We start from the raw sequence: 56792 nt of genomic DNA, 5'->3' as shown, positions 1-56792 counted from the left end.
ACATTCTCGAACTGACCGGTAACAAGGCTCGCGCGGTCAAGGCCGCGCGCGAGGCCGGCGTGCCCGTGCTGGGGTCGTCCGAGCCCTCCAGTGACATCGACGCGCTGGTCGCCGCGGCCGAAGACCTCGGCTTCCCGGTCTTCGTCAAGGCCGTCGCCGGGGGTGGCGGGCGCGGGATGCGCCGGGTCGAGGACCCCGCCCTACTGCGCGAGTCCATCGAGGCCGCCGCGCGCGAGGCCGAGTCCGCCTTCGGCGATCCCACCGTCTTCCTGGAGAAGGCCGTCGTCGAGCCGCGGCACATCGAGGTGCAGATCCTCGCCGACGGCGCCGGCAACGTCATCCACCTCTACGAGCGCGACTGCTCGGTGCAGCGGCGCCACCAGAAGGTCGTCGAGCTCGCTCCGGCGCCGAACCTCGACCCCGAGCTGCGCGACCGCATCTGCGCGGACGCCGTCAAGTTCGCCCGCCAGATCGGCTACCGCAACGCCGGCACCGTCGAGTTCCTGCTCGACAAGCAGGGCAAGCACGTCTTCATCGAGATGAACCCGCGCATCCAGGTCGAGCACACGGTCACCGAAGAGGTCACCGACGTCGACCTCGTGCAGTCGCAGCTGCGGATCGCCTCCGGCGAGACCCTCGACGACCTCGGCCTGAGCCAGGACAAGATCTACCTGCGCGGCGCCGCCCTGCAGTGCCGCATCACCACCGAGGACCCGGCCAACGGCTTCCGCCCGGACACCGGGATGATCTCCGCCTACCGCTCGCCGGGCGGCTCGGGCATCCGGCTCGACGGCGGCACCGCCTTCTCCGGCACCGAGATCAGCGCCCACTTCGACTCGCTGCTGGTCAAGCTCACCTGCCGCGGCCGCGACTTCAAGACCGCCGTCGGCCGCGCGCGCCGCGCCGTCGCCGAGTTCCGGATCCGCGGGGTCGCCACGAACATCCCGTTCCTGCAGGCCGTCCTCGACGACCCGGACTTCCGCGCCGGCCGCGTCACGACGTCGTTCATCGAAGAACGTCCGCACCTGCTCACCGCGCGCACCTCCGCCGACCGCGGCACGAAGCTGCTGACCTACCTCGCCGACCAGACGGTCAACAAGCCGCACGGCGAGCGCCCGAAGACGCCGGACGCCACGCTCAAGCTGCCGAAGCTCCCGAAGGACGCCCAGCCGGCGCCGGGCTCCAAGCAGAAGCTCGTCGAGCTGGGCCCGGCCGGGTTCGCGCGCTGGCTGCGGGAGTCGCCGCACATCGGCGTCACCGACACGACGTTCCGCGACGCCCACCAGTCGCTGCTCGCCACCCGCGTCCGGTCGAAGGACCTCCTCGCCGTGGCGCCGGTCGTCGCGAACACGCTGCCGGAGCTGCTGTCGCTGGAGTGCTGGGGCGGCGCCACCTACGACGTCGCGCTGCGGTTCCTCGCCGAGGACCCGTGGGAGCGGCTGGCCGCGCTGCGCGAGGCCGTGCCCAACATCTGCCTGCAGATGCTGCTGCGCGGGCGCAACACCGTCGGGTACACGCCGTACCCCACCGAGGTGACCACCGCCTTCGTCGAGGAGGCCACGAAGACCGGCATCGACATCTTCCGGATCTTCGACGCGCTCAACGACGTCGAGCAGATGCGCCCGGCCATCGAAGCCGTGCGCGAGACCGGGTCCGCCGTCGCCGAGGTGGCGCTCTGCTACACCTCGGACCTGTCCGACCCGGGCGAGAAGCTCTACACGCTCGACTACTACCTCAAGCTGGCCGAGCAGATCGTCGGCGCCGGGGCGCACGTCCTGGCGATCAAAGACATGGCCGGGCTGCTGCGCGCGCCCGCGGCGACCAAGCTGGTCACCGCGCTGCGCAAGGAGTTCGACCTGCCGGTGCACATCCACACCCACGACACCGCGGGCGGCCAGCTGGCCACCTACCTCGCGGCGATCAACGCGGGCGCGGACGCCGTCGACGGCGCGGTCTCGTCGATGGCGGGCACGACGTCGCAGCCGTCGCTGTCGTCGATCGTGGCGGCCACCGACCACTCCGCGCGCACCACGGGTCTGGACCTGCGGGCGATCGGTGACCTGGAGCCGTACTGGGAGAGCGTGCGCAAGATCTACGCGCCTTTCGAGGCCGGGCTCGCGTCGCCGACCGGGCGCGTCTACGACCACGAGATCCCCGGCGGGCAGCTGTCGAACCTGCGCACCCAGGCCATCGCGCTGGGACTGGGCGACCGGTTCGAGGACATCGAGGCGATGTACGCCGCCGCGGACAAGATCCTCGGCCACCTGGTGAAGGTGACGCCGTCGTCGAAGGTCGTCGGCGACCTCGCGCTGCACCTGGTCGGCGCGGGCGTCTCGCCGGCCGACTTCGAGGCCGAGCCGAACAAGTTCGACATCCCCGACTCGGTGATCGGCTTCCTGCGCGGCGAGCTGGGCGACCCGCCCGGTGGCTGGCCGGAGCCGTTCCGCACCAAGGCCCTGGAGGGCCGCGCGGCCGCGAAGCCCGTCGTCGAACTGTCCGAAGAGGATCGGGCCGCGCTGGCGGCGGAACCGCGCCGGACGCTGAACCGGCTGCTGTTCCCCGGGCCGACGAAGGAGTTCGAGGCGCACCGCGAGGCCTACGGCGACACCTCGGTGCTGGCCAGCAAGGACTTCTTCTACGGGCTGCGCCCGGGGGAGGAGTACCCGGTCGACCTCGAGCCGGGCGTGCGGCTGCTCATCGAGCTGGAGGCCATCGGCGAGGCCGACGAGCGCGGCGTCCGCACGGTGATGTCGACGCTGAACGGCCAGCTGCGCCCGATCCAGATCCGCGACCGCTCGATCGCCTCGGACGTCCCGGCGACGGAGAAGGCCGAGAAGGGCAACCCGAAGCAGATCGCGGCGCCGTTCGCGGGGGTGGTGACGTTGCAGGTCGCCGAGGGCGACACGGTCGAGGCCGGCGCGACGGTCGCGACGATCGAGGCGATGAAGATGGAGGCCTCGATCACCGCGTCCACCGGCGGCAAGGTGGCCAGGCGGGCGATCACTGCGGTGCAGCAGGTCGAAGGCGGCGACCTCCTGCTGGTCCTCGAGTGAGACGGCAGTGAATGACTCATTCCTGGCGCCGGACGCCAGGAATGAGTCATTCACCGCGTTGCGGTGAGCGGATACGCTCGGCGGATGCTGATCAACGCGGTACCGCAACGACAGGGCGCGGTGGGGCCGCGCGCGGCGGAGCTGCCGGACGGCTGCCTGGCGCTCGCGGAGCTGGCCGGGCACGTGCTCGGCCGGCCCGTCCACCACGTCCGGCAGACGCGCGCGGTGTCCGAAGTGGACCGTGGGATCGCCTCGCGCGCCGTCCTCACCGGCGAGAACCGGGCGGCCCAGCTGGCCGCCCTCGAGGCCCCGGGCGGCCCGGTCCTGACGGTCGGCGGCGACTGCGGTGTCGAGCTGATCCCGATCGGGGTCGCGCGGTTCCGGCGCGGGCCCGGCCTGGGCGTGGCGTGGTTCGACGCCCACCCGGACCTCAACACGGCGGAGTCGTCGCCGTCGGGGGCGTTCCACGGGATGGTGCTGCGCTCGCTGCTCGGCGACGGCGACCCGGAGTTCGCGGCTTCGCCGGCCTTGGAGCCCGGCCGGGTGCTCCTCGCCGGGACGCGCGTGTTCGACCCGGAGGAAGAGGCCGCGGTTTCGCGCGGCCTGGCGGTGACCTCCGCCGACGCTTGGGCGAGTGTGGAGAAGCTGTACGTGCACGTGGACCTCGACGTGCTGGACCCCGGCGAGTTCGCGGGGCTCAACTACCCGGAACCGGACGGCTGGACGATCGAGCGGCTGGTGTCCGAGCTGGACGCGCTGGCCCGGTTCGAGGTCGTCGGCGCGGGGATCACGGAGTGCGTGGGCACGCCTCGCGAAGTCGAGGTCCTGGAGCCCGTCCTGGCCGCGCTGGGCCGGCTGCTCGTGAGTGGCAAGTAGGGTTCCAACCGCTTCACCACTCACGAGCGGTAGGCCGCGCGGACGGCGTCCAGGGTGGTGGCCAGGTCGGCGCCGAGGTCGCGGGCCTGGGCCGTGAACTCCGCGGCCGCCGCGGCCAGCAGGGCCTCGCGGTCCGGGCGGTCCGACGGGACCGTCACCACCGTGCCGCGCGCCCGGGCCGTCGCCACCCAGCCCGCCGCCTCCAGCTCGCGGTACGCGCGGGCCACCGTGCCCGAGGCCAGGCCCAAGTCCCGTGCCAGCTGGCGGATCGGCGGCAGCCGGGTGCCCTCCGGCAGCGCTCCCGCCGTCACCGCCCGGATCACCTGGTCGTGCACCTGCCGCCACGGCGGCACCCCGTTCTCGGTGTCGACGACGATCTTCACGCCGCCGCCGGCAGCCGTTTCGCCGGGGCCGTCACCGCCAGGAACGCCGCCAGGCCGGCCACGACCGCCAGGAACGAGACGAAGTCGCCCGCCGGCCAGCCGACCGACGTGCACGCGCCGATGCCCAGGCCGACCGCCACCCGCGCACTGCGGCAGCGCAGCGCCAGGTCGGCGCGCGGGGCACCGACCGGCGGACGGCGCACCGCCAGCAGCGTGATCGCCGCGCTGACCAGAACCGTGCCCGCGGCCACCGCCAGCAGCTTCCACTGCGCCGTGAGGCCCAGGTGCAGCAGCGATCCCGCGGCCGCCAGCCCGCCCAGCACCAGGATCCACGCCGGGACGACGCCCAGCAGCGTCCGCGGCGCCAGCTCGGCCTCGCGGCGCGGGCCGCGGGACGGGCGCTGCGCCAGCAGCTCGGCGATCAGGGCGCCCAGCAGCAGCGTGGCGAGGATCGAGCCCATTCCGCCGTTGTCGAGCAGCGGCGGGATCGCGAGGAACAGCCACGGGTACCAGAGCCGGCGCCGCTTGAGGTAGCGGACGGCCAGCGCGACTTCCCCGGCGTCGGGGTCGGCGACGCCCCAGCGGGTGAGCAAGCGCTTTCCGTGCTTCTCGGCCGGCCAGAGCACGATCAGGATCGCCAGGCCGAACAGGCCCATGACGGCCGCGACCCAGAACAGGTTGTCGAGCTGCAGCATCGCCGCTCCTCTCGCTTGTATCAACCACACGATACAAGATCCGGGCGTAACCGCAGCGCGGGCCGGTCGTTGGAGGTTCGCCCGTTCGTACGCACGTGAAGGTGCAGTCGGCGGGACACTTGTCAGCTGATCGCAGCCTGACCTCGTGAAATTGTCACCGAGATGACAAGAAATCGGTTTTCCTTCACGGGGGTGACACGTTTGGCGTTAGTTTTTCGATGTGTCGGTTGTCACCCGGCAACAGGTTCGGGTGCCCGGCCGCGGGGTGCCCGCGGCCGGAGTCCCGGGGCGGAGCGAAGGAGCTGCGATGTCGGTGGAGCGCGGATTCGATCAGGCTGCGCCGCCGCCGACCGCCGCACTGCCGCGCAAGCTGGCCGACATCCTGCGGCCCGAGCTCGCCAGCCTCGCTGCTGAAATCGTCGAAGAAATCCGCGCGACCATCCCGGCGTACGCGCGTCCGCTCGACGGGCCCTACGGCAAGTCGATCCGGGCCGGCGTCGAATACGCGATCACGCTGTTCGTCGCGCAGATCGCCGACCCGACGGTGTCGAAGGAACAGTCCCACGAGGTGCACCACCGGCTGGGGCAGAACGAAATGCGCGAAGGCCGCAGCCTCGACACGCTGCAGTCGGCCTACCGCGTCGGCGCGCGCGTGTCGTGGCGTCGCATCATGCGCGTCGGGCGGCGCAGCGGCCTCTCGTCGGCGGTGATGTCCCAGCTGGCCGACGCCATGCTGGCGTTCATGGACGAGCTCGCCTCCGTCGCGCTCGACGGCTACCTGGAGGCGAAGGCGCGCACGGCGGGCGCGCTGGACACCTGGCGCCGCAAGCTGCTCCACCTGATCCTCGAGACGCCGCCGGCGTCCCCGAAGGCGATTGCCGAGCTGGCCCAGCTGATCGGCTGGCCGGTGCCGTCCGACGCGACCCCGGTGGCGATCTGCCCGGCCAGCGGCGTCGCCCCGGCCCGCCGGCACGCCGGGCTGGACGCGGACGTCCTCGCCGAGCTCGACACGCCGGACCCGAAGCTGGTCGTCCCGGGCGAGCTGAGCGGCCCCCGCCTGGCGGCGCTGCAGGTGGCGCTGCCGGACTGCCGCCTGGCGATCGGCCCGTGCGTCCCGCTCGCTTCGGTCGCGGATTCTCTGCGCTGGGCCCGGAATTCGCTGCAGCTGGCCGAGCGCGGCGTGCTGGCGGTGCGTCCGGTGCTGCGCGCGGAGGAGCACCTGGCGACGTTGCTGGTCAATTCCGACACGGGGCTGGTCGGCACGCTGCGGCACCGCCTGTTCGCGCCGCTTGCGGAGATGACGGGCAAGCAGCAGGAGCGGCTCCTGGAGACGCTGCGGGCGTGGCTGGACAGCCAGGGCAACGTGGTGGAGATCGCCGAGCGCCTGGGCGTCCACCCGCAGACGGTCCGCTACCGCATGCGCCAGCTCCAGGCGACGTTCGGCGAGAGCCTGAAGGACCCGGCGGCGCGGTTCGAGATGGAGCTGGCGCTGCGGGCCGGGGCGGCTCCGCTGCCGTTGCGGTACCCGGTGAGCGAGCTGCTTCCGTCGCCGCGGTCGGGCGGGTCGCGTCCACAGTGGACTTCGCAGCAGCCGTGACCCCCCGGGAGCGGCCGGTGACCCTGCCGCCGGAGCGGACTTCGCGAGAGCCCGTCAGGTCACCAAGATCGACGGGCTGAACGCCGGGTTCTGTGGCGGGTCGTCACCTTGATGGTGCAGGTCATCGTCCACGGGTTCCACACCCCGTCCGCCTTCCGGTGCACCTCGAAGGTGAAGGTGGCCGTGGTGGTGACCTTGACCGTGGCCGAGCCGGGTGCGCCCGCGGTCAGTGACGGCACCGCCGCACCCGGCCCCTGCTCGAACAGCACCTCGAAGGCGCCACCGGCGGGGAAGATCTGCTCGGGAACGGTCAGCCCGGTGACCGACGGCCCGGAAAGCGTCGCGCCGGTCGCCGCCAGGCCCAGGTCGACGTGGCCGCGGAAGCCGTCGTAGCCGTAGGCGGTCAAGATCGCGTGCGGACCCGCTTCGAACCGCACGCCGCCACGCACGCCGGCCGGTGTGATCGTGGTGCCCGAGGCGACGGAATCCGGGGCGTCGAACCGGGTGGTCATGGTCCCGGGTTGCGGGGTGACCCCCGGGAGCAGGGTGCAGGCGTTGAGCACGGGCCCGGTCTGGTACGTGACGGTCGCGGCGGAGGCCGGGGCGGCCACGGCGACCGCCATCGCGGCGGCGCACGAAACCGTGGTGAGGACGCGCAGGATCATCCGACTCCCCTTCGAATTGTCCACAATGGATGTTTCAGCTGATCACCATGTCGGGCTGGAACGCACGGTTCTGCGCCGGGCTGGTCACCTTCAGCGTGCAGCTCGTCGACCAGGTGACCCAGGTCCCAGTGGACGCCCGGTGGAACTCGAGCGGCTCGGAAAGGCCAGGGCCCATCGAGAAGCCGATCGTGCCCGCCGCGCCGGCGGTGAACGTCTGGACCGGCCCGGCCACCGTGATCGTGATCGGGCCCGTCGTGCCGATGGGCATGTCGAGGAAGCTGCCGCTGATCGTGCCGATGTCCGGAGTCGCGTTCGAGACGCCGAACGTCCCCGCCAGCGAGCCGCGGACCGCGTCGTAGCCGGCGCTTCGCAGAAATGCGCGCACGGTGCTCGGGATGACCTGGGTCGCGGAGGGAATCACCGTGAACGGCTGCCCGGGGTGAGGATCGGTGACGTCCAACTCGGCGGTCAGCGTCGTGGGTTGCGGTGGCATGCCGGGAAACGTGCAGGTGTAGGTCAGCGTGCCGGTCTGCGGTGTCACCGTCGCCGCGGCTGCCGTTTCCGTCGCCGTGCCCGCGACGAGCAACGCTGCCGCGAGCGCCGTTCCGATCCTCATGATTCCCCCTCTGTGCGGTTTACCTCGGTTTCGCGGCCGCCTTCTTCGCCGCAGCCGGTGAGGCCTGCGAGCCCTGTGAGGGCGGGAGGGTGTCGGGCGGACACTGGGTGTGGTCGGGCTCCATGCACCCGTTCAGGTTGTAGGTGTCGATGAAGGCCTGGTTGCCCGTGCCCGAGCTCATGCCGGAGAGCAGCGGGGTCAGGTCCTGGCCGCCGGAGCCGCAGTCGCGGAATTCGGGCAGTTCGAAGTCCTCGTCCTTGATGTGGCCGGTGGTGAAGGGGTCGTAGTGACCGCTGACCTCGAGCTTGATGAAATCCTTCGTCACGCAATCGGGGCCGACGTCGACCGGGACGCCGTTGATCTTGACGTTGCTCACCCGGCCCATCACGTTCAGCTTGGTGCTCAGCCAGATCTCGCCGTCGTCGCCGGTGTACAGCCCGCCGCCGATTTCGATCATCTTGCTGTTGAGGTAGTCCTCCGGCAGGAACTCGACGGTCGCGGACACCGGCACGAACCCGAAGGCGAGGAACGTCGTGGTCGTCGGCTTGAACACCGCCGACCCGGAAACCCGGGACCCGCCGGTGTCGAGGTCCACCGAGAAGAACCCGTTGATCAGGAGGGCGGGGTCGGACACGACGTTCGCGCCCAGCTTCTTGATGGTCGACTTCGTGAAGACGGTGATGAGGCCGAGCGGCACGGTGTATTCGTTCGCGGGCGGTGGGTCCTCCTCCAGCGCGGCCGCCGCACCGGGCGCGGCCTTCTGCTCGGGACCCGGCGTCGCCGTCGGCTGGACGAGGACCGTGCCCAGCGTCGCCTGCTGATCGGGGTCGAGGGTGCACGCGATCGGCGGCGCCGGCGGGGCGGCGGTGGGCGTGGCGGGCGCGTCGGGGGTGGCAGCCGGGTCGGGCGCCGGGACGGCGGTCAGCGCGAGCGTCGGCGCGGTGACGTCGAAGACGACGGCCCCGATGGTGTTGATCGCGATCTCCGGCACGTCGCCGGTGGCGGTGAGGGTGACGTCGCCGGTTTCCGGCAGGGGCGTCGGCGCCACGGTGAGGGGGACCGGGATCTTGTCCGAGCGGTCGCCTTGGTGCACCGTGAGGTCGAGCTGCACCGCACCCTGCACCGAGCCGGCGGTGGCGCCGGCGGGCAGGAGCGCCAGGGCGACGTCGCGGGGGAGGCTCAACTGCGCCGAGTACCGGCCGATCGTCGCCGAAGTGCCCGACTTCGCCTGGCTGGGCAGGGACGCCGACGTGGTGACGGTGAGCTTGCGCGAGCCGAGCGGATCGGCGAAGGGACAGGTCACCGAGACCGACGCCGTCGCCGTCTTCTCCGGCGGGGCCGCGGGAGCGGGGGCGGCCGAACCGACCCCGGTCAGTGCGCCGTTCGCCGCGGACAGCAGGCCGGCGGCCGCCAGCGCGGTCACCGTGACGGAGCGGGGCCGGACTCGACGGGGCATCGGTTTCCCTGGTGTGTTCGGAAGCGGAGACCGGAGATCCCGGTGCGGGCCCGGCGAGGGGCCCGCACCGGGAACCGGGTCAGGAGACGGTGATGCTCGGGCTGAACGCGGTGTTCTGCGCCGGGTTGGTGACCTTCAGGGTGCAGTTCATCGTCCACGGCGTCCAGGTGTTGTTCGACTTCTTGTGGAACTCGAGCGACGCCGTGACCGTGTTGCCCATCGACAGCGTGTCCGTGCCCGCCGTCGCCGGAGCGGTGTAGGTCGGGATGGTGGAGGTCGCGACCTGCGAGATGTTCACCGTGATCGGGCCGCCGGCCGGGTAGATGACCTCCGGGATCTCCAGCCCGGTGGCCGCCGGCTGCGACAGGGTGCCCGACGCCGCCGTCACCGGCACCGTGGCGGTCCCGCGGATGCCGTCGTAGCCGACCGCGGTGAGCAGCGCGTGGACACCGGCGCTGATCGTCGCGGAGCCGCCCACGTTGGCCGGGGTGAGGGTGCCGCCGGCCGCGACCGAGTCCTCGGCGTCCAGGTGCGACGTGACGAGGACCGGCTGCGGCGAGACGCCGGGGAAGGTGCAGGTGTAGGTCAGGGGCGTGGTGCCACCGGCGGTGTAGGTGACCGTGGCGGCGGCCGCGGTGCCGGCGGTCAGCACCGCGATGGCGCCGACGGCGGTAGCGGTGGTCGCGATTCCGGCGGACAGCCTGCTGAGTCGGGACATACCCATCTCCTTTGATTCAGTACAGTCTCGGCTTTGGCTGATCGATTGCTCGCCGTCGTGGCTCTGTCGATCACGTTCGCCCGCCCCCATTGCCCCGAGCGGCGGGACGTGAATTCACCGACGTGCGAGGTGGAGGTCCATCTGCCGGGAATGAGGCTACTCGCGGGTTCAGTACGGAACAAGACTTTGTGGCATCGTCAGCCCACTGCGCCGGAGTGGTTCGGTTTTCTTGTTCGCACCCGCGCAGGACCGGCGGTGGTTTCATCGGATCTTGACAAAGAACCACCGCGTGGCCGAACCGCGTTCAGAACGGTCTACCATTCACGATCTTGCCGAAGCAATCCGGGATAACGAAACGGGAGAAAGGAGACTACCGTGCCACTTGCTTCACGTTGTGAACGGGTATCGCTCAGGGGAGCCGCATTGACGGTCTCGGCGGCGCTGGCCCTGTCGCTCTGCGCGTCGCCGGCGTCCGCGGCCACCGTGGGCGGGGTGATCGGCTGGGGAAAGCCGGACTTCGGCGTCACCGTTCCCCCGGCGGAGGCGCTGACCGGCGTCACCGCCGTGTCCGCGGGCACCACGACCGTGCTCGCGTTGAAGGGCGGGACCGTCCTCGCGTGGGGCGCGAACAACTGGGGCGCCAACGAAGTGCCCGCGGCGGCGTTGTCCGGGGTCGGCCAGATCGCGTCGGGCTGGGGACACGAGCTCGCGCTCAAGAACGGCGCGGTACTGGCCTGGGGCAACGACTGGTACGGCCAGACCGACCTGCCCGCCTCGGTGACCAGCGGTGTCACGGCGATCGCGACGTCCTACATGCACAGCCTGGCCCTCAAGCAGAACGGTCAGGTGGTGAGCTGGGGCACCCGGACCGACGTGCCGGCGGCCGCGCAGTCCGGCGTGACCGCGATCGCCGCCGGCGGCGACCACAACCTGGCGATCAAGAACGGCGGCGTGCTGGCGTGGGGCAGCAACGTCTACGGGCAGGCGGCCGTGCCGTCGGCCCTGTCGTCGGGGGTCACCGCGGTGTCCGCCGGGTTCCAGCACAGCATCGCCCTGAAGGACGGCCGCGTCTACGCGTGGGGCCGCAACAACTACGGCCAGGCGACCGTCCCCGATGCGGCGTTGTCGGACGTCGTGGGCATCGATGCCGGGGCCAACCACAACCTGGCCTTCAAGGCCAACGGCGACATCATCGCGTGGGGTTCGAACGTCGTCGGCGAGACCTTCCCGGACCCGCTCCCGTGCGGGCCGGTCTTCGCGGTCTCGGCCGGGGACAGCGACAGCTTCGGGCTGAAGGAAGATCCCACCGCGCCGTGCTGAGCGGGCGGGTGGCGGGCGGTGCGCCCGCCACCCGGTGGGTCAGCTCGTGGCGTTGGGGGTCAGGGTGAGGTTGATCTTGTTGCCCGGCCCCGAAACCATCGCTCCGAGGGCGATGTCGGCGATCCAGCAGTTGGTGAACTCCGGGATCGTGTAGTCGGCCGAGACGTTGATCGGCGAGAAGATGTCGATGTCCTTGGCCACCAGGTTCAGCTCGATCGGGGTCTTCGTCTTGCAGGCGCTCGGCACCGTGGGCAGCGGGATGACCGGCGCGAGCAGACCGACCCAGATGTTGCTGATCTCCATGTTGGCCTTGGCGTGCGTGGTCAGCGTGGCGTCGGCCAGGGTGCCGGTGGCCGGGCCGAGCGGGACCACCTTCACCGTCGCCTTGATCCGGAACAGGCCGGAAACCAGCGAGATGTTCGCCTGGGACGGCGGGAGGCTCAGGTCCGCGCTCAGGCCGACCTCGCCGGTCTCGTCGTTGACGAGCAGGTTGCCGGCCAGGGTGCCGGGGCCGAGGTTCATGGTGCTGCCGGTCTTCTTCACCACCGTGTTGCCGGTCACCGCGAAGGAGACCGGGAACGGGATGACCTCGGCCGACGCCGGGGTCGCGGTGACCACGGTCATCGCCACGGTCGCCGCCGACGTGAGCACGGCCAGTCTCTTCAGCTTCGTTGCCACGGACATGGTTGTCCTCCTTGTGCGTTTTCCGGCCGTTTCCGGGTGCTCCCGGAAACGGTGACGTGCGGTACTGCGGCGGACCGGGTCAGCGGGGTTCGAGCTCGGTGATGACCCAGCCGCCCGTGGTGTGCTCCGCGGTCACGGAAAGCTGCGCCGCGGCCGTGTCGGTCGCATTGTTGTCGGCCCGGACGGCTGATTGATCGAGAAAGACGAGTAACCGCGCGTGACCATTCTTCAGTTCCTGGACGGCGATGGCGGAAACGCGCGAAGAGAGTACGAGTTTCTGCTCCGGCGCCTTGCGCCGGACTTCGGCGAAGAGCTTGTCGTAGGAATCCTTGGCCGGCCCGCGCAGCACGGCGGCCGCGGCCTTTTCGGTGACGTCGGTCCGGTCGTAGGAATAGGAGAAGATCCGGTTGACGGCGAGGGTGACGGCGGAGGTGACGTCGGCGGTGCCGGCGACATCGGTGAGCGCGAGGTTCGCGGCGGCGGGATCGGCCGCGGCGGAGCGGGCTTCGAGGGTGAACCAGACACCGGCCCCGGTGAGGACGAGGGTGGCGGCGAGGAGGAGGACGGGAAGGCGGCGCCAGACGGGCTGGGCCCTGGCGGGAGCGGCTTCGGGCTCGGCCGCTTCCTCCTCGGCGGCGGGCGCGGAGTCTGTGGTGGTGCTGCCGGTCTCGGCGGTGGAGGCGGCTTCGGTTGGCGGGGCTGCGCCGCTGCCTTGGGCCTTGGCCGGGTCGGTTTCGGCGGCTTCGGGCTCGGCCGCTTCCTCCTCGGCGGTGGGCGCGGAGTCGGTGGTCGGGTTCTCGGCGGGGGCGGCGGCTTCGGTCGGCGCGGCCCCGCCGCCTTCGGCGCTCGGCTGGGCCGCAGTGGCGTCGGCCTCGCCGGCGGGAGCGGCAGATTCGGTGGTGGTCTCGGCTTCGGGCGGCTCCACCGGCGTCACCGTCTTCGCGCGGCTCATCGGGCACCCACCGGCAGCTGGTCCAGCGCGCTCAGCTTCCACCCGTCCGGCGTCCGGCTCAGCGCCGCCGCGAAACGGTTGCGCTTGACCGCCGGGGCCGTTCCCTGCTTGGCCATCGTGATCTCCACCGAGGCCAGCATCTTCGCCGTGCCCGCGTGCTCGTCCAGCTCGCTCAGGGCCGCGTCCACCACGCGGCCCGTCGCCACCGTGGCGTTGGCTGCCAGGGTCTTCTTCGTGGTCTCGTCCGTGCGGGCCAGCTGGTCGTGCAGCGGGCCCGTCGAGGCCGCCAGCCACTTGCCCAGGCCGCCGTTCACGTCGTGGTAGTCCAGCGTGTTCAGCTCGGCCACCAGCGTGCGGCCGGTGGTCAGTGCCTCGTCGCGGGCCGCCCCGTACGTCACCGAAGTCGCGTGGGCCGCCGAGTACCACGAGTACCCCGACCAGCCGGCGAACACGGCCGCCGCCGCGGTCACGGCCACCGACGCGAGTTTCACCGCAGCCACAGCATCTCCTCGAGGCTCGTCGCCGTCGCCTGCGTGCCGAGCCCGAGCGGGCCGGTCAGCCCGCCCGGCGGCACCGGGGACGGCACCGGCGGGTGCGACCCGTTCTGCGAGCCGCGCACCGAGCTCGGGTTCCCGTACGGGAGCGTGCAGGCCGCGTCGGTGTTGAACGGCATCGGCGAGAGGTCGTTGCTCGGCCGGTCCGGCGTCTTCTCGTAGCCCTGGCGGCAGGGCGGTGGGTCGTTGAAGTTCAGCACCAGCCCCATCCGCAGCTGGTCGCCCCGGTCGTTCAACGCCGACCCGACCGTCGCGACCGCGCGCGGCACGTCCGCCAGCAGCTGCTCCTCCGCCGCGGTACGGGTGCCGAACACCCGGGCCGTCGTCAGCAGGTTGGCCAGCAGGATCGGCAGGCCGGGGTCGTTCTCCTTCAGCAGGCCACCGAGCTCCGACGCCGCCGGCGGGGCGGCCGCGATCAGCCGCCGCAGGTCGCCGTCCGAGGCGGCCAGCTGCTGGGCGAAGGTGCGGGCGTTGCTGCTGAACGAACGCCACTCCCCGGCGGAGTCGACCTGGGTCCGCAGCACCGTGGCGCCGTCGCCGATCAGCTTCGACGTCTGCGGCAGGTGGCTGCTCGCCTCCTGGGTGAACGTCGTCGCCGAGTCCATCAGTGTCTGCAGGTCCGGGCCCGCGCCGCGCAGGGCGTCGTCGAGCTCGTTCACCACCGTGCGCAGGTCCTGGGTCGGCACCGACGCGGTGAACGAGTCCAGGTCGGTCAGCAGGCTGTTGACCGGCAGCGGCAGCGTCGTCGACTCGCGCCGGATCACCGAGTTGCCGTCGAGGTAGGGCGCGTCGGCCGTACGTGGCTGCAGGTCGACGTACTGCTCGCCGACCGCCGAGCGGTTCGCCACCACGGCCCGCGAGTCGGCCGGGATGGGCGGGGCCGCGTCGTCGATCAGCAGGTCCGCCTCCATCCCGGTGACGGTGAGCCGCAGCTCGCCGACCCGGCCGACGGCGACGCCGCGGTAGGTGACCTCGCCGTTGGTGAACAGCCCGCCGCCTTCGGCGAGTTCGAGCTTCACCGTGTAGCTGCCGGACCCGAACAGCCGGCCCAGCCCGGCGTAGTTCGCGCCGACGAACGCCGTCGTGGCCAGCGCGATCACGACGAATAGGACGACCTGGACGCGCACTCTGGTGCTCAGCATCAGCGGCCTCCGGAGGGAGCCGGGGCCGAGCTGCTCGGGAACGTCGGCAGGCCCGGCGGGACACCCTCGCCGAGCGGGGGCAGCGGCACGCCGGGTGCCGGGATCATCGAGACGAAGGCGTTGACGTAGTCGCCCTTCACCGCGTTCAGCGCCGAGTCCGGGAACGGGAACGTCGGCAGCATCTGCAGCGACTGCGGCAGGTTCTCCCCGGCCGCGGCCAGCTGCTCGAGGATCGGCGCCAGCGCCCGCAGGTCGGCCACCATGTCGGCGCGGCTGCGGTCGACGACGTCGGTGGCGACCGTGCCGAGCCGGTCCAGCGACTGCAGCATCGAGACGAGCTGCGTGCGCTGCTCGGTGAGTGTCTTCAGCCCGGGCGTCAGATCGGTCAGCGCGCCGGAGATCTGCTCGTGGCGGTCGGCGAGGGTGGCCGACAGCCGGTTCAGCCCGTCGAGCGCCGCGGTGATGTCCGAGCGGTGGGCGTCCAGGTCGGTCATCAGGGTGTTCACCCCGGAGAGGAACGACCGGATCTGGTCTTCGTTGCCGTCCATCACCTTCGACAGTTCACGGTTGATCGTCTGCAGCTGCCCGATCCCGCCGCCGTTGAGCAGCAGGGAAAGGGCGCCGAAGATCTCTTCGAACTCGGGGTTGCGGTTGGTGCGGTCCAGGGTGATCGTGGCGCCGTTCGCCAGCCGGCCGTTCCCGGAAGCGTTCTGCGCTTCGCCGTCCGGGGGAGCCAGCTCGACGAACTTCTCGCCGAGCAGGCTGGACTGGCGCAGCCGCGCGACCGCGTTGGCGGGCAGCACGACGTCGCCGTTGACCTCCAGCACGGTTTCGGCCGTCCAGCCGTCCCCGCCCAGCCGGACTTCGCGCACCCGGCCGACCGGGACGTCCCCGACCTTCACCGCGGCCTGCGGCACCAGGTCGAGCACGTCGGCGAACTGCACGGTCACCGAGTACGGGTGGTCGCCGACGTCGGCACCGCCCGGCAGCGGCAGGTCGTAGACGCCCTTGAACTCCCCGGACGAGCAGCCCGCCAGTGTCAGGCAGCCGACGGCGAAGACGGCGAGCACGCGCTTCATCGCCCGCCTCCATTCGTGTAAGTGTCGCCGGTGACCGGCAACGGCAGCGGCGGCTGGAGGTAGTAGTCGAAGTTGCCGCGGCCCAGCAGCCGCCCGGTGGCCGGGTCGACCGCGTTGAGCACGTTCGACACCGCCAGCGGCGCGACGTCGAGCGTTTCGGCCAGCGACGCGCGCTGCTCGACGAGGGTCCGCGTGGTCGTCACCAGGTTGTCGACATTGGCCTTGAGGGCGCCGCGGTTGTCTCGGATGAACGCCTGGACGTCGCCGAGCGCGCGGCCGAGGCCGTCGAGGGCCTGCGCCAGCTCGCCGCTGTTGGCCGCGAGGGTGCCGGAGATCTCGGCCAGCTGCCGGTTCACGGTGCTCACCTGGCTGTCGTTGGTGGCCAGCATGGTGGTGAACCGCTGCAGCTCGTCGACCGTGCCGAACAGGTCGCCCGAGTTGCCGGCCAGCGTGCGGGCCAGCTGGGCGAAGTTGCGGACGCTGTCGTTGAACGCGCGGCCGTTGCCCTGCAGGGTCTGCGCGCCGGTCTTCAGCAGGTCCGACAGCGCGCCCTGGGAGTTGGCGCCGTCCGGGCCCAGGGCCTTCGAGATCGTGTCGAGGCTGGCGTAGAGCTGGTCGAGCTCCACCGGGGTGGCCGTCCGCTGGACCGGGATCGTCGCGCCGTCCGGCAGCCGGGGCCCGCCGCGGGCGGGCTTGGCGAACTGCAGGTAACGGTCGGCGACGACGCTCGGGGCGATCACCAGGAGCGTGGTGTCCTCGGCGACGCCGACCGAGCCGTCGACGCTCAGGTCCACCTGCACCTGCTCGCCGTGCGGGGTGACCTTGTCGACCTGGCCGATCCGGACGCCGAGCACGCGGACGTCCGAGCCGGGGTAGACGCCGACCGCGCGCGTGAAGAACGCCGTGACGTGGTGCTGCCCGGAGCCGGAGAACACCCACCACAGCGCCGCCGACACGACGAGGGCGAGCAGCAGGGCGGCGGCGACGAACCGGCTCGCCAGTACGCCGGCGCGGGTGGTGGTCAGCGCGCTCACTTCGCTCCTCCCGGGTTCTTCGGCGGGGTGCAGGGGTCGTGGTTTTCGGGCAGCAGCCCGCACAGGTAGGCGTCGATCCAGCGGCCGTTGCCCGCCGCGTTGTCGAGCACCCGGAAGTACGGGCCGGCCAGCTGCAGGCCCTTGCTCAGGTTGTCGTTCTGCCGCTTGAGCAGGTCCGTGACCTGGTTGAGCGACTGCAGGGCCGGCTTGAGCGCGTCGTTGTTGTCCTGCACCAGCCCGCTGAGCTGGCCGGCCAGCCGCGCCGAGCCGTCCAGCAGGTCGCGGATCGCGTCGCGGCGGCTGTTGAGCTCGGTGAGCAGCAGGTTGCCGTCGCCGATCAGCTTCTCGAAGTCGTCGTTCGAGTTCGCCAGCGTCGTGGTCAGCTTCCGCGCGTTGGCCAGCAGTTCGGCGAGTTCGCCGTCCCGGCTGGAGACCGTCTTGGACAGCTGGGACAGCCCGTCGAGCGCGCTGCGGACGTGCTCGGGGGAGTTGCGGAAGGTGTCCGACAACGTGGTGAAGCTGTCCGCGAGCTGCTTGGTGTCGATCGCGCCCACGGTGTCGGCGAGGCCGTTGAAGGCGTCGGTGACGTCGTAGGGCGTGACCGTCCGGGTCCGCGGGATCGGCCGCCCGGGGTCCTGGACGTCGTCGCCGGTGGGGTTCAGCGCGAGGAACTTGCGGCCCAGCAACGTCTTGATCTTGATCTCGGCGGAGGTGCGGTCGCCGACCCAGGCGTTCTTGACCCGGAAGGAGATCAGGACGTGGTCGTCGGCCAGCGCGACCGAGCGGACCTCGCCGACCTTGATGCCGGCGATCCGGACCTCGTCGTCGGGCTGCAGGCCGGCGGCCTCGGAGAACTCGGCCTCGTAGGTGGTGCCGCCGCCGACGATCGGCAGGTTGTCGTAGTTGAGCGTGAGGGTGAGCAGCGCGGCCAGGCCGATGCTGCCCACGACGCCGAGGGCGATCGGGTTGCGTTCCTTGAAGGACTTCACGAGCCGCACCTCGCCGTCTGCGTCAGCACACCCCGCGGCGGCGCCGCTTCGAGCGTGGCGCGGCAGAGGAAGAAGTTCATCCACGATCCGTAGGAGGCGGTCCGGCCGATTTCGTTGAACTTCACCGGCAGGTTGGTCAGGAAGCTGTCCACATCGGACTGGTTCTGGGCCAGCGTGCCCGCGACCTCCCGCAGGCCGGCGATGCTGTCCTTCAGCGGCGGGCGGGCCTGCTCGAACAACCCGGCGGTGGACTCGGTCAGCGCGCCGATCCCGCTGATGGCGTCGCCGATCGCGGCGCGGTCGCCGGCCAGCCCGGACACCAGCTGCCGCAGGGTGGACACCAGGTTCGCCAGCGCGTCGCCCTTGCCGTTGACCGTGTTCAGGACCGTGTTGAGGTTCCCGATCACCTCGCCGATCACCTTGTCGCGCGAGGCGAGGGTGGTGGTCAGCGAACCGGTGTGCTGCAGCAGGCTCTCGACGGTGCCGCCTTCGCCCTGCAGCACCTGGACGAGCTCGCCGGAGAGCTCGTTGACGTCGTTCGGGGACAGGGCCTGGAACAGCGGCTTGAACCCGTTGAACAGGTCGGTGAGGTCGAGCGCGGGGGTCGTGCGGTCCAGCGGGATCTCGGCGCCCTGCGGCAACTGCTCCCGGGTGCCGGTGTTCCCGCGTTCCAGGGCGACGTACCGCTGGCCGACCATGTTGCGGTACTTGATGACCGCGTGGACGTCGGCGGGCAGCCGGCGGCCCTGGTCGAGGGAGAACCCGACCACCGCCCGGTTGCGGTCGCCGATCTCCAGCGATTCGACCTGGCCGACGCGGACCCCGGAGATGCGCACGTCGTCGCCGACGTTGAGCGAAGTCGCGTCGAGGAACTTGGCCGTGTAGCGCTCGGTGGCACCGACACCGGAGTTCGTGATGGAGATGGCCAGCAGGGTCGTGGCCAGCGCCGTGACGGCGATGAAGACGAGGCTCTTGATCAGCGGGGCGGCGATGTTCCTCACTTGAGCGTCACCTCCGTGCCGCGGTAGAGCGGGCCGACGAGCACGCTGCTCCAGGCCGGGACCTCGGCCGTCGGCACCCCGATCGACGGGGCGACCAAACTGGACAGCAGCTGCTGCTCCTGCGGCGAGTTCGCGAGCCCGAGGTCACCCTGGCCGCCGGTGAGCAGCGGGTGCCCGGTGGTGCCGGGAGCCGCCGCGGCGGTGCCGACCGTCGGGGAGACGCCGGAGGGGTAGCACCGCGGCTCGCCGCCGCCGGTGAAGCGCGGGTCGTCCCGGCCGGGCAGGTACTTGCCGCTGTCGGGGACGACCGCGACCTCGGCGTGGAAGCCCGGTTCCTTCGTGCCCGCGCCGAGCACCTTGTCCATGGATTTCCTCAGTGCGTTGAGGGAGCCGATCGTGCAGGCGAAGCTGGGGGAGTACTTCGCCGCGATCTCCAGCGGCGCGCGGCTGTCGGCGGCCAGGGAGATGAGGTTGTCCCGGTTGGTGGCCAGGAACGCGGCGACCTCCTGGGACGACGACGTCACCTGCTGGTAGACCCCGCCCAGGTCGGCCTGCTTCTCCTTGACCGTGTTGAGCGTGACGGCGGAGGCGGTGAGCGCGTCCAGCAGGTCGGGCGCGATGTCGCCGTAGAGCCGGGAAACCTTCGCCAGGTCCTGCAGGTCCGAGGTCAGCTGCGGGACGTCGGGGTTGAACTCCTTCAGGTAGTCCGCGGCGGTGCCGATGGTCTTCCCGAGCTGCTCGCCGCGTCCCTCCAAGGCGGTCGAGACCGCGGTCAGCGTCGTCGCCAGCTTTTGCGGCTGGACCGCCTGCAGGACCGGCAGCAGGTTGTCGAAGACCCGTTCCAGCTCGACCGCGTTCGCCGACCGGTCCTGCTCGATGACGTCGCCGGCGACCAGGTGCGGGGCCCGCTCGCCGTCCGGGATGGACAGCTGGACGTACCGCTCGCCGAACAGCGTCTTCGGCACGAGCAGCGCGGAGACGTTGCGGGGCAGCATGTCCACCTTGCCCGGCTCGAGAGCAAGCGCTATCTCGGCGCCCTGCGGCGTCGCCCGGACGTCGCGGATCTCGCCGACGAGCACGCCACGGGCCTTGACCTGACCGCCCGGGGAGAGCTGGTTGCCGATCCGGCTCGCCTTGAGCGTCACCGGGACCGTGGTGACGAAGTCCTTGTCGTAGACCTTGATCGACAGCGTCACCAGCACGCCCATCACCACGAGGAACAGCACGCCCGCGGTGCGGACCCCGGCCTTGCGGCGGGTTTCGCGTCTCATCCGGCCACCTGCACGGTCGTCGTCGCGCCCCAGATCGCCAGGGACAGGAAGAAGTCGAGGACGCTGATCGCGACGATCGCGGTGCGCACCGCGCGGCCCACCGCGACCCCGACGCCGGCCGGGCCGCCGCTCGCGCGGAAGCCGTAGTAGCAGTGGGCCAGGACCACCACGACGCTGAACACCAGGACCTTCCCGAACGACCACAGCACGTCGCCGGGGGGCAGGAACAGCAGGAAGTAGTGGTCGTAGGTGCCGGCGGACTGGCCGAAGAACCACACGGTGACCTGCCGCGAAGCGAGGTAGCTCGACAGCAGCCCGATCGCGTAGAGCGGGATGACGGCGAGGAAGCCGGCGATCACCCGGGTCGTCACCAGGTACGGGACGCTGGGGATGCCCATGACTTCGAGGGCGTCGATCTCTTCGGAAATCCGCATCGCGCCGAGCTGCGCGGTGAAGCCGCAGCCGACCGTGGCACTCAGGGCGAGACCGGAGACGAGCGGCGCGATTTCGCGGGTGTTGAAGTAGGCGGAGACGAACCCGGCGAACGCCGAGGTCCCGACCTGGTTCAGCGCGGAGTAGCCCTGGAGGCCGACGACCGTGCCGGTGGCCACGGTCATCCCGATCATCACGCCGATCGTGCCGCCGATGACGGCCAGCGCGCCGCTGCCGAAGCTGACCTCGGCCAGCAGGCGGACGACCTCGCGCAGGTAGCGGTGCAGGGCCCGCGGGGTCCAGGCGATCGCGCGGAGGAAGAAGAGGATCTGGTCGCCGAGGGTGTCGAGGAAGCCGAACCGGCGGTCGACGGCCTCGCGTACTCGCGCGGCTCTCGGGAGGTCCGTGGTCGTCACTTCAGCTCCCCTTGGGCGGAACGAGTTGCAGGTAGACGGTGGTGAGGATCAGGTTCAGCACGAACAGCAGCAGGAACGTGATGACCACGGACTGGTTGACCGCGTCGCCGACACCCTTCGGGCCGCCCTTGGGGTTGAGGCCGCGGTAGGAGGCGACGACCCCGGCGACGAAGCCGAAGATGATCGCCTTGATCTCGCTGATCCACAGGTCGGGCAGCTGGGCCAGGGCCGAGAAGCTGGCCAGGTAGGCACCCGGGGTGCCGTGCTGCATGATCACGTTGAAGAAGTAGCCGCCGAGCACGCCGACCACGCTGACCATGCCGTTGAGGAAGACCGCGACGCCCATCGCGGCGAGCACCCGCGGCACGATCAGGCGCTGCACGGGCGAGACGCCGAGCACCTCCATCGCGTCGATCTCTTCGCGGATGGTGCGGGAGCCGAGGTCGGCGCACATCGCGCTGCCACCCGCGCCGGCGATGAGCAGCGCCGTGACGATCGGGCTGGCCTGCTGGATGATCGCCAGCACGCTCGCCGCGCCGGTGAAGGACTGGGCGCCGATCTGCGTGGTCAGCGAGCCGATGTGCAGCGCGATCACCGCGCCGAACGGGATCGAGACCAGCGCCGTCGGCAGGATCGACACGCTCGCGATGAACCAGAACTGCTGGATCAGCTCCCGCACCTGGAACGGGCGGCGGAAGGTCAGCCGGACGACGTCGAGGCCGAGCCCGTAGAGCCGTCCGGTCTGCCGCAGTGCGGCCGCCCCCGGGAACGACGCCGTCGTCGTCCGTTCGGCCATTCGTGTGCCTCCAGCGGTTTCGGCGGCACGGCGAATACGCCCGAGAAGGCTAAGGGAAATGGTCCGAATGGGTCAACGAATTCCGGCCATTCACGGTCTCGGGGGCACCGTGCCGTTTCCTACTGGTCGGTACGCTAACGACGGCCTTGCTGGGAGACAAGAACTTGAGCAGGATCACGGGGTCACGGGCTGGTAACCCCACATTTCTTGTCCGGTGCTGACAAACAGGCTCGATCTTGTTGTCAGCGAGGGAAAAGAAAAGCGGTCCCGCGGGCGGTGGCTGCCCATTCGGCCCAATCGGAACGGACGGTGTGTCCCGTCCGTTCCGGGGCCCGGTCAGGATTTGAGGGCGGCGAGGAGTTCGTAGGAGCGGACGCGGTCGGCGTGGCCGTGGACCATCGTGGTGACCATCAGCTCGTTCGCGCCGGTGTCGGCCAGGAGCTGCTCGAGTCCCTTTTGGACGGTCTCCGGCGAGCCGACGATGCTGGACCCGAAGCGCTCGGCCAGGAACGCGCGGTCCATCTCGGTGTACGGGTACTCCGCGGCCTCCTCCGGTGTCGGCAGCGCGATCGGGCGGCCGCGGCGGAGGCTGAGGAACGTCAGCCCGGACGGCCCGGCCAGGAAGCGGGCGCGCTCGTCGGTTTCCGCGGCGACCACGGACACGCCGAGCATCACGTACGGCTCGTCGAGCACCCCGGGCCGGAAGTTCTCGCGGTACAGCTGCACGGCCGGAATGGTGTTCTCCGCGGCGAAGTGGTGCGCGAAGGAGAACGGCAGCCCGAGCCGTCCGGCCAGCTGGGCGCTGAAACCACTCGAACCGAGCAGCCACACCGGCGGCTGGTTGCCCTCGGCCACCACCGCGTTGACCCCGCGGGCCTCCGAATGGGCGAAGTAGCCGATCAGCTCCTGCAGGTGCTCCGGGAAGTTCTCCGCCGACAGCCCGCCCGGGCCGCGCAGGGCGAGGGCCGTGCGCTGGTCGGTCCCGGGCGCGCGGCCGATGCCGAGGTCGATCCGGCCCGGGTGGAACGCCTCCAGGGTGCCGAACTGCTCGGCGACGACCAGCGGTGCGTGGTTGGGCAGCATGATCCCGCCCGAGCCGACGCGGATGCGCTCGGTGGCGTCGGCGACGTGCCCGATCAGCACGACCGTGGCCGAGCTGGCGATGCCGGGCATGTTGTGGTGCTCGGCGAGCCAGTAGCGGTGGTAGCCCAGCCGTTCCGCGGCGCGGGCGAGGTCCAGGGTGTTGCGCAGTGTCTCGCCGACGGTGTTCCCCTCCGAAACGGGGGACAGGTCGAGCACGGACAGCGGCACGTCAGGCAGTGAGCTCACAACCGGGGTCAACGCCCCGGTGCCGCGATTGCTTCCCGGAGGTCCGCCGGAGCACCGCCGCGGAAGGCCACGACGCCGTCCGGGCGCACGAGCAGCGCGTCGGCCGGGGCGTCCGCGCAGGCGGCTGTGACGATCTTCACGCCCGGCCCGGCGGCTTCGCGCAGGTCGGCGCGGTCGGCGAAGTCGAACAGCACGGTCCGCGCGGCGCGCATGACTTCGGCCACCCGGGTCGGCTCGCCGCCGACGGTCAGGGGCAGGTCGGGCACGTACGGCAGCGCGTCGGCGTCCCGCAGGAGCTCGCCCAGGTGCCGGGCCGCTTCCGGGAACGCCGCCAGCTCGCCGAAGAGCGTCCGCAGGGCGTCGCCGTCCTCGCCGGTCAGGCGGTCGAGCAGGGCTTGGACGCGGGTCTGCGTCAACGTCCGTGCCGCCACCGGGTGCCGCTCGGCGTGGTAGCTGTCGAGCAGGGCGTCCCCGGCGGTACCGCGGACGACGGCGGCGAGCTTCCAGCCGAGGTTGACCGCGTCGAGCAGCCCGACGTTGAGCGCAGATCCGCCCGCGGGAAAGAGGTGCGCGGCGTCGCCGGCCAGGAACACGTGGCCGGCCCGGTACTGCGTGGCGAGCCGTGCCGAACTCGTCGTCCGCGACAGCCAGATCGGCTCTCCCAGGGGCAGGTCGTCGCCGAGGACCCGGCGGAGGGCGGCGTGGAACTCTTCCGGGGTCGGCTCGCCGGGCGGCTCCGGCGTCACCTCGCGGACGCCGACGATCACGACACCGGGCGTCAGCGAGGTCACCAGCACGCGCCCGCCCGGCCGGCGGTCCCAGCCGCGGGTGGCCGAGGCGAACAGGGGCGCGTCCGCCCGGAAGTGGCCGAGGCGCAGGAGTTCGCCGTCGGTGGTGCCGGGGAACCCAATGCCGGCCAGCTCGCGGACGCGGCTGTGCGCGCCGTCGCACCCGACGACGTACCTCGGCTCCGCGCGGTATTCGCCGTCCGGGCCGCGGACGGTGAACGGGTCGAGGCTCACCAGTTCGTGCCCGCGCCGGATCTCGGCGCCGAGCTCGGTGGCGCGCTCGGCCAGGACGGCCTCCATCCGCGGCTGCTGCACCATGAGCGCGGACAGCGGCGGGCGGCTCGGCGGCGCGAAGTCCAGGGTCACCGGGCCGAACGGGAACCGGGGGAGCGGCCCGCCGTACCCCGCTTCGGCCCGGAACCGCTCCAGGAGCCCGCGGTGGTCGAGCTGCTCGACGATCCGGCCGACGAGGCCGTTGGCCCGCGGGCGCTCGTCCGGCGCCGCCCGCCGGTCGAACACCACCACCTCGGCCCCGCCCAGCCGCAGCTCCGCCGCCAGCATCAGGCCCACCGGGCCCGCTCCGATCACCGCGATCTCCATGACACCCTCCCTGTTTGTCAGTTCAAACTGACGCGCATGTCAGGCTAGACTGACACACCGTGGAAGCGGAAGAGCTTTCGGGACGCGTCTCGGAAACGGACCCGGCGGTGGCGCTGCGGGCGGTGGGCGCCCTGCACCGGCTCGCCGAGCAGGTGGAAGCGGCGGCCGTCGCGCACGCGCGCGAGCGCGGCTGGTCGTGGGAGCAGATCGGGGACGCACTCGGCGTCGCCCGCCAGTCCGTGCACGCGAAGTACGGGAAGTGAGGTGCCCGTGCTCGACCGGCTGATCGCCAAGAGCCCGTTCGCCGCGGTGGTGACGGCGGCGCTGGAGGAGTCGCGCCGCCGCGGCGACCGCCGGCTCGGCACCGAACACCTGCTGCTGGGCCTGCTGCACGCCCCGGACTGCGCGCGGGCGCTCGGCACGGACCTGGCCGAGGCCCGCGCCGCACTGGACCGGCTGGACCGGGCCGCGCTGGCCGCGCTCGGCATCGACGTGGAAGGCCTCCGCCCGGCCGGAATCCCGGCGAGGCGCGGGAAGCTGACCCCGGGCGCGCTGACGTCGGGGGCGCGCGCGGTCGTCAACGAAGCCATCCGCGGGACGCCGCGGCCCCGCGATCCGGCGCGGCTGCTGCGGGTGCTGGTGCGGCTGGCCCCGCCGGACCCGGCGGCCGAGCTGCTGGCGGAGCTGGGGGTCGACCGGGAGGCGGTTCGCCGGTCTTTCGATTCCCCCACCTGACCGCGCGTCATTGGCTACGGTGGGCGAATCGGAAAATGAACAACAGGAGGACGGGGTGCCGCGTCCCGAGCGACCCTTGGATCCCGGGGACGATCTGCTGACCGAATTCGCCGCCGATCTGCGGCGGCTGCGCGAGAGCGCCGGAAATCCGACCTACCGCGAGCTCGGGCGCCGGGCGCACTACTCGGCCGGGACGCTGTCCGAAGCCGCCGGTGGGCGGAAACTCCCCAGCTTGGCGGTCACCTTGGCCTACGTCCGGGCCTGCGGCGGCGTACCCGGGGAATGGGAGGAGCGCTGGCACGCCGTCGCCGAAGAGTCGCGCACCGGCGGTGCCGATTCACCGTCCGAGCCGGAATCCGGGGAAATTCCGCCGTACGTCGGGCTCGCCGCTTTCACCCCCGCCGACGCCGGTCGATTTTTCGGCCGGGAACGACTTGTCGAAAAACTTGTCGAACGCCTCGCGAGACAACGTTTTCTCGCCGTCCTCGGCGCGTCCGGCTCGGGGAAATCGTCGTTGTTGCGGGCCGGTCTGCTGCCTTCGGTGAAGGGGCCGGTCGTGCTGCTCACGCCCGGGCCCCGGCCGCTGCAGGAGTGCGCGGTCAAGTTCGCCGCCGCGCTCGGCGTCGCCCCGGGCGTCCTGCTCGACGACTTCGCCGCGCACCCGCGCAACCTCGGTCTCGCCGCCCGTCAGCTGGCCGACCGCGAGGAAGAAGACGTCGTGCTGGTCGTCGACCAGTTCGAAGAGGTCTTCACGCTCTGCCAGGACGACCGGGACCGCGCCCGGTTCCTCGACGCGCTCGTCACCGCGACCACCGAACCGGGCAGCCGCACCCGGGTCGTCCTCGGCATCCGCACCGACTTCTACACCCACTGCGCGCGGCACGCCGAACTCGCCGAGGCCATGCAGGACGCCCAGGTCCTGGTCGGCCCGATGACGACCGAGGAACTCCGGCAGGCCATCTCGCGGCCCGCCGTCGACACCGGGTACCGCGTCGAGAACGCCCTGGTCTCCCGGCTGGTCGCGGACGCCACCGGCCAGCCCGGCGTGCTGCCGCTGCTTTCGCACGCGCTGCTGGAGACGTGGCGGCGCCGCCGCGGCACCACGCTGACCCTCGCCGGGTACGAGTCCACCGGCGGCATCGAGCGGGCCATCGCGCAGACGTCCGAACGCACCTTCGCGAAGCTTTCCCCGCGGCAGCAGCGGCTGGCGCGGCAGATCTTCCTCCGGATGACCGCGCTCGGCGAAGGCACCGAGGACACCAAGCGGCGCATCGCCCGCGCCGAGCTCGACACGGGGGAGGACACCGCCGTCGTCCTCGGCGAGCTGGCCGCGGCCCGGCTGGTCACCCTCGACGACACCGGCATCGAGATCGCCCACGAAGCCCTCATCCGCGGCTGGCCGCGGCTGCGCGAGTGGCTCACCGAAGACCGCGAGGGCCTGCGCGTCCACCGGCAGCTCACCGAGGCGACGGGCGCCTGGGAAGCCGTCGACGAGGATCCCGGCTGGCTCTACCGCGGCACCCGGCTGGCCATCGCCCGGGAATGGGCCGCGCGCCAGGACTCGGCGCTGTCGCGGCGTGAACGGCGCTTCCTCGACGCGAGCCTCGCCGTCGAGCACGCCGAGCGGGAACGCGACCGCCGTCGCACCCGGCGCCTGCGCCAGCTGGTCGCGCTGCTCGCGGTGCTGCTGGTCTTCGCCGTGGCCGCCACCGTCTACGCCGTGCGCGCGGAAACCACGGCCACCGAGCAGCGCAACGACGCACTGGCCCAGAAGGTCGCCGGCCAGGCGCTGGCCATGCGCGCCACGAACCCCGCGCTGGCCGCGCAGCTCGCGCTCGCCGCCTACCGCCTCGATCCCGGGGCCGAGGAGCGCAGTGGCCTGCTCGGCATGTTCGGCTCGCCGTACGCGACGCGGCTCACCGGGCACACCGGCCGGGTCAACACCGTCGCCCTCCGCCCCGACGGGCAGGTCATCGCCACGGCCAGCTGGGACGGCACGGCCCGGCTCTGGGACGTCCACGATCCGCACCACCCGGTGCCGCTGGGCGTGCTCGCCGGGCACGAGGGCAACGTGAACAACGTCGCCTTCGCCGCCGACGGCCGGACCGTCGCCACCGCGGGCTACGACGGCACCGTCCGCGTCTGGGACGTCTCCGACCCGGCGCGGCCGGGGCCCGGCACCACGATCGAGCGGCACGAGGGCAAGGCCTACGCGGTCGCGTTCAGCCCCGCCGGGCCGCTGCTGGCCACCGCGGACGTCCAGGGCACGATCCGGTTCTACGACACGACCGACCCCGCCCACCCGCGGCCGTCGGGGGAGCTGACCGGGCACACCTCCTACGTCAACAACCTGGCCTTCAGCGGGGACGGGCGGCTGCTCGCCTCGGCGTCGGCGGACAAGACCTCGCGCGTGTGGGACGTCGCTTCGCGGAGCCAGCTCGGGGTCGTGGCCGGGCACACCGACGTCGTGCACTCGGTCGCGTTCAGCCCCGGCGGGCCGGTCCTGGCCACGGCGAGCCAGGACCAGACCGCGCGGCTGTGGGACATCGCGGACCCGGCCCACCCGGCGCCGCTGGCGTCGCTGACCACGCACAAGGCGATCGTGCGCTCGGTGGCGTTCACCGCCGACGGCCGCACGCTGGCCACCACCGGCTTCGACCGCACGGCCCGGCTGTGGGACGTCGCCGACCCGAAGCAGCCGCGCGAGCTGCAGTCCCTGCCCGGGCACACCGGCGCGGTCGTCTCCGCGGTGTTCACCCGCGACGGCCGCACCCTCGCCACGGCCAGCGACGACCAGTCCGCCCGGCTCTGGGACCTGCCCGGCCCCGCCGTCTCCGCGCACACGGCCCAGGCGTGCCACGTCGCCTTCGGGCCCGGCGGCAAGCTGCTGGTCACCGGCAGCTACGACCAAACCGTCCGGCTGCACGACCTCACCGACCGGCGCGCGCCGCGGGCGCTGGCCACCATCGACGGCTTCGGCGACGCGGTCTGCGGCGTCGCCGTCAGCCCGGACGGCCGGACACTGGCCACCGGCAGCTGGGACCACGCGATGACGCTGCGGGACATCACCGACCCGGCCGCGCCGGGGCCGCCGGTGGTGTTCAACCGGCTCCACGACGACGTCGACGCGGTCGCCTTCAGCCCGGACGGCCGGCTGCTGGCCACCGCGGGCGACGGCCACACCGCCCGGCTCTGGGACCTGGCCGACCGCCTGCGGCCGGTGGAGATCGCGAAGCTCGAAGGCCACGACGACGACGTCCACACCCTCGCCTTCAGCCCCGACGGCCGGACGCTCGCCACCGCGGGCTGGGACCACACCGCCCGGCTCTGGGACATCTCGGCGCCCCGGGCCCCACGCCCGCTCGCGAAGCTGGCGGGGCACACCGACACGATCTTCTCGATCGCCTACAGCCCCGACGGCAGGCACGTCGCCACGGCGAGCGCCGACCGGATGGTGCGCCTCTGGGACGTCACGGACCCGGCGCACGTGCCGCCCCCGGTGGTCCTGGACGGCCACGCCGACGTGGCCATGTCGGTGTCCTTCAGCGGCGACGGCCGGACGCTGGCGTCGGGCAGCTACGACCGGACGATCCGGCTGTGGGACGTCGCCACGGGCACCCCGTACGCGGTGCTGCCCGAGCAGCGCGACCGCGTGTACGTCGCGCAGTACGCCCCGGACGGCCACACCCTGGCCGGCGCGGGCGCCGACGGCACCGTGCGCTTCTGGGAGGCCGATCCCGGCCGGGCGGCCGAGCGGATCTGCGCGGCGGTGTCGCCGCGGATCACCGAGGCCGAGTGGGCTGAGAGCTTCCCGGACCTCGACTACACGCCGCCCTGCCCCTGACCGGGTTGTTCGGCGTTGTTGTTCGGTGGGTGAGCGCGGACACCGAACAACCCGGATCGACTAGACATGCCCTCGGACGGTGTCGTCCCACGACGTTCATTTCACCGGGGGTCTGAAGGGCTCCTTCGAGGGCACGGGAACCCGCCTCCCCGCCTCGCGAAGGGGCCCTTCAGCGTGTCCGGCTCGGGTCAGGCGGCCGGGATCCAGTCCGGGTTCGAGGCGAGCACGATCAGCTGCTGCGTCGCCCGGGTCAGGGCCACGTACAGCACCCGCCGCCCGGTCGTCGACTCGGTGATCAGGTCGTTCGGCTCCACGAGCACCACCGCGTCGTACTCCAGGCCCTTCGAATCCAGGCTGCCCACGACCTTCAGCCGCTCGTCCGCCTGCCCGGCCAGCCAGCCCGCGATCTCCGGCACCCGGTCCATCGCCGTGATGACGCCGACCGTGCCCTCCACCGCGCCCAGCAGTTCCTTCACCGCCGCCTGCGTCGCCGCGGCCAGGCCGGCCGCCTCCACCGGGCGGACCTCCGGCTCCACCCCGGTGCGGCGGACCGCCACCGGCAGCTCGCCGGCCTCCGCGTGCCCCGCCACCACCTTCGCCGCCAGGTCGAAGATCTCCGCCGAGTTCCGGTAGTTCGTGCGCAGCGTGTACCGCCGCCGGGCCGTCTTGACGCCGAACGCCTGGTCGCGCGCCGAAGCCGCCTCCGCCGGGTCCGGCCACGAGCTCTGCACCGGGTCGCCGACCACCGTCCAGCTCGCGTACTTCCCGCGCCGGCCCACCATCCGCCACTGCATCGGCGAAAGGTCCTGCGACTCGTCGACGACCACGTGCGAGTACTCGTCGTAGTGCTCCGGCCGGGTCGGCGCCCCGCCCGAGCGCTCCGGCTCGACCTCGATCACCTGACGCCGCTTGCGCTTCGGCGGCGGCCCGATCAGCACGCGCAGCTCGTCCAGCAGCGCCACGTCCGCGATCGACCAGCCCCGCGACCGGTCCGCGAAGTCCGCGGCCAGCATCGAGATCTCCTGCCGGTTGAGCACGCCCTTCGCCGCCGACGCCAGCCGCTTCTCCTCGCCCAGCCACTTGAGGATTTGCGCCGGGTACAGCACCGGCCACCACACCACCAGGAAGCGGTGGAAGTCGATCCGCTCGCCCAGGTCGGTGATCAGCTCGGCGCGGTCGAACTGCCTGCCGTCGTCCTTCGCGTGCTCTTCGGCCTTCGCGGCGAGGGCGTCCAGCAGCATTTCGGCCGCCCGGATCCGCGACCGGTTCGGCGGCGCGCCCTGCGTGTGGGCCTTGCGGCGGATCCTCTCCAGCTCCCGCGCGTTCAGCTTGAGGACTTCGCCGCGGTAGACGATCCGCATCTCCTCCGGCGCGTCCGGCGGCGTGTCGCGCAGCGCCCGCAGCAGCACCTTGCGCATCCGCAGCGACCCCTTGACGGCGGCCAGCGGCGCCGCGTCCTGCCGCGTCGCCTCCAGGCCGTCCAGGACCTCGCCGAGGGCGCGCAGCTCGACGTTCGTCTCACCCATCGAGGGGAGAACCCGCGAGATGTAGCTGGTGAACACCCCGGACGGCCCGATGACCAGCACGCCGGCCCCGCCGAGCTGCCGCCGGTAGCGGTAGAGCAGGTAGGCGGCGCGGTGCAGCGCGACGGCGGTCTTGCCGGTGCCCGGCCCGCCGGTGATCTCGGTGACACCCCGCCAGGGCGCCCGGATGACCTCGTCCTGCTCCTTCTGGATGGTCGCGACGATGTCGCGCATCTTCTCGCCGCGCGAGCGCCCCAGTGCGGCCATCAGCGCGCCTTCGCCGACGATCTGCATGTCGTCGGGCACGGCGTCGGCGATCAGGACGTCGTCGTCGACGTCGAGGACGTTCTGGCCCGAGCACCGGATCACGCGCCGCCGCACGACGTCCATCGGTTCCTCGGCGGTGGCCTGGTAGAACGCCGCCGCGGCGGGCGCGCGCCAGTCCGTGACGAGGTTGTCGAACTCGGCGTCGCGGATGCCGAGCCTGCCGACGTAGGTGCGTTCCCCCTGGCGGTCGTCGAGCCGTCCGAAGACGAGGCCTTCGTACTCGGCGTCGAGCGTCTGCAGCGTCTGGTTGGCGTGGTAGACCATCATGTCGCGCTCGAACAGCATCGACGCCTGCTCGAAGATCGCCTCGCGCTGCGCCCCCTGGCCGATCTCGTAGCCCTTCGTGCGCATGGCCTCGGCCTGGACCCGCAGTTCGTCCAGACGGGTGTACACGCGATCGACGTGGGCTTGCTCGATGGCGATCTCGGCCCGTCTGACCCGAGGTTCGGACACGCATGGCTCCTTGACAGCTTTGGGATCGCCTCCGAGGGCGAAGAACGACTCTACGCGGTGGTCCCGGCGGGGACACCCGTGTCCCGGTCATCCGCGCGGTGTGCCTTCCCCGCACAATCGGGGGGTGACCAGGATCGTGGCCGGGACGGCGGGCGGGCGGCGGCTGAAGGTGCCGCCGAAGGGCACGCGGCCGACGTCGGAACGCGTGCGGGAAGCCCTGTTCAACGCCCTGGAGACGGCGGGCGAGCTGGACGGCGCCCGCGTCCTGGACCTCTACGCCGGGTCCGGCGCGCTCGGCCTCGAAGCCCTCTCCCGCGGCGCCGCGGACGCCCTTTTCGTGGAGGCCGACCGGCGGGCCGTCGACGTCCTGCGCGGCAACGTCGCGGCGCTGGGCCTGGGCGGCACGGTCCGGGCCGGGCAGGTGGAGGCGGTCGTCGCGGCACCCGCACCCGGTCCGTTCGACCTGGTGCTGGCCGACCCGCCGTACGCCGTGGACGCGGCGGCGCTCGGGTCCGTGCTCGCGGCGCTGGCCGCGGGCGGCTGGCTGGGGTCGTCGGCCCTGGTGGTGATCGAGCGCGCCGCCCGCGACGGCGAGCCGGACTGGCCGCCGGGCTTCGAGCCGACGCGCGCGAAGAAGTACGGCGACACCGCCGTCTTCTGGGCGGAGTACGCGGCTGTGGCGTGAGCCACGCGGCGGAGACCGGGCCCGGCACGGTAGCGTCCGCGCCATGCGGCGTGCGGTCTGTCCCGGTTCCTACGATCCGGCCACCAACGGGCACCTCGACATCATCGAACGGGCCAGCCGGCTGTTCGACGAGGTCGTCGTCGCGGTGGGGGTGAACAAGAACAAGAAGGGCCTCTTCGAGATCGAGGAGCGCCTGGAAATCCTGCGCGAGATCACCACGGAGCTGCCGAACGTGCGGGTCGACTCGTGGGAGGGCCTGCTGGTCGACTACTGCCGCGACAACGACATCGTGGCGGTCGCCAAGGGCCTGCGCTCGGTCAGCGACTTCGACTACGAGCTGCAGATGGCGCAGATGAACCGCGAGCTCACCGGCATCGAGACGCTGCTGATGGCGAACAACCCGGCGTACGGCTTCGTGTCCAGCTCGCTGGTCAAGGAGGTCGCGGCGCTCGGCGGCGACATCGAGCGGTTCGTGCCGCCGATCGTCTACGAGCGGCTTTCGGGGAAGTTCCCCAAGCTCGGGCGCTGACCCTCTACAAGGGAGTGTCCGGTTTCCGTCGTTCGGCCCCCTCCGTTCGTCGGGACTTCGGCCTGGAGCTGCGGGAGTTCACGTCGTCGTCTCCTGACGATCATCCGGCCGGGTTACGGTCCGAAAATGACCAACTACCGATCGCGCCGGGCTGCCGTCCTGGTGGCGCTCTTGGCGACGCTGTTCGCCGGGGTCACCGCGCCGTCTTCCGCCGTCGCCGCGCAGAACGCCTGCGGCAACCTCTCCGGCTTCTCGCACACGACGCTCTCGGCGCTCCCGGCCGAAGCGACGACGACGTACCGGCTGATCCAGACGGACGGGCCGTTCCCGTACCCGAAGAACGACGGCGTCGTCTTCGACAACCGCGAAGGGGTGCTCCCGGCGTGCGCGTCGGGCTACTACCACGAGTACACGGTGCCGACGCCGGGCTCGAGCACCCGCGGCACGCGCCGCATCGTGACCGGCAGCGCGGGCGAGTACTTCTACACCGGCGACCACTACGCCACCTTCAAGGTCATCGACGTCGGCGGCGGCACGACGCACGCCTGCGGCGACCTCTCGGGCCTGGCGAAGATCGGCTACTCGCAGTTGTCGTCGGCGGCGAAGGCGGTCGTGGACAACGTGCGGAACGGCACGTCCGCGGGGACGACGTACGAGAACCGGGAGGGCGTGCTCCCGGCCTGCGCGTCCGGCTACTACAAGCTCTTCGCCGTCGGCACGAACGACCGCGTGATCTCCGGCAAGGCGGGCGAGCTGGCCTACACGCCCGACCGCTACGCCACCTTCGAGCGGATCGACCCGAATTCCTGACCCGCGCGCCGGGCGTGGTCCCGGGGGACACGCCCGGCGCCGGTGGCGTTCACCGCTTCGGCGCCCGATGCGGGCAGACTGGGCACAGCGACAGGGGATTGGAGTTGCCGTGTACCGGGTTTTCGAGGCGCTCGACGAGCTCGTCACCATCGTCGAGGAGGCGCGCGGCGTCCCGATGACGGCCAGCTGCGTGGTGCCCCGCGGCGACGTGCTCGAACTCCTCGACGACGTCCGCGACGCACTGCCGGCCGAGATCGACGACGCCCAGGACGTCCTCGACAAGCGCGACGACCTGATCCACGCGGCCCGCAAGGAGGCCGGCGAGACGGTCGCGGGCGCGAACGCCGAGGCCGAGCGCACGATCGCGGAAGCGACGGACGAAGCGGAGCGCATCCTCGCCGACGCGCGCGCCCGCGCGGAGCAGATGCTCGCCGACGCGCACGACCAGGCCGACCGCACGGTGGCGGCGGGCCAGGCGGAGTACCAGAACCTCACCGACCGCTCCCGAGCCGAGTCCGAGCGCATGATCCAGGCCGGCCGCGACGCCTACGACCGCGCCATCGAGGACGGCCGCGCCGAGCAGGCCCGCCTGGTCGCGCAGACCGAGGTCGTCCAGGCGGCCCACGCGGAGTCGGCCCGGATCGTCGACGAGGCCCACGCGGAGGCCGACCGCCAGCGCGCGGACTGCGACGCGTACGTGGACGGCAAGCTGGCGGAGTTCTCGGAGCTGCTGGCCACGACGCTGCGGACGGTGGACTCGGGCCGCAACCACCTGCGCTCCCCGGCGAACCTCCCCAGCTCGAGCGGCCGGCCGACGCTCTACGACTACCAGGTGTGACGAGGTTCTCAGGCCGCTGAGGGGCGGCTCGCTCGCGAGCTCCGGCGGTTGTCCACATCGCTGACCCGGTGTGGGCAAACCCGGCCTGAGGTGCGGCTTTCCGGCTTTTTCGTGGGGCGGCCTCGATAGACTGGAAGCGGGGGCAGCCCCCAGGGAGGGCGGGCCGTTTGCGGGCCGGGCCAGTCGCAGCGCCCTCCTCGGGCCTCACAGGTCGAACGGGACGCTGACACCCAACCCGCACCCCACCCAGACCTCCCCCGCCGCCCCGATCCGAAGCCAGAACACGGCCGGTGGCGCCGGGTCAAGGCACGCTTTCCCGCCTTGACGCGGTGCTGCCGGCCGTCGTCACAGTTGCGGCTTCGGGGTGGTGGGCACCAAGCTGCCAGCCGGCCAGGAAGCACCGGCTCGTCGGCCAAGGTGACCTGGCACCAACCCAGGTCAGCCGCACCTTCGGACCGAGCCCGACCAGCAGGCCCCGGCTACCACCGCGGAACGCCACAACAGCGACCGCCTTTGCCGGGATGGCTGACGTACCCGGAGGGTCGGCTCGCGTACCCAGCCGGTCGGCTCGCGTACCTGGGCGGTCGGATCCCTGCCGGGGAGGCGGGGACTTCCGGCCCGGACCTCGCCGTCCAGGGCCCGCCCAGCTCAAAAGAGGTGGCGGAGCGTGCGTACCCTGGACTGGATGTCCGAGAACAAGACCCCCCAGCTCGACGACCGCAGCCCGTGGGTGATCGACACCCGCGAGCTCGGCCGTCACGCCGGCCTCAGCCGCGCCGTCAAGCGCAGCGTGCCGGTGGAGACGCCGCTCGGCGTCCCCGATGTCATCACCATCGAAGCCGGCTCCGAGCTGGAACTCGACCTGCTCCTCGAGTCGGTCGTCGAAGGCGTGCTCGTGAGCGGCACCGCGAAGGCCACGGCCAAGGGCACCTGCGCCCGCTGCCTCGACCCGCTGACCGAAGAGGTCGAGGTCGAGGTCCAGGAGCTGTTCGCCTACCCGGGGTCGGCCACCGAGGAGACCACCGACGAGGACGAGATCCCCCGGCTGGTCGACGACCGGATCGACCTCGAACCCATCGTCCGCGACGCCGTCGTGCTGGCCCTACCGCTGGCTCCGCTGTGCACCGAGGACTGCGCCGGCCTCTGCACGGACTGCGGCGTCAAGTGGGCCGATCTCGAGCCCGGACACGGGCATGAGAAGATAGACCCTCGGTGGGCCGCACTCGTGGAGCGATTCGACGAGAACGCGGGCGAAAAGCCTGCGCAGGGCCCAGCTGAGCAAGCCTGACGAGCGTCCAGCTCGTCCGGAGGAAAGTTCGCTCGCACGACCGCGAGCAGACCGTCATAAGGAGATCTACTCGTGGCCGTCCCGAAGCGGAAGATGTCGCGATCCAACACGCGCTCCCGCCGCAGCCAGTGGAAGGCGGCTCCGGTGCAGCTGGTGCCCTGCTCCAACCGCGCCTGCAAGCAGCCGAAGCTCCAGCACGTCGCGTGCCCGTCGTGCGGCCAGCACAACGGCCGCCAGGTCGTCGAGCCCGCCTGATCGGCTAGCCGATATGGGGGGCAAGACGCCCAGGGGACCCGCAGCCGATCCGGCGCCGTTGCTCGAAGCGCTCGGGGTCACTCTCGACCCCGAGCTGCTCCGGCTTTCGCTGACCCACCGTTCGTACGCGTACGAAAACGGGGGGCTGCCGCCGAATGAGCGGCTGGAGTTCCTCGGTGATGCCGTGCTCAGCCTCGTCGTCACCGATCACCTGTACAACACGCATTCCGACCTGCCCGAAGGTCAGCTCGCGAAGCTCCGCGCCAGCGTCGTCAACATGCACGCCCTGGCGAGGGTGGCCCGCGGGCTCGGCGAGGGTGGCCTCGGGGCGCACCTGCTGCTCGGCAAGGGCGAAGAGCTCACCGGCGGCCGGGACAAGGCGAGCATCCTCGCCGACGGGCTGGAGGCGGTGATCGGTGCCGCCTACATCGAGCACGGCATCGAGATCGCGCGCAAGCTCGTGCACCACCTCTTCGACGGCCTGCTCGCCGAAGCGCCGCTGCGCGGGGCCGGGCTCGACTGGAAGACGAGCCTGCAGGAGCTGACCGCGTCGGCCGGGCTCGGCGTGCCGGAGTACAAGGTCGAGGACACCGGGCCGGACCACCGCAAGGAGTTCACGGCCACGGTGCTCATCGCCGGCCGTCCGCTGGGCCACGGCACCGGGTCGACGAAGAAGGAAGCCGAACAGAAGGCCGCCGAGACGGCCTGGCGTTCGCTGTCCGCCGAACTCGAGGCGCAGAAGCAAGCCGAACCGGAGTCCTGATCAGCGGGAACCCCCGTTGACGGCGCCGTCCTCCTCTCCGTAGCGTGGTGATCATCCGCCGCGCTCGTACTCAATGGAGAGGCAGGGCGGATGCGTCCGTTCTTCGTACCCCTGATCGCCGCGGCGCTCGTCATCGTGCCCGGCTCGCCGGCGTCGGCCGCGCAGATCCGCGTCACCTCGCTGGCGGCCCTGCAGTCCGCGATGGACAAGGCGAACCCGGGTGACACGATCGCCCTCGCGGACGGCAGCTACTCCGCGGGCGCGACGCTTTCGATCAAGCGGTCCGGCACCGCCTCGGCACCCGTGACGATCGCGGCCGAGCACACCGGGCAGGTCACCCTCACCGGCTCGAAGACCTTCGCCTTCGCGAGCGGCGTCTCGAACGTCGTGCTGCGCGGGTTCAAGTTCCGGGGCAGCGCGACGCTGAGCGTGCCGGCCGGCGCGCCGGGCAACCGCCTGACCCGCAACGACTTCCAGCTCGCGACCGACGGCAACTGGGTCACGGTCAGCGGCGACGACACGGTGGTGGACCGCAACGTCTTCCAGAACCGCACCAGCGAGGGCGTGTTCCTGCAGATCCTCGGTCCGTCCGGCGCCATGGCGAAGCGCGTCCACGTGCACCACAACTACTTCTACAACCACCAGTTCAGCGGGTCGAACGGCGGCGAGTCGATCCGGCTCGGGCTGAGCGACCGCCAGTCGTCTTCGGCGAACGCCCTGATCGAGAACAACCTCTTCGAGAAGGCCGACGGCGACAGCGAGGCGATCTCCGTCAAGTCGTCCGACAACGTGGTGCGCTACAACACGATCCGGGACAGCCGGGGCTACCTCGTGCTGCGCCACGGCGACCGCAGCACCGTCGAGGGCAACGTCCTCTTCGGCTCGGGCATCCGGTTCCACGGCAACGACCACCGGATCGTCGACAACTACGTGGCGAACTCCGGCGACCGGGCGATCGTCTTCGGCTCCGGCGACGAAGCCGACAGCGGCCCCACGAGCAAGCTCCACGACCGGCCCGACCGGGTGACGGTCGCCTACAACACAGTGCTGGGGTCGAACAGCGTGATCGACGGCGACGGCGGGGACTTCAAGCCGAAGGACTGCGTGGTCGCGGACAACATCGTCAAGGGCACCTCGGGGACGCTGGTCACGCTGCCCGGCGGGTCGACGGTCAAGTACGAGGGCAACATCACCTTCGGCGGCACGGCGGGCATCCCGTCGAAGTCCGTCGACCCGAAGCTGGTCAAGGACGCCGCCGGGCTCTACCGGCTGGCGCCGGGCAGCCCGGCGATCAACGCCGGTGTCGGGTCGTACCCGTCCGCGGCGAAGGACTTCGACTTGCAGGCCCGCTCGGGCACCTTCGACGTCGGCGCGGACGAGTACTTCGCCTCGGGGACCACCCGGGTTCCGCTGACGAAGGCCGACGTCGGACCCACCGCTCCGTAGGTGCCTTTGCGAAAACTGTCGTACCTCCCGGGCACAATGGCCGCATGCCCGAACTTCCCGAGGTCGAAGTCGTCCGCCTGGGCCTGCAGGCGCACGTCGCGGGGCGGACCATCCGCGATGCGGAGGTCATGCACCCGCGCGCCATCCGCCGGCACGCCCTGGGCGCGGAGGACTTCACGCAGCGGCTCGCCGGCACCCGCGTCGAGGCGGCGCGGCGGCGGGGCAAGTACCTGTGGCTGGAGCTGTCCGACAAGGAGGCGCTGCTGGCCCACCTGGGGATGAGCGGGCAGATGCTCGTCCAGCCGGAGGGCGCGCCGGACGAGAAGCACCTGCGGGTGCGGCTGCGCTTCGAAGACGACGGGCCGGAGCTGCGGTTCGTCGACCAGCGCACGTTCGGCGGCCTGGCGCTCGACGACCTCAGCGACATCGGCGGCGACGTCCTGCTGCCGGACACGATCGCGCACATCGCGCGCGACCCGATGGACCCGGAGTTCGACCTCGACGCGGCGGTGCGCGCGCTGCGGTCGCGGCGCACCGAGGTCAAACGGGCGCTGCTCGACCAGACGCTGGTTTCGGGCATCGGCAACATCTATGCAGACGAAGCGTTGTGGCGAGCTCGCCTGCACTGGGCCCGGCCGACCGAAAAGCTGACCCTGGCCAAGGGCCGCGAGCTGCTGTCCGCGGCGGCGGACGTGATGAACGAGGCGCTGGGCGCGGGCGGAACGTCGTTCGATGCCCTGTACGTGAACGTCAACGGGCAGTCGGGGTACTTCGATCGCTCGCTGGACGCGTACGGCCAGGAGGGGATGCCGTGCCACCGGTGCGGCACGGCGATCCGCCGGGAGCCGTTCATGAACCGTTCGTCGTTCTCGTGCCCGCGGTGCCAGCCGCGGCCGAGGGCGAACTCGGGTAGATAAAGGGGGTTTGCCTTTCAGCTAGGATGAATACGCCTGGTAGCTGAGGGAGAGCATCGTGGTCAAGGAGCCTGGGAAGTCGACGCTGGCCGACAAGATCGACCGGCTGTTCCACGTGGTCCGCAGGCCCGACCGCGAGCCGTACAGCAACGAAGAGGTCGCCAAGGCCTGCCGCGAAGCCACCGGCGAGAGCTTTTCGACGACTTACTTGTGGCAGCTGCGCACGGGCCGCCGCGACAACCCGACCAAGCGGCACCTCGAGGCGCTGGCGCAGTTCTTCGGAGTGCCGCCGGCGTACTTCTTCGACGACGAGCAGAGCAGGAAGATCGCGGAGGAGCTGGCCTTGCTGGGCGCGCTGCGCGACGCGGGAGTGCGGGATCTGGCGTTGCGAGCGGTGACGTTGTCCTCGGACGGCCTCGACACGATCAGCGACATGATCGACGCGATCGCCCGGAGGGAGGCCGGCCGCGGCGGCCCGAAGAAGGAGAGCTGAGGGTGGCAGGTGCCTTGACCCCCGAGGGGGGCGAGGTGGCCGGGGTGCGAGCCCGGACGGCGGCGGTGATCAGGTGCGGCCCTGCGCTTGCGGGAAGTGCGGCCGGGCCGATGCGGCCCGGCAGGGCGCGCGACAGGATTTCGAAGTTTTCGCTCCTGGCGCGTAACTCCGCCGGACCCGCCGCGTTGAACCAGCCGTTCGGCCGCGGCGCGGGGAAGGAGGGCTGAGGTAGCGCGACCATCGTGGCGCCGGCGACCCGCCCGCTCGCTCTGGCAGCGAGCCCGTCAGGTCGCCGACGGCGTCAGCCTGCCCGAACCGTTCGACGCCGAGGGTTTCGTCGCGGGCCTGGCCGCCGAGCGCGGGCGCCCCATCGAACTCATGCCGGTCAGCGCGCCCGAAGGCGCGCCATGCGGGCTGCTGATGAGCACCGAACGCGCCGACTACATCCTCTACCCGACCAACACGACCGCCCTGCACCGGCGGCACATCCTGCTGCACGAGGTCGGGCACCTGCTGTGCGGCCACGTCGGCGCCGACGTGGGCGCCGACGGTGTGGCCATCGACGCCGCCGCCGGGCGGCAGCTCATGCCGCACCTTTCCCCCGAGCTCGTCAAGCGGGTGCTCGGGCGTACCACCTACTCCGAGGTCGAGGAGCGCGAAGCCGAGCTCGTCGCGAGCCTGCTCGCGCAGCGCGTCGTCCGGCCCGCCGAGCCGCGCGGAGCCGAGCCGGGGATCCCGGACGGCGTGCGGCGCTTCGATTCCCTGTTCGGCCGCCGCACGCCGTGATCGAAACCCTGGCCTACTACCTCTGTACGGCGGGCTTCGCCGGGTTCGGCTACAAGCTGATCGAAGCGCGGCGCAGCCAGCCGGTGCGCACGATGTGGTTCCTCGCCGGCTTCGGCATCTGCATCGCCACCGGCATCCTGGTGCTGACCCCGGCGATGTCGGCCCTCGCCGGTCCGGGCCCGGTCGCCGAGTGGGTCCTCAGCCTGGCCGGCGACGAGCTGAAGCTGGGCGCGATCGGGTTCGCGGTGGCCTTCACGCAGTCGGTGTGGCGCGGCGAAGGCGCGCGGCTCGCACCGCACGCACTGTTCACCGCGGCGACGATGGCGCTGCTCGCGGTGTGCTTCGCGCTTTCCGGGCCACAGCGGGTGGGCGACGACACGGTCTTCCCGGCCGCCGGTCTGCCGTTCGCCCTGGCCGACAAGGTGCTGTTCCTGGTGTACAGCCTGATCAGCCTCGGGCTGCTGTTCGCGGTGTTCGTCCGCAGCGCGTGGCACGCGGCGCCGGGGCCGCTGCGGGCGGGGTTGTGGCTGCTGGTCGTCGGGGTGGGCGCGGCGGCCGGGTGGACGTTCTGGGACGTCGACGACGTCGTGCAGCTGGCCCGCACGGCCCGGATCGGCGCTCGCGAAGACGTGCCGTCGTCGGTGCTCGCGGCGGTGACGATCGGGTTCGTGGCGGCCGGGGCGACCCTCAGCGCCTGGTCGCCGGCGGTGTCGTCGGTGATCGGCCGGGTCCGGGCGTACCGGGCGTACCGCCGCATCGAGCCACTGTGGACGGCGTTGCGCACGGCGGTCCCGGGGATCGCCCTCGACCCGGGCCGCGAGCTGGCCGGGGGAGCGGAGTTCGCGCTGTACCGCAGGGTCATCGAAATCCGCGACGGCCACCTGGCACTGCGCGCCCACTTCGACCCGGACCTCCCGGCCCGAGCCGAGGCGGCGGCCCGCCGGGCGGGAGTCCGCGAGGCCGAGGTGGCGGCAACGGTGGAAGCGGTCACCCTGGCGGCGGCGATCGAGGCGGGCCGGGCGGGGCGCCGCTTCGACCGCGAACCCGACCCCGTGGCGGCACCGGACACGGAAGCGGACGTGGCCGCCGAGGCCGCTTGGCTGGTCCAGGTGAGCCGCGCCTGGCGCCGCAGGGAGGCAGTGGCCGAGCGGGTGGAGGCGGCCACGCCGGGCTGATCGCCGCGATCAGCTCGCGTGGTGGCCGGGTCACTGCGCCGCGGCAAGCCCCGCGGCAACCCCGCGGTCACTGCGCCGCGGCAAGCCCCGTGGTCACTGCGCCGCGGCAAGCCCCGCGGCAACCCCGCGGTCACTGCGCCGCACCCCGGTCCGCTTCTCAGCGCGGGTATCGAGCCCCGTTCACCGTCACCCTCAGCGTGTACACCGAGCTCGAAGCCGTGATGAACAGCTCGTTCCCGCGCGCCCCGCCGAAGGTGAAGTTCGAGCAGATCTCCGGGAGCCGGAGCTTGCCGATTCTCGTGCCGTCCGAGGCAAAACAGTGCAGGCCGTCGTGGGCCGCGGCCCAGACCTGCCCTTCGCTGTCCACCCTCACGCCGTCGAAGCCGCCGCTGTCGCTGGTCGCGAAGATGTCGCCGCCGGTCAGCTTTCCTTCGGGGCCGACCGAAAACACGCGGAGGTGGCTCGGTTTCTGCCGCGTGTCGGCGATGTACAACCGCGACTCGTCCGCGGAAAACGCCAGGCCGTTCGGCCGGCTGAAGTCGTCCGCGACGATCTCCACCGAGCCGTTTGGCGCCGCCCGGTACACGTGGCAGGCGCCGATCTCGCTCTCCGCCCGGTACCCCTCGTAATCGCTGTCGATGCCGTAACTCGGGTCGGTGAACCAGATTGACCCGTCCGAGTGCTCGACGACGTCGTTCGGGCTGTTGAGCCGCTTCCCCCGGTACTCCGACGCGAGCACCGTGATCGAGCCGTCGTGCTCGGTGCGCGTCACGCGGCGGGTGCCCTGTTCGCAGCTGATCAGCCGGCCCTGCCGGTCGACGGTGTGGCCGTTCGCGTAGTTCGACGGCTGCCGGAAGACGCCGACCCGGCCGGTCGTCTCGTCCCAGCGCAGCGTGCGGTCGTTCGGGATGTCGCTGAACACCAGGTAGCGGCCCGCCGGGAAGTACGCCGGTCCCTCCGTCCAGCGGCAGCCGGTGTGCAGGCGCTGCGTCCACTCGTCGCCGTTGACGCGCGTGAACCGCTCGTCCAGCACCTCGAAGTCCGTCTTGATCTGGTCCATCAGCCGCTCCTCACGAGATTCTCCCCAAAGCATGGTGCACCGGACTCCGCCCTCGGCAAGGCCTTCGTGCTCGTCGAAGCGAACGCCTGGAAGCGCTGCCCGAGGTCGTGGAGGCCCACGTCATCGCCGGTCCGGCGTCGCTGCGCCGGCTCTTCGCGATCGACGGCGTCACCGGCACGCAGACGATCGTCGTCCTCGAATCCTTCTTCGAGCGGCCGGTCGACACCCGCGGCTGAGCGCCACGGCCCGCGTATGCCCCTCCGCCGTGCACACTACTGTGCAATGCGTGGTACCTTTCCAAGCGTAAGACTGGAGGGTGCAGTGGAGATCAGTCAGCTGCTCAAGGGTGTGCTCGATCTGGCCGTCCTCGCGGTGCTCCGCGAAGAAGACGGCTACGGGTACGACGTACTGCGAAGACTCCGGGCCGCCGGCCTGGACGAGGTGGGGGACGCGTCGGTGTACGGAACGTTGCGCAGGCTCTACAAGGCCGGGCTGCTGACCTCGTACGTCGTGCCCAGCGAAGAGGGGCCCCACCGCAAGTACTACAGCCTGAACGAGCCGGGCCGGGCGCGGCTCGCGGAGTCGGGCAAGACGTGGCAGAGCTTCGCATCGACGATGAACGTGCTTTTGGGAGAGGCAGCATGAGCGACAAGCCGACCGCCGTGCGGGTGTATCTGGCGCGGGTCCGGACCGCGCTCGCCGACCTGCCCGCGAGCGAGATCGAAGAGATCCTCGAGGACGTCCGCCCGCACCTGGCCGAACTCGAGGCCGAGCTCGGGGCGGGCGCCCGCGTCGAGGCCCTGATCGAACGGCTCGGCTCGCCGGAGAGCTACGCCGCCGAGCTGCGGGCGTCCGGCGGGTACCCGGCGCCGAGCGAAGGCGCTACGCAGGTGCTCGCGACGGCCGCCGCGCCCAGCCTGGCCAAGCCGCGGATCGCCCTGTGGGGCCTGGTGCTCTGCGCGCTGGCGGTCGCGCTGCTCGCGTTCGGGGCCGGGGTTTCCATCCACGCCGAAGTGCTGGCGGGCCTGCTGCTGTTCGCGCCGGTGTTCCTCGTCAGCCTGGTGCTCCTGCTGCGCGGCGGGGTCGAGCCGGTGCTGGCGTTGCCGGAAGTCGTCTGGCTGCGCTCCACGCTGGCCAAGGGCCGCGAGCAGGACGACACCGGCAAGCTCCTGCGCTACCTCGGTTCGCTCAAACCGGCGTGGTGGGTGTTCTGCGCGATCGTCCTCGTCGGCTTCGGGCTGCTGCTCATGCTGCGGGAGCGGGACGCGGTGATCCTGCTGCCGTTCCTGATCCTCGCGGCCGTCGCGGCGGTGTGGGCCGGCCCGCGGCTGCGCGCCGACCGGCGGCTGCTGTGGGTGGCCGTGCCGATCTCGGCGTTCGTCATCGGCGGCGCGCTGGGCGGCTTCGGCGCCGCGGTCGACGTCCTCACCCGGAACTCCTACTCGGGCCCCTCGTCGTACTACCCGTCTTCGGCCGACAGCTACGGCAACGACCAGCTGACCTACGGCGGCCGCGACGTCGACAACGTCTACGCCTTCGACGCCGAGGGCAAGCCGCTGACGGAGGTCTACCTCTACGACGAAGAGGGCAGGCCGATCACGATCACCCGCTACGGCTGCGAGCGCTCGAGCGGCAGCCGGCAGAAGATCGGCGAGGACAACCGGTTCCCCCGGCCGAAGATCGAGCAGGGCGTCACCGACGACCAGGGCAACTACAACGGTTACAACGGCTACCGCGGCGCCTGCCGCGAGCTGGCGGGGGTGCCGTTCAGCGCGGCGATCCCGAAGGTGACCGTGCCGCCCACGACGACCACCACCACGCCGCCGGCGTCACCGTCGGCGACACCGACCAGGTAGGGGGACGGGAGCGGTCGGGGCCGCTCCCGACGCGGCGAAGGCCGCCTCCGGGGAGTGCCCGGGGGCGGCCTTCGATCTTCGGGGTCAGTGACCGAACGCGCTGCGCGCCGCGAGGTCGGCCAGCAGCGCGCGGCCCTTCTCGGCGTTGCGCGGCTGGGAAAGGACGTCGTAGCGGCGGGCCACCAGCTGGCTCTGCGAGATGAACCCGCGCTTGTTGCGGTTCACCGCGTAGCCCAGCGCGCCGAAGAGCAGGTTGAACCCGAGACCGGCGACGAGGCCGATCACGATCGGGACCAGGCCGGCGCCGGGGTTCAGCAGGCTGAGCATCAGGCCGAGGAACAGGCCGAACAGCGCACCGGACGTCGCCGCGCTGCCGAGGACCTTGCCCCACGACATCTTGCCCGCGACCCGCTCGACGAGCATCGGTTCCACGCCCACGATCGTGACGTCGGTGACGGGGAAGTCGGTGCCCGCGAGGTGGTCGACCGCGCGCTGTGCCTGCTCGTAGGACTCGTACGAACCGATCGGCCAGCCGGTGGGCATGGTCGGCAGCTGGGGCCGGGCCTGCTGCTGTCCGATCGTGCTCTGCTGCGTGAATGTGGTCATCGATCTCACCTCTCTTGTCCCGTTCAACGTGCGGGGACCCCGGTTTTCCTCCCGGCCGGGCGAATTCACAGACTCTTCTCAGCCGGGCATCCCGGACAATCCTCCCGTCGCCGCAATGGTTCAAAAAGATACCTTTGTTCCGGTTGACCCGGCGGGGCTCACCGGGTAGGAAGGACCGGCAAAGGATTCATACCAAACCTTTGGGGCGACGATGGCACGCAGGCGAGGCATGCTCACGCTCGACGAACTCCGCGCGCGCGTGGACGCGGGCACGATCGACACCGTGCTCGTCGCGCTCACCGACATGCAGGGCAGGCTGCAGGGCAAGCGCTGCTCGGCGGAGTACTTCCTGGACGAAGTCGTCGGGCACGCCACCGAGGCCTGCAACTACCTCCTCGCCGTCGACGTCGACATGAACACCGTCGGCGGCTACGCCCTCTCCTCGTGGGACAGCGGCTACGGCGACTTCGTGCTGCGCCCCGACCTCGAGACGCTGCGCGAGATCCCCTGGCACGAGGGCACCGCGCTCGTCCTCGCCGACGTCGAACGCGTGCAGGGCGGCCCGGTCTCGGTGTCGCCGCGGCAGATCCTGCGCCGCCAGCTCGACCGGCTCGCCGAGCGCGGGCTGGCCGCGTTCGTCGGCACCGAGCTCGAGTTCATCGTCTTCGACGACACCTTCGAGACCGCCTGGGACAAGCGCTACCACGGCCTCAGGCCCGCCAACCAGTACAACGTCGACTACTCGATGCTCGGCACCGCGCGGCTGGAACCGCTGCTGCGCCGCATCCGCAACGACATGGCCGGCGCCGGGCTCTACCCCGAGTCCGCCAAGGGCGAGTGCAACCCCGGGCAGCAGGAGATCGCCTTCCGCTACACCGACGCGCTCACCACCTGCGACAACCACAGCGTCTACAAGAACGGCGCCAAGGAGATCGCCGCGCAGGAGGGCAAGAGCCTCACCTTCATGGCGAAGTACAACGAGCGCGAGGGCAACTCCTGCCACATCCACATCAGCCTGCGCTCCACCGAGGGCCGCGCCGTCCTGGCCGGGGACGGCGAGCACGGCTTCTCGAAGCTGATGGAGCACTTCCTCGCCGGCCAGCTCGCCGGGCTGCACGAGCTGACGTACTTCCTCGCGCCCAACATCAACTCCTACAAGCGGTTCGTGCCCGGCAGCTTCGCCCCGACCGCGATCGCCTGGGGCACCGACAACCGCACCTGCGCGCTGCGTGTGGTCGGGCACGGCGAGTCGCTGCGCGTGGAGAACCGGGTTCCCGGTGGGGACGTCAACCCGTACCTCGCCGTCGCCGCGCTCGTCGCCGCCGGGCTGCACGGCATCGAGAACAAGCTGGAGCTGGAAGAGCAGTTCACCGGCAACGCCTACCACTCCGACCGCGGCACGGTGCCGACCACTCTCCCCGAGGCCGCGGCGGCCCTGGCGGGCAGCGACCTGGCGCGGGCGGCCTTCGGCGACGACGTCGTCGACCACTACCTCAACGCGGCGAAGATCGAGATCGACGCCTACAACGCCGCCGTCACCGACTGGGAGCTGATCCGTGGCTTCGAGCGCCTCTGAGTCGAGTCAAAGCAAGCCGGTCATCGGCCTCACCAGCTACCTCGAACCCGCGAAGTTCCTGGTCTGGGACACCGAAGCCGTGCTGCTGCACCGGGTCTACGTCGACTGCGTGGTCGCGGCGGGCGGCATCCCGGTGCTGCTGCCCCCGGTGTCCGACGCGCACGAGCGCTTGGTGTCCACTGTGGACGGCCTGGTGCTCACCGGCGGCGCCGACGTCGAGCCCGGGCGCTACGGCGCCGAGCCGCACCCGGCCACCTACGTCCGGCCGGAGCGGGACGCCTTCGAGTTCGGCCTGTTCGCCGCCGCGCGCCGAGCGGGCAAGCCGGTGCTCGGCGTGTGCCGCGGCCTGCAGGTGATGAGCGTCGCCCTCGGCGGCACGCTCACCCAGCACCTGCCGGAAACCCAGGGAACGACCGACCACCAGCCCGCTCCCGCGACCTTCGGCCGGGGGACCGTGACGCTCGCCGAGGGCAGCCGGGCGGCGGCGATCCTCGGGCCCGAGACCAAGACACTCTGCTACCACCACCAGGCGATCGACCGGCTCGGCACCGGCCTCGAAGCGGTCGGCTGGGCCGCCGACGGCACGATCGAGGCCGCGGAAGTGCCCGGCGAGTTCGTTCTGGGCGTGCAGTGGCACCCCGAGCAGGACAGCGACGACGTCCGGCTGTTTCAGGCTCTCGTCGAAGCGAGCAAGGAGACCCGATGACCACGAGTTTCGACGTCCTCAACCCGGCCACCGAGGAGGTGGTGCGGACCGTCCCCCTGACCAGCGCCGAGGAGACCGACGCGGCGATCGCCCGCGCCCACGCGGCCTTCCCGGCGTGGCGTGACGTCACCCCGGGCGACCGCGCGCGGCTGCTGCGCCGCTTCGCCGACGCCGTCGAGGCCGACATCGAGCACCTCGCCCGGCTGGAGGTCGAGAACTCCGGGCACACCATCGGCAACGCCCGCTGGGAGGCTGGCAACGTCCGGGACGTCCTCAACTACTACTCGGCCGCCCCGGAACGCCTGCTCGGCAAGCAGATCCCGGTGCCCGGCGGCATCAACGTCACCTTCTCCGAGCCCCTGGGCGTGGTCGGCGTGATCGTGCCGTGGAACTTCCCGATGCCGATCGCCGGCTGGGGGTTCGCGCCCGCGCTCGCCGCGGGGAACACCGTCGTCCTCAAACCCGCCGAGCTGACTCCGCTGACCGCCATCAGGCTGGCCGAGCTGGCGCGCGAAGCGGGCATCCCGGAGGACGTCTTCCAGGTGCTGCCCGGCAAGGGGTCCGTGGTCGGGCAGCGGTTCGTCGACCACCGGGCCGTGCGGAAAGTGGTCTTCACCGGCTCCACCGAGGTCGGCAAGCAGATCATGGCGGGCTGCGCGGCGCAGGTGAAGCGCGTGACGCTGGAGCTGGGCGGCAAGAACGCGAACATCGTCTTCGCCGACTCCGACCTGGAAAAAGCCGCCGCGACCGCGCCCTACGGCGTCTTCGACAACGCCGGCCAGGACTGCTGCGCGCGGTCGCTGATCCTGGTGCAGGCGAGCGCGTACGACCGCTTCATGGACCTGCTGGAACCCGCGGTGCACGGCGTCGTCGTCGGCGACCCGGGCGACGAGAAGACCGAGATGGGCCCGCTGATCTCGGCCGCGCACCGGGCGAAGGTCGCCTCCTACGTGCCGGACGACGCGCCGGTCGCGTTCCGCGGCACCGCACCCGAGGGCCGCGGCTTCTGGTTCCCGCCGACCGTCGTCACCCCGCCCGACCTGCGGCACCCGGTCGCGGCGGAGGAGGTCTTCGGCCCGGTCGTCGCCGTCGTGCCGTTCGCGGAGGAGGCCGACGCGATCCGGATGGCCAACGCGACCGAGTACGGCCTGTCCGGGTCGATCTGGACCCGTGACGCCGGCCGCGCGTTCCGGGTTGCGCGGGGCGTCGAATCCGGCAACCTCTCGGTGAACTCGCACTCGTCGGTGCGCTACTGGACGCCGTTCGGCGGCTTCAAGCAGTCCGGCCTCGGCCGCGAGCTCGGCCCGGACGCCGCCGCGGCGTTCACCGAAACCAAGAACGTCTTTCTGAGCACGGAGGAGTAATGGTCCAGCGTTTCGAAGGCCGCGTCGCGGTCATCACCGGCGGCGCCAGCGGCATCGGGCTCGCCTCGGCCCGGCGCTTGGCGAGCGAAGGCGCGAAGGTCGTCATCGGGGACCTGACGCCGGACTCGGGGAAGGCCGCGGCCGACGAGATCGGCGGCGCGTTCATCCAGACCGACGTCACCGACGCCGAGCAGGTCGAGAACCTGTTCCACAGCACGGTGGAGCAGTTCGGTTCGGTCGACGTCGCCTTCAACAACGCCGGCATCTCGCCGCCGGAGGACGACTCCATCCTCACCACCGGCATCGAGGCGTGGGAGCGCGTGCAGCGGGTCAACCTGACCTCGGTGTACCACTGCTGCAAGGCCGTCCTGCCGCACATGCAGCGCCAGGGCAAGGGCTCGATCATCAACACTGCGTCGTTCGTCGCGGTGATGGGCGCGGCGACGTCGCAGATCTCCTACACCGCGTCCAAGGGCGGCGTGCTGGCGATGAGCCGCGAGCTCGGCGTGCAGTTCGCGCGGGAGAACATCCGCGTCAACGCGTTGTGCCCGGGACCGGTGAACACCCCGCTGCTCAAGGAGCTGTTCGCCAAGGACCCGGAACGCGCGGCCCGCCGCCTGGTCCACGTCCCGGTCGGCCGGTTCGCCGAGCCGGAGGAGATCGCGGCCGCGGTCGCCTTCCTGGCCAGCGACGACGCCAGCTTCATCACCGCGTCGCAGTTCCTGGTCGACGGCGGCATCTCCGGCGCGTACGTCACCCCGCTCTAACGGCGCGTCTTGACGCCGTAGACGTCCTTGAGGAACTTCCAGGCGGCGTTGAGGCGCTTGCGTTCCTCGGAGATCGCTTTCTCGCGGCGGCGAAGAACGCGAGTGGCGACCTCGGAGGCGAGGAAGGCACCGGCGGCGAAGGTCAGGACGCCGACGATCAGGGTGAGGGCGATGACGGTGGTGGTCATGGTGACCAGCGTCGGAGCGCCGTGGGCGGTTTGTCCCTGCGCAAAGCTAGCGGGTTTCGTTAGCTTTGTGAGGTGACGCACTGGCGCGCCGGCGAGTGGGCGGAAGCGGTCCGCACGGGCATCCGCTCCCGGGGCCTGTCCCTGGACGAGGCCGCGCGGCGCATCGGCGTTCCGACGTCGACGTTGCGCAGCTGGATCGAGCACCGGCACGCGCCGAAGGTGACGGTGTTCGACCACTGGGCGCAGCTCGCCGAGGTCACCGGGCTCGGGGAGGCCGAGCTGCTGCGCGTCGCCGGCGTCCTGCCCGATTCGCTGGCTTCGCCGGTGCACGTCGCCCAGGCGGCGAAGGCGCTGCGGGAGGGCATCGACCGGGCCGGGCAGTTCCTCCGGCAGGCCACCGCGCTCGTCTACTCCTCGCCCGGCACGCAGGTGGCCAACGCGATCGCGGCGTCGCCGGTCGACTGGGAGATGCGGATCCGCTCGGCCACCCGCGGCGACGAGGTCCGCGTCACCTACCACCACTACGTCGGGATCGTGCCGCCGCGGGACTTCCCCCACGACGACGCCGAGGTGCGCCGCATCATCGAGCACGACGTCCTCGGCGAGCTCTGGCGGCCGCTCGGGCTGTACTGGCGGGTCGCCGAGGTGCACGACTGGCACGAGCCGCCGCGGCTGGTCATCCAGGTGCCCGAGCAGGAAGCGACGCGGCCGCCCGTGCCGTCGCCGGTCGTCGCCGCGCCGCCGGTGGTCGTGCTGTCGCCGATCTGGGGGTACGGCGAGCTGCTGGCCTCGCTGATCGCCGACGGCCTCGGGTTCGGCAACGTCGACTTCCGCTACTTCGGCCTCCCCGACGCGATGGCCGACCGGGTCCGGATCACCGCACGCGAGCTGGCCGAACCCGCGCCGCGGCTGGTGCACTCGGTGCCGCCGATCATGCTGCTGCACGGCCTGGCCGTGCCGGACCTGACCGGACGGCTCCCGGTCGTCGTCCGCTACGGCCCGCGGATGCGCGCGCGGGCGGCCCGCATCTACCGGTCGGCGCTGCGCGAAGCGGGGTTCGAGGACCCGCTGGAGGGCGCCCGGGCGATCGAGGAGGCGATCGCGGTCCCGCCGGGCTGCGCGCACTTCGAGGTGACCCTGGCCGACGAGGACGTCTTCGACGGCGACCGGCCGTCGCTGGACCGGCTCAACGACTCGGTGGCCTGGCACGCCGAGCAGATCGTCGAGCAGGTCCTGCTGGGCGCGGGCCTCCCGCCGGTGCCGCTCGGCGGGCCGCTGAAGCGCCTGGTGCTGCCCTCCGGCCGGGTCCGGCGGCCGCCGGTGCTGGCGGGGAGCGTGGTGCGTCGAGCCGCGCTCGAAGGCTGATGTGGTGTTGCCCGGGTGAAGTAGACGGCCGCGGGAAGCGGCAGGTACCGTGACCGTCACAACTGCAGATCGGGCCGTCGAGCCGAGGCGGGAGAGCCCTCACGAAGTCGGTGGGGCACCGAAGGAGCAAACTCCCCGGAATCTCTCAGGTACCTGCTACCGCTTCGCGCGAGGCCACTCTGGAAAGCAGGCGCACCCGCGCCTCACCCAAGGTGAAAGCCGCTGCACAGGCGGTGAAACTCTCAGGTGCCATGACAGAGGGGGAGTTCCCAGCGCACCGTTCTGCCCGGTGCCCGGCCCGAGGAGCTCCCCATCACTTCCACGCAGTTCGACGCCCGCCACATCGGCCCGTCCGAGGCCGAACGCGCGAAGATGCTGGCCGAGTGCGGCTACGGCAGCCTGGACGCCCTCGTCGGGGCCGCCGTCCCGAGCGCCATCCGCGCCACCCGTGACCTGCGGCTCCCGCCTGCCGCGTCCGAAGAGGACGCCACCGCGGAGCTGCGCGCCCTCGCCGCGCGCAACCGGCCGATGACGCAGATGATCGGCCTCGGCTACTCCGACACCGTGACGCCCGGCGTGATCCGCCGCAACGTCCTCGAGAACCCGGCCTGGTACACCGCATACACGCCCTACCAGCCGGAAATCTCCCAGGGCCGTCTCGAAGCCCTCCTCAACTTCCAGACCATGGTCGCCGACCTGACCGGCCTGGCCACCGCGAACGCCTCGCTGCTGGACGAGTCGACCGCCGTCGCCGAGGCCGTGACGCTGATGCGCCGCGCGTCCAAGGCGAAGTCCAACAAGGTCGTCTTGGACGCCGAGTGCCTGCCGCAGACCATCGCCGTCGTGCGCACCCGCGTCGAGGCCCTGGGCATCGAGGTCGAGGTCCGCGACCTGCTCACCGGCCTGCCCGAGGACTTCTTCGGCGTCGTCGTCCAGTACCCGGGCGCGTCCGGCGTGCTGCGCGGCCGCGGCTTCTACCACGCGATTTCCGAGTCGGCGAAGGCCGCGGGTGCGCTGTTCACCGTCGCCGCCGACCTCCTCGCGCTCACCCTGATCACCTCGCCCGGCGAGTTCGGGGCCGACGTCGCCGCCGGCTCGACGCAGCGCTTCGGCGTCCCGCTCGGCTACGGCGGCCCGCACGCCGGGTACATGTCCGTCCGCGCCGGGCTCGAGCGCTCGCTGCCGGGGCGCCTGGTCGGCGTCTCGGTCGACGCTGACGGCAACGCCGCCTACCGCCTCGCCCTGCAGACCCGTGAGCAGCACATCCGCCGCGAGAAGGCGACGTCCAACATCTGCACCGCGCAGGTCCTCCCCGCCGTGCTGGCCGCGATGTACGCGGTCTACCACGGCCCGGACGGCCTGAAGAAGATCGCCCAGCGCGTCCACGGCCTCGCCGCGGGCTTCGCCGACGCCCTGCGCCAGACCGGCGTCGAGGTCGTGCACGAGTCCTTCTTCGACACGGTCGTCGCGCACGTCCCGGGGCAGGCCGCCGAGGTCCACGCGGCCGCCCGCGAGGCCGGGATCAACCTCGGTCACGTCGACGCCGACCACGTCCGCGTCGCCTTCGACGAGGTCAGCACCCCCGCGATCACCGCGAAGGTGCTGCGCGCGTTCGGCGTCGAAGAAGAGGTCACCGATGGTGTCGCGCTGCCGAACGGCCTGGCCCGCGAGAGCGGCTTCATGGGCCACGAGGTCTTCGGCACCCACCGCTCCGAGACGGCGATGCTGCGCTACCTGCGGAAGCTGTCCGACCTGGACTACGCGCTCGACCGCGGCATGATCCCGCTCGGCTCCTGCACGATGAAGCTCAACGCCACCACGGAGATGGAGCCGATCAGCTGGCGCGAGTTCGCCGGCATCCACCCGTTCGCGCCGGCCGAGGACGCCGAGGGCTACCACGTCCTCGTCGCGCAGCTGGCCGAGTGGCTGGCCGAGGTGACCGGCTACGACAAGGTGTCGCTGCAGCCGAACGCGGGCAGCCAGGGCGAACTCGCCGGCCTGCTCGCGATCCGCGCCTACCACCGCGCGAACGGTGACGAGGCTCGCGACGTCTGCCTGATCCCGTCGTCCGCGCACGGCACCAACGCCGCGTCCGCGGTGCTCGCCGGGATGCGCGTCGTCGTCGTCAAGTGCACCGACGAGGGCAACGTCGACCTCGCCGACCTGCGGTCCAAGGTGGACACCCACCGCGAGACCCTGGCCGCGATCATGGTCACCTACCCCTCCACGCACGGCGTGTACGAGCACGACATCGACGAGCTGGCCAAGATCGTCCACGACGGCGGCGGCCAGGTCTACGTCGACGGCGCGAACCTCAACGCCCTGCTGGGCCTGGCGAAGCCGGGGGAGTTCGGCGGCGACGTCTCGCACCTGAACCTGCACAAGACGTTCTGCATCCCGCACGGCGGTGGCGGCCCCGGTGTCGGCCCGGTCGCGGTGCGCGCGCACCTCGCGCCCTACCTGCCGAACCACCCGCTGCTCGACGCCGCCGGCCCGGAAACTGGCGTCGGCCCGATCAGCGGCGCGCCGTACGGCTCGGCGTCGATCCTGCCGATCTCCTGGGCCTACGTCCGGATGATGGGCGCGCCCGGCCTGACCGCGGCCACGAAGGTCGCCGTGCTGGCCGCGAACTACGTGGCTTCGCGGCTCGCCCCGCACTACCCGGTGCTCTACACGGGCCAGGACGGCCTGGTCGCCCACGAGTGCATCCTCGACCTGCGCCAGCTCACCAAGGAGACCGGCGTGACGGTCGACGACGTCGCCAAGCGGCTCATCGACTACGGCTTCCACGCGCCGACGATGTCGTTCCCGGTCGCCGGCACGCTGATGGTGGAGCCGACCGAGTCCGAGGACCTGGGCGAGATCGACCGGTTCTGCGACGCGATGATCGCCATCCGCGCCGAGATCGACGAGGTGGCCAACGGCAAGTGGACTGCCGAGGAGTCGCCGCTGCGGGGTGCCCCGCACACCGCGGAGACGCTGGTCGGCGAGTGGGACAAGCGCTACGACCGCGAGCTGGCCGTGTACCCGGCGGGTGTTTCGCGCAAGAACAAGTACTGGCCCCCGGTGCGTCGCATCGACGGCGCCCGCGGCGACCGTAACCTCGTGTGCTCCTGCCCTCCCCTCAACGCTTACGAAGGCTGAACCCGTGTCTCGCGAAACTTCCCTGCACGGAGTCCACAAGGGACTCGGTGCGCTGTTCACCGACTTCGCCGGCTGGTCCATGCCGGTCCGCTACGCCAGCGAGCTGGCCGAGCACAAGGCCGTCCGCGAGGCGGCCGGGCTGTTCGACCTGTCGCACATGGCCGAAATCCACGTCACCGGCAAGCAGGCGGCCGACGTCCTGGACTTCGCGCTGGTCGGCAACCTCACCGGGGTCAAGCCGGGCCGGGCGCGGTACACGATGATCTGCAACGCTTCCGGTGGGGTCCTCGACGACCTGGTCGTCTACCGCCTGGCCGACGAGCACTACCTGGTCGTCGCGAACGCGGGCAACGCGCAGGTCGTCGCGGACGCCCTCGCCGAGCGGGTCGCGGGCTTCGACGCGGTCGTGGACGACAAGTCCGAGACCACCGCGCTGATCGCCGTCCAGGGCCCGAAGGCCGTCGTGATCCTGGCCGCGGTCACCGACGCCGACCTGGACGCGCTGAAGTACTACGCCAGCGTCCCGGCGTCGGTGAAGGGCCACGACGTCCTGCTCGCCCGCACCGGCTACACCGGCGAAGACGGCTTCGAGCTGTTCGTCGACGCCGACGAGGCACCGGCGCTGTGGCGCCTGCTGCTGGAGGCCGGCGAGCCGCACGGCCTGGTCCCGGCGGGCCTGGCCTGCCGCGACACGCTGCGGCTCGAAGCCGGGATGCCGTTGTACGGCAACGAACTCACGGTCGAGCAGAGCCCCTTCGAGGCGGGGCTGGGCCGCGTCGTCAAGTTCGAGAAGCCGGGCGACTTCGTCGGCCGCGCGGCGCTCGAAGAGCGGTCCAAGGCGGACGTCCCGCGCGTGCGGGTCGGGCTCAAGGGCGCCGGTCGCCGCGCCCCGCGCCACGGTTACGCGGTGCTGGCCGACGGCACCGAGATCGGCGAGGTCACCAGCGGCGCGCTGTCGCCCACCCTCGGTTATCCGATCGCCATGGCGTACGTCGATCGGGCGTACGCCGAGCCCGGCACCGAGCTCTCCGTCGACATCCGGGGCAGGATCGAGCCCGTCGAGGTCGTCGCCCTGCCCTTCTACTCCCGCGCGTAAGGACTGAACGAACCGTGAGCATCCCCGAGAACCTGAAGTACACCAAGGAACACGAGTGGCTCTCCGTCTCCGACGGCGTCGCCACCGTCGGCATCACCGCCTTCGCCGCCGAGTCGCTCGGTGACATCGTGTTCGTCCAGCTGCCCGACGCGGGCTCGACCATCACCGCCGGCGAGGTGTTCGGCGAGGTCGAGTCGACCAAGTCGGTCAGCGAGCTGTACGCGCCGGTCTCCGGCGAGGTCGTCGAGGTGAACGGCACCACATCGGACACCCCCGAGGTCATCAACTCCGACCCGTACACCGAAGGATGGCTCCTGAAGGTGCGTCTGACCGGGGACGTGCCGGACCTGCTCGACGCCGCCGCCTACGCCGCGCACACCCAGGAGAACTGATGACGACGTTCGACCAGCACCTGTCCGAAGTCGACCCCGAGGTCGCCGCGGCCGTCGCGGACGAGCTGAACCGCCAGCAGTCGACCCTGGAGATGATCGCCTCCGAGAACTTCGCCCCGGTGGGCGTGCTCGAGGCGCAGGGCTCGGTGCTGACCAACAAGTACGCCGAGGGCTACCCCGGCCGCCGCTACTACGGCGGCTGCGAGCACGTCGACGTCGTCGAGCAGCTCGCCATCGACCGCGCGAAGGCCCTCTTCGGCGCCGAGCACGCCAACGTCCAGCCGCACTCGGGCGCCCAGGCCAACGCGGCCGCGATGTTCGCCGTGCTCAAGCCGGGCGACACGATCCTCGGCCTCGACCTGGCCCACGGCGGTCACCTGACGCACGGGATGAAGATCAACTTCTCGGGCAAGCTCTACAACGTCGTCGCCTACCACGTCGACAAGGAAACCGGGATCGTCGACCTCGCCGAGATCGAGCGGCTGGCCGTCGAGCACGAGCCGAAGCTGATCATCGCCGGCTGGTCGGCCTACCCGCGTCAGCTCGACTTCGCCGAGTTCCGCCGGATCGCGGACAAGGTCGGCGCTCGCCTCATGGTCGACATGGCGCACTTCGCCGGGCTGGTCGCGGCCGGGCTGCACCCGTCGCCGGCGCCGCACGCCGACATCGTCACCACGACCACGCACAAGACCCTCGGCGGCCCGCGCGGCGGGCTCATCCTGTGCCGCGAGGAACTGGCCAAGAAGATCAACTCGGCGGTGTTCCCGGGCCAGCAGGGCGGACCCCTCGAACACGTCATCGCGGCCAAGGCCGTCGCGCTGAAGATCGCCGCGAGCGAGGAGTTCAAGGAGCGCCAGCAGCGCACCCTGGAGGGTTCGCGGATCCTGGCCGCGCGGTTGTCCCAGTCGGATTGCGCCGACGCCGGTGTGCGCGTGCTGACCGGCGGCACCGACGTCCACCTGGTGCTCGTCGACCTCGTCCAGTCCACCCTGGACGGCCAGCAGGCCGAGGACCGGCTGCATGAGGTCGGCATCACGGTCAACCGCAACGCCGTCCCGTTCGACCCGCGCCCGCCGATGATCACCTCCGGCCTGCGCATCGGCACGCCGGCGCTGGCCACCCGCGGCTTCCGGGCCGAGGACTTCGCCGAGGTCGCCGACGTCATCGCCGAGGCGCTGAAGCCGGACTTCGACGACGCCGTGCGGACCAAGCTGCGCGACCGCGTCGAGACGCTGGCCAAGAAGCACCCGCTGTACGCGGACCTCGCGCGATGAGCGCCCAGCCCGAAGGCCGGAAGCTGTTGCGTCTCGAGGTGCGCAACAGTGAGACGCCGATCGAGAAGAAGCCGTCGTGGATCAAGAC

54 protein-coding genes and 1 riboswitch (1 of these 55 running past the window's edge) are annotated in these 56792 nt (G+C 71.5%); of the genes, 31 read left to right on the top strand and 23 right to left on the bottom strand.

The genetic code is table 11. The annotated features are described in order from the left end of the window. On the top strand, positions 1–3053 hold the 3' portion of the coding sequence (locus IE317_RS24980) for a pyruvate carboxylase (RefSeq protein WP_191313763.1). 325 nt of this gene lie to the left of the window's left edge; the window shows 3053 of its 3378 coding nt (coding positions 326–3378); its start codon lies off the left edge, out of view; it ends in the stop codon at positions 3051–3053. 84 nt (positions 3054–3137) lie between these two features. Then, positions 3138–3929, top strand: coding sequence for an arginase family protein (locus IE317_RS24975; protein WP_191313762.1), 792 nt, complete (start codon positions 3138–3140; stop codon positions 3927–3929). A gap of 20 nt (positions 3930–3949) precedes the next feature. Here IE317_RS24975 and IE317_RS24970 read toward each other — a convergent pair whose 3' ends face one another. Both IE317_RS24970 and IE317_RS24965 read right to left on the bottom strand, forming a co-directional pair. Next, on the bottom strand, positions 3950–4312 hold the full coding sequence (locus IE317_RS24970; RefSeq protein ID WP_191313761.1) for a GntR family transcriptional regulator: 363 nt from the start codon (positions 4310–4312) through the stop codon (positions 3950–3952). Further along, positions 4309–5007 carry a hypothetical protein gene (locus tag IE317_RS24965; protein WP_191313760.1) on the bottom strand — a complete coding sequence of 233 codons (699 nt, stop codon included), beginning with the start codon at positions 5005–5007 and terminating at the stop codon, positions 4309–4311. Before IE317_RS24965 ends, IE317_RS24970 begins: the two co-directional genes overlap by 4 nt. 307 nt (positions 5008–5314) lie before the next feature. Between IE317_RS24965 and IE317_RS24960 the strand changes: the two genes are divergently transcribed. Continuing rightward, positions 5315–6604, top strand: coding sequence for a PucR family transcriptional regulator (locus IE317_RS24960; RefSeq protein WP_191313759.1), 1290 nt, complete (start codon positions 5315–5317; stop codon positions 6602–6604). Between the two features lie 59 nt (positions 6605–6663). Here the strand turns inward: IE317_RS24960 and IE317_RS24955 are convergent, their stop codons facing one another. From IE317_RS24955 to IE317_RS24940, 4 genes are all read right to left on the bottom strand, one after another. Next, entirely contained in the window at positions 6664–7269 is a 606-nt protein-coding gene (locus IE317_RS24955; protein ID WP_229902901.1) for a DUF6801 domain-containing protein, read from the bottom strand. Positions 7270–7303: 34 nt separating this feature from the next. Further along, entirely contained in the window at positions 7304–7885 is a 582-nt protein-coding gene (locus IE317_RS24950) for a DUF6801 domain-containing protein (RefSeq protein WP_229902900.1), read from the bottom strand. Positions 7886–7904: 19 nt separating this feature from the next. Then, positions 7905–9341, bottom strand: coding sequence for a DUF6801 domain-containing protein (locus IE317_RS24945; RefSeq protein WP_229902899.1), 1437 nt, complete (start codon positions 9339–9341; stop codon positions 7905–7907). A gap of 79 nt (positions 9342–9420) precedes the next feature. Further along, positions 9421–10059, bottom strand: coding sequence for a DUF6801 domain-containing protein (locus tag IE317_RS24940; RefSeq protein WP_191313758.1), 639 nt, complete (start codon positions 10057–10059; stop codon positions 9421–9423). A 423-nt stretch (positions 10060–10482) separates the two neighbouring features. Here IE317_RS24940 and IE317_RS24935 point away from each other — a divergent pair, with 423 nt between their 5' ends. Beyond that, on the top strand, positions 10483–11379 hold the full coding sequence (locus IE317_RS24935) for an RCC1 domain-containing protein (RefSeq protein ID WP_191313757.1): 897 nt from the start codon (positions 10483–10485) through the stop codon (positions 11377–11379). Between the two features lie 39 nt (positions 11380–11418). On the opposite strand, the gene IE317_RS24930 is transcribed toward IE317_RS24935, so the two are convergent. From IE317_RS24930 to IE317_RS24870, 13 genes are all read right to left on the bottom strand, one after another. Beyond that, complete coding sequence (locus tag IE317_RS24930; protein WP_191313756.1) at positions 11419–12063, bottom strand: hypothetical protein; 645 nt, start codon at positions 12061–12063, stop codon at positions 11419–11421. Between the two features lie 79 nt (positions 12064–12142). Then, on the bottom strand, positions 12143–13015 hold the full coding sequence (locus tag IE317_RS24925) for a hypothetical protein (protein WP_191313755.1): 873 nt from the start codon (positions 13013–13015) through the stop codon (positions 12143–12145). After that, positions 13012–13515 carry a hypothetical protein gene (locus IE317_RS24920; RefSeq protein WP_191313754.1) on the bottom strand — a complete coding sequence of 168 codons (504 nt, stop codon included), beginning with the start codon at positions 13513–13515 and terminating at the stop codon, positions 13012–13014. Before IE317_RS24920 ends, IE317_RS24925 begins: the two co-directional genes overlap by 4 nt. Beyond that, entirely contained in the window at positions 13503–14711 is a 1209-nt protein-coding gene (locus IE317_RS24915) for an MCE family protein (RefSeq protein WP_191313753.1), read from the bottom strand. Before IE317_RS24915 ends, IE317_RS24920 begins: the two co-directional genes overlap by 13 nt. Further along, the gene (locus IE317_RS24910) at positions 14711–15790 is read right to left on the bottom strand and encodes an MCE family protein (protein ID WP_191313752.1); all 1080 of its coding nucleotides are present in this window, start codon (positions 15788–15790) and stop codon (positions 14711–14713) included. Before IE317_RS24910 ends, IE317_RS24915 begins: the two co-directional genes overlap by 1 nt. Next, the gene (locus tag IE317_RS24905) at positions 15787–16824 is read right to left on the bottom strand and encodes an MCE family protein (RefSeq protein WP_191313751.1); all 1038 of its coding nucleotides are present in this window, start codon (positions 16822–16824) and stop codon (positions 15787–15789) included. Before IE317_RS24905 ends, IE317_RS24910 begins: the two co-directional genes overlap by 4 nt. Further along, positions 16821–17813: an MCE family protein gene (locus tag IE317_RS24900; RefSeq protein ID WP_191313750.1), complete on the bottom strand. Its 993-nt coding sequence runs from the start codon at positions 17811–17813 to the stop codon at positions 16821–16823. Before IE317_RS24900 ends, IE317_RS24905 begins: the two co-directional genes overlap by 4 nt. Continuing rightward, positions 17810–18814: an MCE family protein gene (locus IE317_RS24895; protein ID WP_191313749.1), complete on the bottom strand. Its 1005-nt coding sequence runs from the start codon at positions 18812–18814 to the stop codon at positions 17810–17812. The genes IE317_RS24900 and IE317_RS24895 overlap by 4 nt, the downstream gene beginning before the upstream one ends. Next, the gene (locus IE317_RS24890; protein WP_191313748.1) at positions 18811–20085 is read right to left on the bottom strand and encodes an MCE family protein; all 1275 of its coding nucleotides are present in this window, start codon (positions 20083–20085) and stop codon (positions 18811–18813) included. The genes IE317_RS24895 and IE317_RS24890 overlap by 4 nt, the downstream gene beginning before the upstream one ends. Further along, on the bottom strand, positions 20082–20933 hold the full coding sequence (locus IE317_RS24885) for an MlaE family ABC transporter permease (protein ID WP_043780662.1): 852 nt from the start codon (positions 20931–20933) through the stop codon (positions 20082–20084). The genes IE317_RS24890 and IE317_RS24885 overlap by 4 nt, the downstream gene beginning before the upstream one ends. A 1-nt stretch (position 20934) precedes the next feature. Beyond that, on the bottom strand, positions 20935–21729 hold the full coding sequence (locus IE317_RS24880) for an MlaE family ABC transporter permease (RefSeq protein ID WP_191313747.1): 795 nt from the start codon (positions 21727–21729) through the stop codon (positions 20935–20937). A 336-nt stretch (positions 21730–22065) separates the two neighbouring features. After that, positions 22066–23058 (bottom strand): LLM class flavin-dependent oxidoreductase, encoded by a 993-nt coding sequence (locus tag IE317_RS24875; protein ID WP_229902898.1) that lies wholly within the window; start codon positions 23056–23058, stop codon positions 22066–22068. Between the two features lie 8 nt (positions 23059–23066). Beyond that, the gene (locus tag IE317_RS24870) at positions 23067–24446 is read right to left on the bottom strand and encodes an FAD-dependent monooxygenase (RefSeq protein ID WP_191313746.1); all 1380 of its coding nucleotides are present in this window, start codon (positions 24444–24446) and stop codon (positions 23067–23069) included. A 59-nt stretch (positions 24447–24505) separates the two neighbouring features. On the opposite strand from IE317_RS24870, the gene IE317_RS24865 reads away from it, so the two are divergent. From IE317_RS24865 to IE317_RS24855, 3 genes are read left to right on the top strand one after another with little or no spacing between them, the layout of a single operon-like run. Further along, positions 24506–24709: a helix-turn-helix domain-containing protein gene (locus tag IE317_RS24865; protein ID WP_013223678.1), complete on the top strand. Its 204-nt coding sequence runs from the start codon at positions 24506–24508 to the stop codon at positions 24707–24709. A gap of 1 nt (position 24710) precedes the next feature. Further along, complete coding sequence (locus IE317_RS24860) at positions 24711–25181, top strand: Clp protease N-terminal domain-containing protein (RefSeq protein WP_191313745.1); 471 nt, start codon at positions 24711–24713, stop codon at positions 25179–25181. 55 nt (positions 25182–25236) lie between these two features. Further along, on the top strand, positions 25237–29025 hold the full coding sequence (locus IE317_RS24855; RefSeq protein ID WP_444859547.1) for an nSTAND1 domain-containing NTPase: 3789 nt from the start codon (positions 25237–25239) through the stop codon (positions 29023–29025). Positions 29026–29213: 188 nt separating this feature from the next. Here IE317_RS24855 and IE317_RS24850 read toward each other — a convergent pair whose 3' ends face one another. Continuing rightward, the gene (locus IE317_RS24850) at positions 29214–31328 is read right to left on the bottom strand and encodes a HelD family protein (RefSeq protein WP_191313744.1); all 2115 of its coding nucleotides are present in this window, start codon (positions 31326–31328) and stop codon (positions 29214–29216) included. A gap of 124 nt (positions 31329–31452) precedes the next feature. On the opposite strand from IE317_RS24850, the gene rsmD reads away from it, so the two are divergent. From rsmD to IE317_RS24790, 12 genes are all read left to right on the top strand, one after another. Beyond that, positions 31453–32013: a 16S rRNA (guanine(966)-N(2))-methyltransferase RsmD gene (gene rsmD, locus IE317_RS24845; protein WP_191313743.1), complete on the top strand. Its 561-nt coding sequence runs from the start codon at positions 31453–31455 to the stop codon at positions 32011–32013. A gap of 43 nt (positions 32014–32056) precedes the next feature. After that, positions 32057–32542, top strand: coding sequence for a pantetheine-phosphate adenylyltransferase (gene coaD / locus IE317_RS24840; protein WP_191313742.1), 486 nt, complete (start codon positions 32057–32059; stop codon positions 32540–32542). 126 nt (positions 32543–32668) lie between these two features. Then, a complete protein-coding gene (locus tag IE317_RS24835; RefSeq protein ID WP_191313741.1) occupies positions 32669–33352 on the top strand; it encodes a ribonuclease domain-containing protein in 684 nt (227 codons plus the stop codon). Positions 33353–33461: 109 nt separating this feature from the next. Next, on the top strand, positions 33462–34190 hold the full coding sequence (locus tag IE317_RS24830; RefSeq protein WP_191313740.1) for a DivIVA domain-containing protein: 729 nt from the start codon (positions 33462–33464) through the stop codon (positions 34188–34190). 685 nt (positions 34191–34875) lie between these two features. Further along, complete coding sequence (locus tag IE317_RS24825; protein WP_191313739.1) at positions 34876–35478, top strand: YceD family protein; 603 nt, start codon at positions 34876–34878, stop codon at positions 35476–35478. A gap of 72 nt (positions 35479–35550) precedes the next feature. Then, positions 35551–35733, top strand: a complete 183-nt coding sequence (gene rpmF / locus IE317_RS24820) for a 50S ribosomal protein L32 (RefSeq protein WP_003090635.1) — start codon at positions 35551–35553, stop codon at positions 35731–35733. Positions 35734–35746: 13 nt separating this feature from the next. Further along, complete coding sequence (gene rnc, locus IE317_RS24815) at positions 35747–36496, top strand: ribonuclease III (protein ID WP_191313738.1); 750 nt, start codon at positions 35747–35749, stop codon at positions 36494–36496. Positions 36497–36586: 90 nt separating this feature from the next. Further along, positions 36587–37942 (top strand): polysaccharide lyase 6 family protein, encoded by a 1356-nt coding sequence (locus tag IE317_RS24810; RefSeq protein ID WP_191313737.1) that lies wholly within the window; start codon positions 36587–36589, stop codon positions 37940–37942. A 44-nt stretch (positions 37943–37986) separates the two neighbouring features. Further along, on the top strand, positions 37987–38859 hold the full coding sequence (gene mutM / locus IE317_RS24805; RefSeq protein WP_191313736.1) for a bifunctional DNA-formamidopyrimidine glycosylase/DNA-(apurinic or apyrimidinic site) lyase: 873 nt from the start codon (positions 37987–37989) through the stop codon (positions 38857–38859). Between the two features lie 55 nt (positions 38860–38914). Further along, the gene (locus tag IE317_RS24800; protein WP_013223693.1) at positions 38915–39349 is read left to right on the top strand and encodes a helix-turn-helix domain-containing protein; all 435 of its coding nucleotides are present in this window, start codon (positions 38915–38917) and stop codon (positions 39347–39349) included. Positions 39350–39655: 306 nt separating this feature from the next. Continuing rightward, positions 39656–40135 carry a hypothetical protein gene (locus IE317_RS24795; RefSeq protein WP_191313818.1) on the top strand — a complete coding sequence of 160 codons (480 nt, stop codon included), beginning with the start codon at positions 39656–39658 and terminating at the stop codon, positions 40133–40135. Continuing rightward, a complete protein-coding gene (locus tag IE317_RS24790) occupies positions 40132–41310 on the top strand; it encodes an MAB_1171c family putative transporter (protein WP_191313735.1) in 1179 nt (392 codons plus the stop codon). Before IE317_RS24795 ends, IE317_RS24790 begins: the two co-directional genes overlap by 4 nt. 157 nt (positions 41311–41467) lie before the next feature. Here the strand turns inward: IE317_RS24790 and IE317_RS24785 are convergent, their stop codons facing one another. Next, positions 41468–42370, bottom strand: a complete 903-nt coding sequence (locus IE317_RS24785; protein ID WP_191313734.1) for an SMP-30/gluconolactonase/LRE family protein — start codon at positions 42368–42370, stop codon at positions 41468–41470. Between the two features lie 107 nt (positions 42371–42477). On the opposite strand from IE317_RS24785, the gene IE317_RS45160 reads away from it, so the two are divergent. The 3 genes from IE317_RS45160 (at position 42478) to IE317_RS24770 (ending at position 44226) form a co-directional block, all read left to right on the top strand. Beyond that, positions 42478–42606 (top strand): hypothetical protein, encoded by a 129-nt coding sequence (locus IE317_RS45160; protein ID WP_268246901.1) that lies wholly within the window; start codon positions 42478–42480, stop codon positions 42604–42606. Between the two features lie 85 nt (positions 42607–42691). Next, positions 42692–43015 carry a PadR family transcriptional regulator gene (locus IE317_RS24775; protein WP_086843254.1) on the top strand — a complete coding sequence of 108 codons (324 nt, stop codon included), beginning with the start codon at positions 42692–42694 and terminating at the stop codon, positions 43013–43015. Then, entirely contained in the window at positions 43012–44226 is a 1215-nt protein-coding gene (locus tag IE317_RS24770) for a DUF1700 domain-containing protein (protein WP_191313733.1), read from the top strand. The genes IE317_RS24775 and IE317_RS24770 overlap by 4 nt, the downstream gene beginning before the upstream one ends. Before the next feature lie 84 nt (positions 44227–44310). Here the strand turns inward: IE317_RS24770 and IE317_RS24765 are convergent, their stop codons facing one another. After that, positions 44311–44832: a general stress protein gene (locus tag IE317_RS24765; RefSeq protein ID WP_191313732.1), complete on the bottom strand. Its 522-nt coding sequence runs from the start codon at positions 44830–44832 to the stop codon at positions 44311–44313. A 211-nt stretch (positions 44833–45043) separates the two neighbouring features. Here IE317_RS24765 and IE317_RS24760 point away from each other — a divergent pair, with 211 nt between their 5' ends. From IE317_RS24760 to IE317_RS24745, 4 genes are read left to right on the top strand one after another with little or no spacing between them, the layout of a single operon-like run. Then, a complete protein-coding gene (locus IE317_RS24760) occupies positions 45044–46408 on the top strand; it encodes a glutamine synthetase family protein (RefSeq protein WP_194732772.1) in 1365 nt (454 codons plus the stop codon). Beyond that, entirely contained in the window at positions 46389–47114 is a 726-nt protein-coding gene (locus IE317_RS24755) for a gamma-glutamyl-gamma-aminobutyrate hydrolase family protein (RefSeq protein WP_191313731.1), read from the top strand. The genes IE317_RS24760 and IE317_RS24755 overlap by 20 nt, the downstream gene beginning before the upstream one ends. Further along, on the top strand, positions 47111–48478 hold the full coding sequence (locus IE317_RS24750) for an aldehyde dehydrogenase family protein (RefSeq protein ID WP_191313730.1): 1368 nt from the start codon (positions 47111–47113) through the stop codon (positions 48476–48478). Before IE317_RS24755 ends, IE317_RS24750 begins: the two co-directional genes overlap by 4 nt. Continuing rightward, positions 48478–49245: a 3-oxoacyl-ACP reductase gene (locus IE317_RS24745; RefSeq protein ID WP_013223704.1), complete on the top strand. Its 768-nt coding sequence runs from the start codon at positions 48478–48480 to the stop codon at positions 49243–49245. Before IE317_RS24750 ends, IE317_RS24745 begins: the two co-directional genes overlap by 1 nt. Here the strand turns inward: IE317_RS24745 and IE317_RS24740 are convergent. Then, positions 49242–49433, bottom strand: a complete 192-nt coding sequence (locus tag IE317_RS24740) for a hypothetical protein (RefSeq protein ID WP_191313729.1) — start codon at positions 49431–49433, stop codon at positions 49242–49244. The two genes, IE317_RS24745 and IE317_RS24740, sit on opposite strands and share 4 nt — an antisense overlap. A gap of 72 nt (positions 49434–49505) precedes the next feature. Between IE317_RS24740 and IE317_RS24735 the strand changes: the two genes are divergently transcribed. The 5 genes from IE317_RS24735 (at position 49506) to glyA (ending at position 56704) form a co-directional block, all read left to right on the top strand. After that, positions 49506–50798: a helix-turn-helix domain-containing protein gene (locus IE317_RS24735; protein WP_191313728.1), complete on the top strand. Its 1293-nt coding sequence runs from the start codon at positions 49506–49508 to the stop codon at positions 50796–50798. A 78-nt stretch (positions 50799–50876) separates the two neighbouring features. After that, positions 50877–50970: riboswitch (glycine riboswitch) on the top strand. Between the two features lie 140 nt (positions 50971–51110). After that, positions 51111–53942 carry an aminomethyl-transferring glycine dehydrogenase gene (gcvP, locus tag IE317_RS24730; RefSeq protein ID WP_191313816.1) on the top strand — a complete coding sequence of 944 codons (2832 nt, stop codon included), beginning with the start codon at positions 51111–51113 and terminating at the stop codon, positions 53940–53942. Positions 53943–53946: 4 nt separating this feature from the next. Next, positions 53947–55038: a glycine cleavage system aminomethyltransferase GcvT gene (gene gcvT, locus IE317_RS24725; RefSeq protein ID WP_191313727.1), complete on the top strand. Its 1092-nt coding sequence runs from the start codon at positions 53947–53949 to the stop codon at positions 55036–55038. Positions 55039–55052: 14 nt separating this feature from the next. Next, positions 55053–55430, top strand: coding sequence for a glycine cleavage system protein GcvH (gene gcvH / locus IE317_RS24720; protein WP_191313726.1), 378 nt, complete (start codon positions 55053–55055; stop codon positions 55428–55430). Then, entirely contained in the window at positions 55430–56704 is a 1275-nt protein-coding gene (glyA, locus tag IE317_RS24715; protein ID WP_191313725.1) for a serine hydroxymethyltransferase, read from the top strand. The genes gcvH and glyA overlap by 1 nt, the downstream gene beginning before the upstream one ends. Positions 56705–56792 lie beyond the last annotated feature (88 nt).

The sequence above is a fragment of the Amycolatopsis bullii genome (genome assembly GCF_014654205.1).
Lineage (GTDB): Bacteria > Actinomycetota > Actinomycetes > Mycobacteriales > Pseudonocardiaceae > Amycolatopsis > Amycolatopsis plumensis.
This window is presented reverse-complemented; position numbering and strand designations above follow the sequence as displayed.

What these genes read in the sequence shown, in the direction of transcription:
- IE317_RS24785 (WP_191313734.1), bottom strand. Translation starts at nt 42,370, where the DNA reads ATGGACCAGATCAAGACGGACTTCGAGGTGCTGGACGAGCGGTTCACG.
- IE317_RS24870 (WP_191313746.1), bottom strand. Translation starts at nt 24,446, where the DNA reads ATGGAGATCGCGGTGATCGGAGCGGGCCCGGTGGGCCTGATGCTGGCG.
- glyA (WP_191313725.1), top strand. Translation starts at nt 55,430, where the DNA reads ATGACGACGTTCGACCAGCACCTGTCCGAAGTCGACCCCGAGGTCGCC.
- IE317_RS24950 (WP_229902900.1), bottom strand. Translation starts at nt 7,885, where the DNA reads ATGAGGATCGGAACGGCGCTCGCGGCAGCGTTGCTCGTCGCGGGCACG.
- IE317_RS24745 (WP_013223704.1), top strand. Translation starts at nt 48,478, where the DNA reads ATGGTCCAGCGTTTCGAAGGCCGCGTCGCGGTCATCACCGGCGGCGCC.
- IE317_RS24915 (WP_191313753.1), bottom strand. Translation starts at nt 14,711, where the DNA reads ATGCTGAGCACCAGAGTGCGCGTCCAGGTCGTCCTATTCGTCGTGATC.
- IE317_RS24880 (WP_191313747.1), bottom strand. Translation starts at nt 21,729, where the DNA reads ATGGCCGAACGGACGACGACGGCGTCGTTCCCGGGGGCGGCCGCACTG.
- mutM (WP_191313736.1), top strand. Translation starts at nt 37,987, where the DNA reads ATGCCCGAACTTCCCGAGGTCGAAGTCGTCCGCCTGGGCCTGCAGGCG.
- IE317_RS24925 (WP_191313755.1), bottom strand. Translation starts at nt 13,015, where the DNA reads ATGAGCCGCGCGAAGACGGTGACGCCGGTGGAGCCGCCCGAAGCCGAG.
- IE317_RS24825 (WP_191313739.1), top strand. Translation starts at nt 34,876, where the DNA reads ATGTCCGAGAACAAGACCCCCCAGCTCGACGACCGCAGCCCGTGGGTG.
- IE317_RS24770 (WP_191313733.1), top strand. Translation starts at nt 43,012, where the DNA reads ATGAGCGACAAGCCGACCGCCGTGCGGGTGTATCTGGCGCGGGTCCGG.
- IE317_RS24810 (WP_191313737.1), top strand. Translation starts at nt 36,587, where the DNA reads ATGCGTCCGTTCTTCGTACCCCTGATCGCCGCGGCGCTCGTCATCGTG.
- IE317_RS24960 (WP_191313759.1), top strand. Translation starts at nt 5,315, where the DNA reads ATGTCGGTGGAGCGCGGATTCGATCAGGCTGCGCCGCCGCCGACCGCC.
- coaD (WP_191313742.1), top strand. Translation starts at nt 32,057, where the DNA reads ATGCGGCGTGCGGTCTGTCCCGGTTCCTACGATCCGGCCACCAACGGG.
- IE317_RS24965 (WP_191313760.1), bottom strand. Translation starts at nt 5,007, where the DNA reads ATGCTGCAGCTCGACAACCTGTTCTGGGTCGCGGCCGTCATGGGCCTG.
- IE317_RS24835 (WP_191313741.1), top strand. Translation starts at nt 32,669, where the DNA reads ATGACCAACTACCGATCGCGCCGGGCTGCCGTCCTGGTGGCGCTCTTG.
- IE317_RS24910 (WP_191313752.1), bottom strand. Translation starts at nt 15,790, where the DNA reads ATGAAGCGCGTGCTCGCCGTCTTCGCCGTCGGCTGCCTGACACTGGCG.
- IE317_RS24930 (WP_191313756.1), bottom strand. Translation starts at nt 12,063, where the DNA reads ATGTCCGTGGCAACGAAGCTGAAGAGACTGGCCGTGCTCACGTCGGCG.
- IE317_RS24890 (WP_191313748.1), bottom strand. Translation starts at nt 20,085, where the DNA reads ATGAGACGCGAAACCCGCCGCAAGGCCGGGGTCCGCACCGCGGGCGTG.
- IE317_RS24945 (WP_229902899.1), bottom strand. Translation starts at nt 9,341, where the DNA reads ATGCCCCGTCGAGTCCGGCCCCGCTCCGTCACGGTGACCGCGCTGGCG.
- IE317_RS24955 (WP_229902901.1), bottom strand. Translation starts at nt 7,269, where the DNA reads ATGATCCTGCGCGTCCTCACCACGGTTTCGTGCGCCGCCGCGATGGCG.
- IE317_RS24765 (WP_191313732.1), bottom strand. Translation starts at nt 44,832, where the DNA reads ATGACCACATTCACGCAGCAGAGCACGATCGGACAGCAGCAGGCCCGG.
- IE317_RS24975 (WP_191313762.1), top strand. Translation starts at nt 3,138, where the DNA reads ATGCTGATCAACGCGGTACCGCAACGACAGGGCGCGGTGGGGCCGCGC.
- IE317_RS24760 (WP_194732772.1), top strand. Translation starts at nt 45,044, where the DNA reads ATGGCACGCAGGCGAGGCATGCTCACGCTCGACGAACTCCGCGCGCGC.
- rnc (WP_191313738.1), top strand. Translation starts at nt 35,747, where the DNA reads ATGGGGGGCAAGACGCCCAGGGGACCCGCAGCCGATCCGGCGCCGTTG.
- IE317_RS24750 (WP_191313730.1), top strand. Translation starts at nt 47,111, where the DNA reads ATGACCACGAGTTTCGACGTCCTCAACCCGGCCACCGAGGAGGTGGTG.
- IE317_RS24940 (WP_191313758.1), bottom strand. Translation starts at nt 10,059, where the DNA reads ATGTCCCGACTCAGCAGGCTGTCCGCCGGAATCGCGACCACCGCTACC.
- IE317_RS24740 (WP_191313729.1), bottom strand. Translation starts at nt 49,433, where the DNA reads ATGACCACCACCGTCATCGCCCTCACCCTGATCGTCGGCGTCCTGACC.